The organism is Colwellia sp. PAMC 21821 (genome assembly GCF_002077175.1).
Lineage (GTDB): Bacteria > Pseudomonadota > Gammaproteobacteria > Enterobacterales > Alteromonadaceae > Cognaticolwellia.
On record NZ_CP014943.1, the window covers coordinates 173,015 to 230,685 of the forward strand.

General features: G+C 38.5%; 40 protein-coding genes (1 of these 40 cut by a window edge). 18 read left to right on the plus strand and 22 right to left on the minus strand.

Going from position 1 to position 57,671, the window contains the following annotated elements; genetic code table 11:
• Positions 1–631: 631 nt before the first annotated feature.
• The 11 genes from tnpC to A3Q33_RS00770 all read right to left on the minus strand — a co-directional run bounded on the left by tnpC (position 632) and on the right by A3Q33_RS00770 (position 18,894).
• The gene (gene tnpC, locus A3Q33_RS00720) at positions 632–2,146 is read right to left on the minus strand and encodes an IS66 family transposase (RefSeq protein WP_081177979.1); all 1,515 of its coding nucleotides are present in this window, start codon (positions 2,144–2,146) and stop codon (positions 632–634) included.
• An 86-nt stretch (positions 2,147–2,232) separates the two neighbouring features.
• Entirely contained in the window at positions 2,233–2,583 is a 351-nt protein-coding gene (gene tnpB / locus A3Q33_RS00725; RefSeq protein WP_081177981.1) for an IS66 family insertion sequence element accessory protein TnpB, read from the minus strand.
• Positions 2,580–2,891 carry a hypothetical protein gene (locus tag A3Q33_RS00730; protein WP_081177983.1) on the minus strand — a complete coding sequence of 104 codons (312 nt, stop codon included), beginning with the start codon at positions 2,889–2,891 and terminating at the stop codon, positions 2,580–2,582. The genes tnpB and A3Q33_RS00730 overlap by 4 nt, the downstream gene beginning before the upstream one ends.
• A 289-nt stretch (positions 2,892–3,180) precedes the next feature.
• Positions 3,181–5,880: a M14 family metallopeptidase gene (locus A3Q33_RS00735; protein WP_081177985.1), complete on the minus strand. Its 2,700-nt coding sequence runs from the start codon at positions 5,878–5,880 to the stop codon at positions 3,181–3,183.
• Positions 5,881–6,083: 203 nt separating this feature from the next.
• A complete protein-coding gene (locus A3Q33_RS00740; protein WP_081177987.1) occupies positions 6,084–7,658 on the minus strand; it encodes a glycogen synthase in 1,575 nt (524 codons plus the stop codon).
• 81 nt (positions 7,659–7,739) lie between these two features.
• On the minus strand, positions 7,740–9,392 hold the full coding sequence (locus A3Q33_RS00745; RefSeq protein WP_081177989.1) for an alpha-D-glucose phosphate-specific phosphoglucomutase: 1,653 nt from the start codon (positions 9,390–9,392) through the stop codon (positions 7,740–7,742).
• A gap of 625 nt (positions 9,393–10,017) precedes the next feature.
• Positions 10,018–12,261 (minus strand): 1,4-alpha-glucan branching protein GlgB, encoded by a 2,244-nt coding sequence (gene glgB, locus A3Q33_RS00750; protein WP_081177991.1) that lies wholly within the window; start codon positions 12,259–12,261, stop codon positions 10,018–10,020.
• A gap of 154 nt (positions 12,262–12,415) precedes the next feature.
• Entirely contained in the window at positions 12,416–13,687 is a 1,272-nt protein-coding gene (gene glgC / locus A3Q33_RS00755; RefSeq protein WP_081177993.1) for a glucose-1-phosphate adenylyltransferase, read from the minus strand.
• Positions 13,688–13,787: 100 nt separating this feature from the next.
• A complete protein-coding gene (locus A3Q33_RS00760; protein ID WP_502687235.1) occupies positions 13,788–16,253 on the minus strand; it encodes a glycogen/starch/alpha-glucan phosphorylase in 2,466 nt (821 codons plus the stop codon).
• A gap of 22 nt (positions 16,254–16,275) precedes the next feature.
• Positions 16,276–18,360, minus strand: a complete 2,085-nt coding sequence (gene glgX / locus A3Q33_RS00765) for a glycogen debranching protein GlgX (RefSeq protein ID WP_081177995.1) — start codon at positions 18,358–18,360, stop codon at positions 16,276–16,278.
• Positions 18,361–18,597: 237 nt separating this feature from the next.
• On the minus strand, positions 18,598–18,894 hold the full coding sequence (locus A3Q33_RS00770) for an isoamylase early set domain-containing protein (protein ID WP_081177997.1): 297 nt from the start codon (positions 18,892–18,894) through the stop codon (positions 18,598–18,600).
• A gap of 371 nt (positions 18,895–19,265) precedes the next feature.
• Here A3Q33_RS00770 and malQ point away from each other — a divergent pair, with 371 nt between their 5' ends.
• Complete coding sequence (gene malQ, locus A3Q33_RS00775; RefSeq protein ID WP_081177999.1) at positions 19,266–21,464, plus strand: 4-alpha-glucanotransferase; 2,199 nt, start codon at positions 19,266–19,268, stop codon at positions 21,462–21,464.
• 94 nt (positions 21,465–21,558) lie between these two features.
• Here the strand turns inward: malQ and A3Q33_RS00780 are convergent, their stop codons facing one another.
• Positions 21,559–22,257: a FadR/GntR family transcriptional regulator gene (locus tag A3Q33_RS00780; RefSeq protein ID WP_081178001.1), complete on the minus strand. Its 699-nt coding sequence runs from the start codon at positions 22,255–22,257 to the stop codon at positions 21,559–21,561.
• A gap of 163 nt (positions 22,258–22,420) precedes the next feature.
• Between A3Q33_RS00780 and A3Q33_RS00785 the strand changes: the two genes are divergently transcribed.
• From A3Q33_RS00785 to A3Q33_RS00805, 5 genes are all read left to right on the plus strand, one after another.
• Entirely contained in the window at positions 22,421–23,188 is a 768-nt protein-coding gene (locus A3Q33_RS00785) for an SDR family NAD(P)-dependent oxidoreductase (RefSeq protein ID WP_081178003.1), read from the plus strand.
• The gene (locus A3Q33_RS00790; RefSeq protein WP_081178005.1) at positions 23,189–24,148 is read left to right on the plus strand and encodes a 2-dehydro-3-deoxygalactonokinase; all 960 of its coding nucleotides are present in this window, start codon (positions 23,189–23,191) and stop codon (positions 24,146–24,148) included.
• Positions 24,149–24,186: 38 nt separating this feature from the next.
• A complete protein-coding gene (locus tag A3Q33_RS00795) occupies positions 24,187–24,801 on the plus strand; it encodes a 2-dehydro-3-deoxy-6-phosphogalactonate aldolase (protein ID WP_081178007.1) in 615 nt (204 codons plus the stop codon).
• A gap of 6 nt (positions 24,802–24,807) precedes the next feature.
• Positions 24,808–25,707 (plus strand): SMP-30/gluconolactonase/LRE family protein, encoded by a 900-nt coding sequence (locus A3Q33_RS00800; RefSeq protein ID WP_081178009.1) that lies wholly within the window; start codon positions 24,808–24,810, stop codon positions 25,705–25,707.
• Between the two features lie 162 nt (positions 25,708–25,869).
• On the plus strand, positions 25,870–26,757 hold the full coding sequence (locus A3Q33_RS00805) for an aldose 1-epimerase (protein WP_196798027.1): 888 nt from the start codon (positions 25,870–25,872) through the stop codon (positions 26,755–26,757).
• Between the two features lie 195 nt (positions 26,758–26,952).
• On the opposite strand, the gene A3Q33_RS00810 is transcribed toward A3Q33_RS00805, so the two are convergent.
• Complete coding sequence (locus A3Q33_RS00810) at positions 26,953–29,091, minus strand: alpha-galactosidase (protein ID WP_081178013.1); 2,139 nt, start codon at positions 29,089–29,091, stop codon at positions 26,953–26,955.
• A 218-nt stretch (positions 29,092–29,309) separates the two neighbouring features.
• Between A3Q33_RS00810 and A3Q33_RS00815 the strand changes: the two genes are divergently transcribed.
• Together A3Q33_RS00815 and A3Q33_RS00820 are read left to right on the plus strand one after the other, a co-directional pair.
• Positions 29,310–31,277, plus strand: a complete 1,968-nt coding sequence (locus A3Q33_RS00815) for a beta-galactosidase (protein WP_081178016.1) — start codon at positions 29,310–29,312, stop codon at positions 31,275–31,277.
• A gap of 149 nt (positions 31,278–31,426) precedes the next feature.
• A complete protein-coding gene (locus A3Q33_RS00820; protein WP_081182136.1) occupies positions 31,427–32,857 on the plus strand; it encodes an SLC5 family protein in 1,431 nt (476 codons plus the stop codon).
• Between the two features lie 93 nt (positions 32,858–32,950).
• Here the strand turns inward: A3Q33_RS00820 and A3Q33_RS00825 are convergent, their stop codons facing one another.
• The 4 genes from A3Q33_RS00825 to glpK all read right to left on the minus strand — a co-directional run bounded on the left by A3Q33_RS00825 (position 32,951) and on the right by glpK (position 40,382).
• Positions 32,951–33,697 carry a SapC family protein gene (locus A3Q33_RS00825; protein WP_081178018.1) on the minus strand — a complete coding sequence of 249 codons (747 nt, stop codon included), beginning with the start codon at positions 33,695–33,697 and terminating at the stop codon, positions 32,951–32,953.
• 9 nt (positions 33,698–33,706) lie between these two features.
• Positions 33,707–35,227: a tryptophan halogenase family protein gene (locus tag A3Q33_RS00830; protein WP_081178020.1), complete on the minus strand. Its 1,521-nt coding sequence runs from the start codon at positions 35,225–35,227 to the stop codon at positions 33,707–33,709.
• Positions 35,228–35,442: 215 nt separating this feature from the next.
• A complete protein-coding gene (locus A3Q33_RS00835) occupies positions 35,443–38,187 on the minus strand; it encodes a TonB-dependent receptor (RefSeq protein ID WP_081178022.1) in 2,745 nt (914 codons plus the stop codon).
• 716 nt (positions 38,188–38,903) lie between these two features.
• Positions 38,904–40,382, minus strand: a complete 1,479-nt coding sequence (gene glpK / locus A3Q33_RS00840) for a glycerol kinase GlpK (protein WP_081178024.1) — start codon at positions 40,380–40,382, stop codon at positions 38,904–38,906.
• A gap of 176 nt (positions 40,383–40,558) precedes the next feature.
• Between glpK and A3Q33_RS00845 the strand changes: the two genes are divergently transcribed.
• Complete coding sequence (locus tag A3Q33_RS00845) at positions 40,559–41,317, plus strand: DeoR/GlpR family transcriptional regulator (RefSeq protein ID WP_081178026.1); 759 nt, start codon at positions 40,559–40,561, stop codon at positions 41,315–41,317.
• Between the two features lie 192 nt (positions 41,318–41,509).
• Positions 41,510–43,042: a glycerol-3-phosphate dehydrogenase gene (gene glpD, locus A3Q33_RS00850; protein ID WP_081178028.1), complete on the plus strand. Its 1,533-nt coding sequence runs from the start codon at positions 41,510–41,512 to the stop codon at positions 43,040–43,042.
• Positions 43,043–43,769: 727 nt separating this feature from the next.
• Here the strand turns inward: glpD and A3Q33_RS00860 are convergent.
• Positions 43,770–44,786: an IS110 family RNA-guided transposase gene (locus A3Q33_RS00860; protein WP_081178032.1), complete on the minus strand. Its 1,017-nt coding sequence runs from the start codon at positions 44,784–44,786 to the stop codon at positions 43,770–43,772.
• Positions 44,787–45,289: 503 nt separating this feature from the next.
• Between A3Q33_RS00860 and galE the strand changes: the two genes are divergently transcribed.
• The 5 genes from galE to A3Q33_RS00885 all read left to right on the plus strand — a co-directional run bounded on the left by galE (position 45,290) and on the right by A3Q33_RS00885 (position 51,070).
• Positions 45,290–46,300: a UDP-glucose 4-epimerase GalE gene (gene galE / locus A3Q33_RS00865; RefSeq protein ID WP_081178034.1), complete on the plus strand. Its 1,011-nt coding sequence runs from the start codon at positions 45,290–45,292 to the stop codon at positions 46,298–46,300.
• A 4-nt stretch (positions 46,301–46,304) separates the two neighbouring features.
• Positions 46,305–47,360: a UDP-glucose--hexose-1-phosphate uridylyltransferase gene (locus tag A3Q33_RS00870; RefSeq protein WP_081178036.1), complete on the plus strand. Its 1,056-nt coding sequence runs from the start codon at positions 46,305–46,307 to the stop codon at positions 47,358–47,360.
• Between the two features lie 49 nt (positions 47,361–47,409).
• Complete coding sequence (gene galK / locus A3Q33_RS00875) at positions 47,410–48,498, plus strand: galactokinase (protein ID WP_353615521.1); 1,089 nt, start codon at positions 47,410–47,412, stop codon at positions 48,496–48,498.
• A 144-nt stretch (positions 48,499–48,642) separates the two neighbouring features.
• A complete protein-coding gene (locus A3Q33_RS00880) occupies positions 48,643–49,626 on the plus strand; it encodes a Gfo/Idh/MocA family protein (protein ID WP_081178040.1) in 984 nt (327 codons plus the stop codon).
• A gap of 79 nt (positions 49,627–49,705) precedes the next feature.
• Positions 49,706–51,070: an alpha/beta hydrolase family protein gene (locus A3Q33_RS00885; RefSeq protein ID WP_231295749.1), complete on the plus strand. Its 1,365-nt coding sequence runs from the start codon at positions 49,706–49,708 to the stop codon at positions 51,068–51,070.
• 123 nt (positions 51,071–51,193) lie between these two features.
• Here A3Q33_RS00885 and A3Q33_RS00890 read toward each other — a convergent pair whose 3' ends face one another.
• Positions 51,194–52,375, minus strand: coding sequence for an acyl-CoA dehydrogenase (locus A3Q33_RS00890; protein WP_081178042.1), 1,182 nt, complete (start codon positions 52,373–52,375; stop codon positions 51,194–51,196).
• A 216-nt stretch (positions 52,376–52,591) separates the two neighbouring features.
• Here A3Q33_RS00890 and A3Q33_RS00895 point away from each other — a divergent pair, with 216 nt between their 5' ends.
• The 3 genes from A3Q33_RS00895 (at position 52,592) to A3Q33_RS00905 (ending at position 55,673) form a co-directional block, all read left to right on the plus strand.
• Positions 52,592–53,668 carry a C4-dicarboxylate TRAP transporter substrate-binding protein gene (locus tag A3Q33_RS00895; protein WP_231295750.1) on the plus strand — a complete coding sequence of 359 codons (1,077 nt, stop codon included), beginning with the start codon at positions 52,592–52,594 and terminating at the stop codon, positions 53,666–53,668.
• 130 nt (positions 53,669–53,798) lie between these two features.
• Positions 53,799–54,329, plus strand: a complete 531-nt coding sequence (locus tag A3Q33_RS00900) for a TRAP transporter small permease (RefSeq protein WP_081178044.1) — start codon at positions 53,799–53,801, stop codon at positions 54,327–54,329.
• Positions 54,330–54,332: 3 nt separating this feature from the next.
• The gene (locus A3Q33_RS00905) at positions 54,333–55,673 is read left to right on the plus strand and encodes a TRAP transporter large permease (protein WP_081178046.1); all 1,341 of its coding nucleotides are present in this window, start codon (positions 54,333–54,335) and stop codon (positions 55,671–55,673) included.
• A 247-nt stretch (positions 55,674–55,920) separates the two neighbouring features.
• Here A3Q33_RS00905 and A3Q33_RS00910 read toward each other — a convergent pair whose 3' ends face one another.
• The 3 genes from A3Q33_RS00910 to A3Q33_RS00920 form a co-directional block, all read right to left on the minus strand.
• A complete protein-coding gene (locus tag A3Q33_RS00910) occupies positions 55,921–56,721 on the minus strand; it encodes an IclR family transcriptional regulator (protein WP_081178048.1) in 801 nt (266 codons plus the stop codon).
• A gap of 361 nt (positions 56,722–57,082) precedes the next feature.
• A complete protein-coding gene (locus tag A3Q33_RS00915; protein ID WP_081178050.1) occupies positions 57,083–57,520 on the minus strand; it encodes an acyl-CoA thioesterase in 438 nt (145 codons plus the stop codon).
• 85 nt (positions 57,521–57,605) lie between these two features.
• Positions 57,606–57,671, minus strand: partial view of a PaaI family thioesterase gene (locus A3Q33_RS00920; protein ID WP_081178052.1) — the 3' portion only. Its footprint extends 333 nt past the window's final position; the window shows 66 of its 399 coding nt (coding positions 334–399); its start codon lies off the right edge, out of view; its stop codon occupies positions 57,606–57,608.

Below are 57,671 nucleotides of genomic sequence, written 5' to 3' on the forward strand. Positions count from 1 at the left end.
AGAAATAATAAGTAATCTAAAACTTTAGCCCCTGTAGCTAATTTATTTACAGGGGCTAATTTTACTCTTCATAACGCGATAAAATCTCACTTAATACACTAAATAGTTAATCTATTATTGAGTCCATTCAAAATAAAAGTAGCCTTGTTTTGGTCGGTCGGCATTTTTCCGTCAAGAGCTAAGTAACGACAAAGACATTATTGTTGATATGTACTACCTTCTCAAGATGATGGGTTATACCAATTTAAAACAATAATCTACCTTTGGTGATATGCTCTAAACCTCCAATAAACTCATTGCTTTCAATGCTAATAGGCCGCTACTACATACTCTACTGCCTTATAGGGTATTTATTACAGGGTATTTATAACAAGTTGATTAATTAGCGACCCATTTTTAATGGGTAAAGTGTGAGCGTCGGCTAATGAACACCTTGAATTTAAATCGTACTCAGGTTTGCATTATATTTATATTCTTCTAGTATTGTTGGTGTTGGCAACAACACCAAGCAGGATGCTGGGTTATGGATACTTCAGGATGAAGTGCGGTGGCATGGAGCCACTACAAGGACGAATAAAACAGGGAGTGTTGATCATGGATGATTTCCTCTGTTTTCCCCCACAAACTTTCTCTACACTTTATTAAGTTTTACGTTCCAAGGTAATAATGCGTTAATGTCGAGTGTTGAGTTGGTTAATTGCTCAAGGCAATGCATGAGATAATCAAACGGGACTAAATCATTCGCTTTTGCTGTTTCTATCATCGAGTAAAGCATCGCACTGGTGTTTGCGCCATTCGCGGTGTTTGAGAATAACCAGTTTTTTCGACCAATCACAAACGGTTTCACGGCACGCTCTGCACGGTTATTGTCGATACTTAGCTCACCATTTTCAATATAACGACTGAGTTTATGGCGTTGATTTTTACAGTATTGAATAGCCTTACCTAAGGCTGTTTTGGGTGGCACGTTGGCTTTTTCTAACCATTGATAAAACTGTACGAGTATAGGCTTAGCTTTTTCCTGGCGCTGTTGATACTTTTCCTGCGCCGTTTTATCTTTTATTTGTGTTTCTAATCGATACAGCTTTTGAATATGGCTCAGCGCCATATTCGCCTTACCTGTTTTTCCTTTTGGTTGTGCGATGTCTGCTTCTTTAAATTTTCGACGCGCGTGTGCCCAACACCCCGCGAGGGTTGCTTGCGTTTTTTCATAACCCGCATAGCCATCCACTTGCAAATAGCCCGTATATCCATTGAGATAATCAACCGGACATTGCCCCGCACGACTAGATTGATAATCAAAAAGCACAATATTAGGCACATCACTGTGCACAGGCGTATCACTGCCCGTGCAGTAGAGCCACATATAGCACTTAGCTTTATCTTCATTAATCACGTTAAGCGTGGTTTCATCCGCTTGAATAACATATTGCTGTAAGAGCGTTTTCTTTAACTGTTCATAAAGCGGCTTAAATAGTTCGCTGCATTTCATCATCCACTCGCTCATCGTCTGCCGGCTTAATGCAATACCGTATTGCTTAAACAAGCTTTCTTGGCGATAAAGCGGCAATGCATATTGATATTTACTGGTGATGATTTGACTTAACAATGACGGCGTTGCAAACCCTTTAGGTATTGGGCTGAGAGGGACACGTGCACTTTTAACGTGCGTGCTAACACCTTCTTTTTCACATGTTCGACAACTGTATTTGAGTCGTACATGCTCAATCACTTTAACTTTTGCCGGAATAAACTCAAGCTTCTCACTGCGCGATTCACCCATAGGATGCAATGACTCACCACAGCAGTCACAGGTCTTTTCTGTGTCGCTTAAATCATGAATTATAATTTCACGCTCAAGCGTTTTAGGGAGCTTTTGTCTCACCGGTTTTTTCTTAACAACTGCAGGGGTTGACTCAACCGTTGCTAAAACCTCATCAAGGACGACTTCGACTTCATTAAACAAATCACCTTGTGCAGGATGACCTTCACTTCGCACACCAAAGCGTTGCTGTTGAGCAAGGCGGAACTGCTCCTCCAGAAACTGCAATCTCGCGGCCTGGTTAGCTGATTGCTTACGCTCAGCCAACAGCATCGCTTTGAGCTGTTCAATGTTATTGGGTAAGGATTGCGCGTCATCATTCATGGACTTATTTTATCAATAAATCACACTAACTTGTTGGCTTTATTAAGATTATTTCGTGATCAATAAATGCTGCTTATGATCACATGTTATAAGGCAACCGTGTCATAACGAATAGCTTGATGTCCCAGCACATCAAAGCCGTTAAACAGCCAATGCAATTGCTGCTCAGATAAATCAAGTGATGTTGAAGTAAGTTTATTGGGCCATTTAAACTTGTCTTTTTCAAGCCGTTTATACCACAAAGCAAAACCGGTTTTATCCCAATACAACACCTTAAGTTTATCTCGCCCTTTATTGCAAAACACAAAGACGCTGCCGGTTAGCGGTGATACTTGCATTTGTTGTTCAACAATCATGACTAAGCCATTGATAGATTTTCTAAAATCAACGACGTTACGATAAAGATAGACCTCTGGCACATCAACAAACATTTTCATTGGGATAACCCGCTAAGTAACTTATCCATAATGGCCTGTGATGTACTACAAAGTAGCGGTAAATCAGCAAGTGGCATGATGAGTTTTATGTTTTGCATGAGCTGATTTATCAGCTGTATCGTGTGAAGGGAAATAATGTGGCCTTGGATGACGCTGCCTTCATCACGTTGTGTGAGGTCCATTTCGCTGTGCGTACAAAGGGATGCCTGATGTAAGTAAGTCAAGCGATTACATGGCGGTTTAGCTAAACCAAAGGTGTTTGTTTTATCAACGGGGTACTGGCAATCATTAAATACTTTGTGTGTCATAAGTTACTCCAAAATTAAATTGAAACAACTGTAAGGTGAAAAGCGACTAAATATAATGTGCTATTGGGCAGACGCTCACGGTAAAGTAAATAACGACGGCGTTATAAATTTATAAGTAGAATGACTATTAATTAAATTTGTATCAGATAAAAAGCGACGTTACTCGCTTGGTAAAAATGAACTTATCTAGGGCTGTGCTAAGGTTTTAGCAAGCCCCCTATTTCTATATCAAACGTTATCATCAACACAATCGCAAACGCTTTATGTCAAACTCGTTTGCTGTTAGCGATTATTTTAACGGTGTTGCATGCGCTGCTGCTCTGAAAATCGTATTCATCAGCATAACATTTAAACCATCTAAATAAGCTCTTGTGGTTGGCTCTTGGGTAAAAGCGATAACCATGCCTCGGCCCATAGGTTGATGAATCAGATAAGGCTTATAAGCTAATTGCTTTTTATTTTCTGCCCATAAGTAACCGCTTGCCAAAACATTTTCAGCATCGCTAAACCATGCCAAATTTTTACCTGACGCTAACTTTATTGGCGCATAAATATCGCTGCCATAAGCAATAGCCGTTAGGTTTTCATGCACTCCCGCAGTTAACCAATGTTCTTGGTCGACTTCAATATTAGCCAATACTCCGGCAACAAAGTCTGGGCTTTCTTTGGTATTCTCACTGGCTGAAACTAACTCGTCTTTAGTCGTGAATAACTGCCCATCAACCATTGACTCACCTTCAAGCTCTTTTGCTGGTTTAGATTTATCGTCTGCTTTCTCTTTAAACGCGCGCTCTCTTTTAACATCGAGCAAAGCAATATCATGCTCGGCGGCAAATTGCGTTGCACGACCTAGCGTGATCAACACACCACCACGTTTAACCCATTGCTTGATATTATCAGCGCCACTTACACCCAGCAGTTCTTTATAGTCACCTGAAGGTAAAATAAGTACTTGGTAATTTGATAAATCAGCACTTTTAAGGGTAAGCGTGCGTATTGCGGTAACAGGGTAATTAAACTGGCGTTCAATAACAAAGCGCGTGTTACCGGCACTTAGCGAACTCACTGGGTTATCCCATGCCATAGCGATTTTCGGCGCTGACATAGTCACCGTATTGCTACTGCCAAAACTTGGGCCTTGAGTCACCCAACTTGAATTAACCCCTTGAACTTGCGCACCTGTATTTTTGGCTATGCTGATTATTTTAGCGGCTAAGTCATCATCATTACTGCGCTTTTCTATGATTAGTGTACCCGCAGTAAACTTTTGATTATCTTCTAAGGTAAAGGCTTTATCGGCACTTTTAAGCGTAATACTTTGTTGCAATGCAGCCGTTAAAAATCGACCTGCGGCCATATCACCCCAAGGCACTAAATAGGCAACTGTAGCATCAGGATTAATAACCTTGCCAACAAGTTTATCATTGCTATCAATTTTATGACTGGCTACTTTGACCGCTTTTGAGCAGGCATCAACATCAACATCGAACATTAACGGCAATGACCACCCCGTGACATCATAGATTTCATCATCTAATTTTCTAGCGCGACGGCGCTCTTGCTCTTTCACAAATGCCGATGACATATCAACTTGCTGGGTAAAAGTTGTTTTAACAAAGCGACCTTTAGGTTGAGCCGTATCGATAATATAAGCCCCCGCTTGATAGCTTTTACCACAGTGTTTAAAGTCGTTGTTGGCTTGCTTAACTTCAACACCATGTTCTGCCATGAGTGTTGCAAGGCGATGACTTCCTGCAACATTGCGTTTGTTAGGTAAAATATAAACTCGCTCTTTGTTGTTTTTACCGGCTTTAATCGCGCTGGTTTGATAGTTATAATAGTCATTAAGTAACTTATTATGATTATCAGCTACGCCTTCAGCGGTAGAAATTGACGCAACAAAATGTCGTTGAACGGTATTTTTATAGGTTAAGGTTTCTCCCGTTTTTTTCTTAAATAGCTCACCTCTTGAAGAAGAAACTTCATAGGTTGACGCAGAAGCACCATAGAATATCGGCCAACTGTCACCATACCCTGGATAAAAGGCATCAAACACTTCACGGGTAAAGTAATCAAAACCGTGGCGGTCAAAATGTTTACCATGGTTTTTACCAATCGCAGTCATATTATCGATTTGTGTTTTGGTCATGTGCGGATTAAAAGGTTGTGCGGCAGGCGAAAAGTAGTAACTGCTATCACCGCCCATTTCATGTAAATCAATTACCACTAGAGGACGATAATGATTCATAGCACGAATGCGACCTGCGGTTTCAGGTTGTGTTATTGCTAACCAATCTCTATTCATATCAAACAGATAGTGATTAGAACGACCACTTGGCCAAGGCTCATTATGCTCGGCGCTTAATCTATCATCACTGTGATGCATGCCAACAGTGGCGTAATAACGACTGGTAAATCGGGTACGGCCATCAGGGTTTTGTAATGGGTCAATAAAAACAATGGTGTTTTTTAATATTTTACGGTTGGTTGTTTCATTTGGTGCGGCGAGTAAATGATACGCCGTCATCATTGCCGCATCGGTACTACTAATTTCATTGCCATGCACGCCATAACCTAGCCATACTGAAGAAGGTAGTTGGTCAATTAACGCTTTAGCCGCACTTTTATCGGTAATGCGTGGATCAGACAGCTTTTGCATTTTATCGGCAAAGCCATTGAGGTTTGCGATAACATCACGGTTACCAATGGCTGCATATATAAGCTTACGACCTTCCCATGTGCGCCCGTATTCAAAGAGTTTAATCTGCTTTGGCGCTGCACGTTCTAGTGCTTCAAAGTAACGTAGCATATCACCATGGTTAGTGATTTTTTCGCCAACGTCGTACCCCAGCACATCTTTAAAAGTAGGAATTGAAGGGGAATAATCACTGCCAGGCCACATTGGCTCTGTACTATTGGCTGATAACGAAAATAAGTAAACAAAGCTGATAAGCAGTGAAGACAGTAAATGGGCGTATTTTTTTAGCATATTATTTCTCGGTCATGAGCCCTGAATTAGCATCAGGGTTTTAGTGATTATAGCAATGGGTATTACTTCACTAAAATACTACGACAAAAACTGTCTAAGTACTCAATTTATCGATGAAATTTATAAAATATCAGTTGAACGCCCTACCTTTCACATTCACTTATCGCTTAATTTATAATTTTTTCTCAAGCTTAATGACTACTTTAATGACTATATAAGTGTTTAATATAATCATGAGCGACGTCACTCCATAAATATCGTGACTTTAAGGCATTGTCTGAGATTGTTGCCCATTCTGTGGGACTATGCTTTTTAAGTGCTAACACTGAATGGAAACAACTGAGCATATTTTCGGCTTGCTGCTGAGGGGTGTCACCATTAAACGTAAAGCCATTTACGTTATGGCTTATTGTGTCACTTAAACCACCAACACTATGGGCTAAACAAGGCTGTCCTGCTCGCATTGCTAACATTTGGCTAATACCACAAGGTTCGAATGAACTTGGCATTAAAAATAAATCGCCAGAGTTATACATGTTAATCGATAGCGCTTCTGAATAGCCTTTTAGAAAAATAAAGTTACTATTATTTACAGCTATTTTTGCTAGAAACTCTTCTAGTTTTTTGTCGCCACTGCCTAATAAAATAAAAACGCCATCATCAGCTAATATCGTTAATAAGTGCTCTAAAGCGGTTTTACCATTGGGCATTATTTCTTGAAAAAGACGAACTTTTTGATCGGTAATACGCCCAACTGAAGTTAATACTAAGGGTTGTTTTTTATACTTTATATTTGCTATTTGCTCTAAACGAGTTGCGGCAATTAAGTGTGCTTGATCCACTAAAGGCTTATCTCCAAGCCATTTGATTACTTCTTTGGCGGACAACTTTAATAATGCTTTTAGTTTAAGGGGTGCATCTGCACTGTCAGGGTACTCACAACCATTCAATATACCATGTAGCCTGCCAGTTTCAGCGGCAAAACGTAAATCATGCTCTAAACCTTCACCACCAAAGTGCCCTTGTTCAATATTGCTAGGCAGTAATATTTCTTTTGCATAAGTAGGAGAAACCGCATGCACTTTATCCGACAGTGTAATACCTGCACGCATAGGGTTATAGCAATCGTGATAACGAGGATCGTTAATTTTACTATAATCGAACGCTAAATACGGAAACCAAGCCTTTAACGATGATTCATCACCATCGAAAGGTCTAATACCCTGTAATGCAATATTATGAATAGTGAAAACGGTTTTAATCGCTTTTAGTTGCTGGTATTCAGGATCAAAGGCACGTAACACTGACACCATAGCGGTATGCCAGTCATGTAAATGCAATACGTCTATTTTACCAAAAACATCGCTAATTACCGCTTTAGCAACAGCAGCACTAAATAAAGCAAATTTACTGGCATCAGACGCAAAAGGTCGATTGCTTGGGTCATCACAATAAATTTTTCCTTCTCCGCCTATGGCAAATAAAGGATGCTCAATTACCCATTGAGTAACATTTTTTGATGTGTTTTTCGTTGAGTTTTTAAAAGATACTTTGAAAATATCAATTTTTTCGTGCTGTCCGCCAAACGTCACGTCTATAGAGGTGATGTGCTTTGCCCCTTCTAATTTAGAAAAACTCCCGTAGCCAGGAATCACCACATCAACTTCTTGGTCAATTTTACCTAAGGCAAGCGGAATATCTCGTACAACATCTCCAATACCCCCTACTTTTCCACGGGGTAATGCATCATTTTCGGCGGCAGCCATTAATATTTTCATTTTATACCTATCTTTATATCTTAACTGTTCGATACTTATCTTAAGGATTAACTTGTAGAGCCAATTATAGAAACGTACCTATTATGTGATCACATCAGGCTTTGTTCTGCCGGTAAATTGTTTAATGCCCGCGACAGATTCTGCCACTTGTATTAATTCACCAAGCGCTTGTTGTGTTTCTTGCTCTAACAAAGCGGGGTCTTGCTGATAGCAGTCTAAATAAACTCTTAACGTTGCGCCTTGTGTACCAGTACCCGAAAGTCTAAATACAATTCGTCCGCCATTCTCTAGATAAATGCGGACACCCTGCGCCGTCGTTTTACTATTATCAACGGGGTCGATATATTGAAAATCGTCTGCTGATGTTACTTTAACACCGGCAAATTCCTGACCAGGCAAGCTAGCAATTTTGGCTTTTAATTGACTGATCATTTCATGCGCATTGGCACTATCTACAGCTTCATAATCATGACGAGTAAAATAGTCTCGGCCATATTGCACCCAGTGGTTTCTAACAATTTCGCTGACTGGCTGTTTTTTTACTGCAATTAAATTAAGCCAAAACAACACCGCCCATAAACCATCTTTTTCTCTAATATGATCAGAGCCAGTACCGAAGCTTTCTTCGCCACATAAAGTTATTTTACCTGCGTCTAATAAATTACCGAAAAATTTCCAACCAGTTGGTGTTTCAAAGCAGGGAATGTTCAACGCTTCGGCCACACGATCAACCGCTCGACTTGTCGGCATTGAACGCGCAACACCGGCTATGCCTTTAGCATAAGCAGGTATTAAATTAGCGTTGGCTGTTAATATCGCCAAACTGTCGCAAGGGTTAATATAAAAAGCTTTACCTAGCACCATATTTCGATCGCCGTCACCATCTGAAGCCGCGCCAAAATCAAAGCCATCTTCACCATAGACTAAATCAACTAACTCATGCGCATGCACTAAGTTAGGATCAGGATGTCCGCCACCAAAATCAGTTAATGGCACGCCATTAATAACAGCGCCAGCAGGTGCACCTAAGCGATTTTCAAGAATTTCTTTTGCATAAGGACCATTAACCGCATGCATGGCGTCAAAACATAAACGAAAGTCACCTTTAGCAAGCAAAGACTTCATGGCAGAAAAATCAAACATCGACTCCATTAAATCAGCATAATCACTCACGGGATCAATAATATCGATTTGGCATTGCGCTATTTGCACAGTAGCTAATTGGTCTAGTTCAATATCGTCGGCGTCAATACTCAGGTATTGCTCCATCGATAAGGTTTGTTGAAATATCGCATCGGTTAATTTTTCGGGTGCTGGTCCGCCATTTTCACCATTAAATTTAATACCAAAATCTTCATCTGGACCACCTGGATTATGACTAGCTGATAAAATAATACCACCACAGGCTTTATTCTTTCTGATCACACATGAAGCTGCCGGTGTAGATAAAATACCGCCCTGGCCCACCAAAATATGAGAAAAACCATTGGCAACCGCCATGCGAATAATCACTTGTATTGCTTCACGGTTATAAAATCGGCCGTCACCACCGACAACCAATTTTTTGCCTTTACAAGGTGCTATGGTATTAAACACGGCTTGAACAAAGTTTTCTAAATAACCGGGCTGTTGGAATTGCTTAACTTTTTTTCTAAGGCCTGAAGTACCTGGTTTTTGATCTGTAAATGCTTGAGTCTTTACTTGCTTAGCTTTTTTCACATGTTCAGTTGTCATAACTTACCCTTAAAAAATAATATATTTATGCGCTTAAATAACTTGCAGACCCTGTGTAGGTTGGGCTTTAGCCCATCAGGTTTAATTTCTATTTAATAGTTATCTGTATTAATACCGATCTAAAAAATCAAGCCTGCTGCAAGGATTAATCAATCTATCGAATTAATCGCCTGCTAAGTGGTTGACGGACTGAAGTCCGACCTACAAAACACTGGACCAACACTACGTTATCGCCCGTAAGCACTTGTAGGTTGGGCTTTAGCCCATTAGGTTTAATTTCTATTTAATAGTTATCTGTATTAATACCGATCTAAAATATAAAACCCGCGGCAAGGATTAATCAATCTATCGAATTAATCGCCTGCTAGTGATTGACGGACTGAAGTCCGACCTACAAAACACTGGACCAACACTACGTTATCGCCCGTAAGCACTTGTAGGTTGGGCTTTAGCCCATCAGGTTTAATTCCTATTTAATAGTTATCTGTATTAATACCGATCTAAAATATAAAACCCGCTGCAAGGATTAATCAATCTATCGAATTAATCGCCTGCTAAGTGGTTGTCGGACTGAAGTCCGACCTACAAAACACTGGACCAACACTCTTGCCCAACACACTTTCTTTTAATCGTGTTGCTGCAATTCAAAAATCATGGTTGCAAGCGGAGGCACTGACAAGGAAACTTTATTCGCTTGTCCAGCGTAAGCCTCATTCACTGAGTTAACACCGCCGCCATTACCCACATTACTGCCACCATAAATACTGCTGTCAGTATTTAAACATTCTCGATAGAAACCCGCTTGAGGAACACCGACAGAAAAGTTTTCGTAACTTGTTGGCGTAAGATTAACAACAACTAAGGCCGGTGCTGTACCTGTTTGACCTTTTCGTAAATAAACCAAAATAGATTGCGCACTGTTTTGTGAATCTAACCATTCAAAACCATTACCGTCACAATCAAGTTCATGTAATGCAGGAATATTGCGATAAGTATGATTTAGATCTTTTATCAGTGTTTGCATACCTTTATGGCTGTCATGTTCAAGCAAATGCCAATCTAAGCTTTGATCATGATTCCATTCAGCACGTTGCGCAAATTCACAGCCCATAAACAATAATTTTTTACCTGGATGAGTCCACATAAAACCGTAATAAGCGCGTAAATTAGCAAATTTTTGCCAATCATCACCGGGCATTTTATTCAGTAATGAACCTTTACCATGCACAACTTCATCGTGACTTATAGGTAAAACAAAGTTTTCACTAAAGGAGTAAACTAAGCCGAAGGTCATTTCACTGTGATGATGTTGACGATAAATAGGATCACGTTCCATAAACTTTAACGTGTCATTCATCCAACCCATGTTCCATTTAAAACCGAAGCCTAAACCGCCACCGTCAACGGGTTTAGAAACACCTGGCCAAGCGGTTGATTCTTCTGCAATCATCATAACGCCGGGATGTTTTGCATAAGATCGTGTATTGACCTTTTGTAAGACGTCAATCGCTTCTAAATTTTCTCTTCCACCATGAACATTAGGTAGCCACTCTCCAGCTTCGCGGCTGTAATCTAGATACAACATAGAAGCAACAGCATCAACACGCAAACCATCGATATGGTATTGATCTAGCCAGTAAATCGCATTGCTGAGCAAATAACTTTGTACTTCTGAGCGACCATAGTTATAGATAAGTGTTTTCCAATCAGGATGAAAACCTTTGCGCAGATCTTCGTGTTCATAAAGACATGAACCATCGAATTTACCCGTACCGTGCTCATCGGTTGGAAAGTGACCTGGCACCCAATCAAGTAGCAAACCAATGCCGGCACTATGACAACAATCGACAAAATATTTAAAGTCTTCCGCACTACCAAAACGAGCAGTAGGTGCAAAAAGTCCAATAGGCTGATAACCCCATGAACCGTCAAATGGGTACTCACTTACGGGCATAAGTTGCAGGTGAGTAAAGCCCATTTCAACAACATAGGGCACTAATTGCTCAGCTAATTCACGGTAAGTTAAATAACTTGGTGAGTGTGAATTATCCGCACTATTATCTGCGTTTCTTTTCCAAGAGCCTAAATGCACTTCGTAAATAGAAACCGCACCATTATAATGATTTGAAGATGAATCGCGTTCACTCATCCACTTCGCATCTTGCCACTGGTATTCACTATTTTGAATAACTTTAGAGGCAGTTTCAGGGGCAAGTTGCATAGAAAATGTATATGGGTCAGCTTTTAATGGCTGAATTTGTTCATATTTATCAGAAATTTCATATTTATAACTGGCATCAGCTGAAACATTGGGCAGGAAAATTTCCCAAACGCCTGAGCCAGGGTGCTTACGCATGACGTGATGTCGACCATCCCAATAGTTAAAGTCTCCCACGACAGAAACACGTGAAGCATCTGGCGCCCAGACAACAAAATGTGTGCCTTTGACATTATCTACGGTTTTTTCATGAGAGCCCATCCATTGATAAGTTTGCTCATGAGTACCTTCACAAAAAAGGTATAGATCTTCATTTTTTAATAACGAAGGATAACGGTATGGGTCATCAACAATGACAGTTTCATCTTTATATGAAACACGTAAGCGGTAGTCAAAAACGTTCCGTTTTCTCCCTAGTTTACCTTCGAAGAGTCCAGCTTGATCTACTTGACTAAGTTCAGCCACTAAAGCATTAGTTTTCGTGTCTATAACTTCAACACTGGTGGCTTCAGGTAAAAAGGCTCGAACAATCAAACCGCCAGCCGTTGGGTGTTTATGTATGCCTAAAACAGAGAATATATCTCTATGCTTTACATTAACTATTGCTGATACTTCTTCGTTATCTAACAAGCTTTTTGCTAGGTTTTTCATTGCGTTTTCCTAGTATACCGTTAACTTTTATACGATTACTTTTAAGAGATTACTTTTAATAGCTTATTTAATAAATTTAAATACAATTGAAAATAACGAGGATAATTTCATCTATTTGAAATTATCCTGTACGTTAATAATTGTTTATCGATAGCTATTTATTGTTACTTTCAAGCTTGTCAAGCATACCTCGGGTGACTAAAACGACACCCTTATCAGTAACCCTAAAGCCATTAGCACGATCATTATCGTGATTTACGCCAATTTCCATACCCTCTGGAATAATACTACTTCGATCGATAATCGCTTTTTTAATTACGCAATTACGATTAATAATAACCCCGGGTAAAATAACTGACTCATCAATATCACAATAAGAATTAACTCTAACTTTTGAAAACAGTAAAGACCTTTTCACTGTTGAACCAGAAACAACAACACCACCAGAAACAGTAGAATCAATAGCAATTCCGCGTCTCTCGTCTTGGTCAAATACAAATTTAGCAGGTGCTGTTTGTTCTTGATAAGTCCAAATAGGCCAGTTCTCATCGTACATATTAAGTTGAGGCTCTGGTGCAACTAATTCCATGTTAGCTTCCCAGAAAGAGTCTAACGTACCTACATCGCGCCAATAAGGTTGTTTTTCGCTATCAGGATCTTTAAATGGAAAGGCAAAAACGCGATGCGACTCTATGATTCTAGGAATAATGTCATTACCAAAATCACCACTTGAGCCTTCTTGAGCAGCATCTTTTTCTAGTTGTTCAAACAAAAACTCAGTATTGAAAACATAGTTACCCATTGACGCTAATGTAACACCAGGTTTACCAGGAACTTCAGAAGGGTTAGCAGGTTTTTCATCAAAACGACAAACACGACTATCTTCATCAACCGTCATTACACCAAACTGACCTGCGGCCTCTTCGACAGAAGTTTCGATACAACATACGGTCATATCAGCTTCGTTAGCTACATGCTCAGCCAGTAACGGACCGTAATCCATACGATAAACGTGGTCGCCTGATAAAATCATGACGTATTTAGGTAATTCATGTCTGATAATATCGATGTTTTGAAACACGGCATCAGCCGTACCTAGATACCAACCATCACCTGTTTGTTGTGATGCTGGCAAAATTTCAATTGATTCACCCAGCTCTTTTTTAAAGTGACCCCAACCTCGATTAACGTGACGAATAAGCGAGTGCGATTTATATTGAGTCGCGATACCAACACGCCTAATACCTGAGTTAACACAGTTTGATAAAGGAAAGTCGATGATCCTAAACTTACCACCAAAAAAGGTCGCTGGCTTAGCTCTTCTATCGGTTAATTCATAAAGTCGTGAACCTCGGCCCCCCGCTAAAACTAATGCATAAGTTTCTTTTGTTAGACTACTTATTCTTCTTTCTACATAATTGGGCATATCGTTTCCTATCCTTTTTCAAACATTAAGAACGTTCAATAAATAGCGTTTTACTTTTTTAATACCAATTTAATTAATCACTTGGTATATCAGTAAATTACTAAAGCTTCCATATTTCATCTCGATACTGCCTGATCGTATGATCGCTCGAAAACACACCACTCGCTGCAGTGTTTAAAATACTCATTTTGGTCCACAGAGTTTGATCTTGATAAGTTTTATCAACACTTCGTTGAGCTTGAAAATAACTATCAAAATCGTAAGCTGTTAACCACATATCATGCGGGTCACGTATAGTTTTAATGATTGAATCAAATATCTTTGGTTCAAATAAATTAAAGTGACCGCTTTCTAACAAGTGCATAACTGCTGATAATGTTTCAGAGTTGGCTATGATCTCATTAGGTTGATAATTTTCTCTAATATCTGAAATTTCATGAGCTTGAGCGCCAAATAGGAAAAAGTTATCTTCGCCTACTGCATCTCTAATTTCAATGTTTGCACCATCTAATGTACCAATAGTTAGTGCTCCATTCATCATAAATTTCATGTTACCTGTACCCGATGCTTCTTTACCTGCTGTTGATATTTGCTCAGATAAATCTGTCGCTGGGCAAATAATCTCCATGGCAGAAACATTATAATTTGGTACGAAAGCAACTTTTAGAAACTTAGCTGCTTTTGGATCTAAATTAATCGTGTCGGCAACATTATTAATGAGCTTAATAATCTCTTTTGCCATCACATAACCAGGAGCTGCCTTACCACCAATCAACACACAGCGCGGTGTGATATCTGCAGTATCGCCTTTGCGAATTCGGTCATACAAACCAATAACATGTAAAATATTCAATAATTGACGCTTGTATTCATGAATACGCTTAACTTGCACATCAAACATCATATCTACGTCAAACTTAACACCTGTTGCTTGCTCTACAAAGTCAGCTAAAACGACTTTGTTGGCTTTCTTACTTTCACGCCATTGCTTTTGGAAAGCATGATCTTCAGCAAATTTAGCTAATTGATCGACATTTGAAAAATCGGCAACCCAGTTTTTATCAATTTTACTTGAGATAAGCTCAGCTAAACTCGTGTTGCAATGAGATAACCAACGACGTGGTGTAACACCGTTAGTTTTGTTATTGAATTTTTCAGGCCAAAGTTGATAAAAATCATTAAACAATCCAGCTTTTAAAAGCTTGGTATGTAAAGCCGCCACTCCATTAACAGAATAACTACCAACGATAGCTAAGTGTGCCATACGTACTTGGGGTTCATGACCTTCATCAATTAATGACAAGGCTTGCTGCTTACTTGAATCGCCAGGCCATGCAACAGCCACTTGCAGAAGAAAACGAGCGTTGATTTCGTAAATAATTTCTAAAATTCGCGGTAATAAATTGGCGAATAAACTTACTGGCCATTTTTCCAATGCTTCAGGTAATAAAGTATGGTTAGTGTAAGCCATAGTTTTTGTGGTGATATTCCATGCAGCATCCCATGAAATTGCATAGTCATCCATCAAAATGCGCATCAATTCAGGTACCGCAATACTTGGGTGCGTGTCGTTAAGTTGAAAACTATTTAACTCAATAAATTCATCAAAATTATTGCCACAGTTTTCAACATAGCTATTAATAGTATCTTGCAGCGATGCTGAAGATAAAAAGTACTGTTGACGTAAGCGAAGCTCTTTACCGTTTTCACTGGTGTCATTTGGATAAAGCACCATAGTGATTTGTTCAGCTAAATTCTTTTTAGCCACCGACTCGGTATAACTACCAGCGTTAAATTCACCAAGATCAAATTCATCGGTTGCTTCAGACTTCCATAACCTTAAAGTATTCACAATACCGTTTTGATAACCAGGAATTGGCATATCATAAGGCACAGCAAGTACATCTTGGGTATTATTCCATTGACGATACTGCTGACCACTGCGTTTTTTAATCACATCAACATGGCCAAAAAACTTCACTCTTATGGCTTTTTCAGGTGCAGCAATTTCCCAAGGATTACCATTACGTAACCAATTGTCAGGATGCTCGATTTGCGCGCCATTTTTAATTTGTTGATTAAACATGCCATATTCATAACGAATACCATAACCAATAACCGGTAAAGCCAAACTTGCACAGCTATCTAAAAAGCAAGCTGCTAAGCGACCTAAACCACCGTTACCTAAACCAGCGTCATGCTCTGCTTGTTCAACATCTTCCAAATCGCAGCAATAACCTTTTAACGCCTCACGCACTGTATCGTCTAAGTCTAGATTCAAAATAGAATTATTAAGCGTTCTACCCATTAAAAACTCTAATGAAATATAACCCACACGGCGCTGATGTCCACGAGACTCACGCGTTTCACGCCATTGTGCAACTAAACGGTCACGAATAGTGATAGCTAGTGCATTATAAAGGTATAAATGAGAGTCTTGAACCTTGTCACGACCAAGTGAAAAATGGAAATGTCGCGCTAAATCTTCAGAAAAAGTGTGTTCGTTCATCAAAACATTACCATCTGATGAGGTAACTTCACATAATGTTTTTTCTTTATTCACAATCTATTCATCCTATTTGTTTTTTTTATAAACAATCGTTTAATAAAACAATTGTTGAAAATGGGGCCATAGTAATTATTCGTTCTGCAGGTATATTCTGCATTTCTTTTGGTTCCGCACTAGCCGTGGTATCTATCATCACTTGCCAATGTTGTATATCGTCAATCGTTGGCAATTGAAATTCTACCGGCTCGCTACCAGCGTGGAATAGACATAAAAGTGATGGGCTATCAGGCGCTTTTTCATGAATCAAGTAGCCTAATGTAGCCGCATGATGTGAGTGCCAATGATCTTTTTGCATCTCAAAGCCTGAGGGGTGGTACCAGATAATATCAACCGCAGACTTCTTATCATCTTTATGTATAAATCGATCATGGGTTAACATAGAAAAACGTTTTCTGAGCTCACTTAAGCTAGCAGTAAACAACTTAAGCTCTTTTGCGTATAACGCGCCTTCATCCCAATCTAACCAATTTATTTCGTTGTCTTGGCAATAAGCATTGTTATTACCTTTTTGTGTACGACCTATTTCATCACCCGCAAGTATCATAGGAACGCCTTGAGATAACATAAGCGTTGCCATCATATTTTTGATTTGACGTAATCGAACAGATAAAATGGCGGTATCGGTAGTTTCACCCTCTATTCCATGATTATGCGCAAAGTTATCAGAATGACCATCACGGTTGTTTTCACCATTAGCTTCATTATGACGATCTTGAAAACTCACTAAATCACGTAATGTATTACCATCATGACTGCAAAGGAAATTGATACTCGCAAACGGTTGACGCCCACTGTGCTCAAAAATATCACTTGAACCGTGAATTCTACGAGCAAATTCGGGTAATAAACCTTTATCTCCGCGCCAATACCGTCTCATGGTGTCTCGATATCGATCGTTCCATTCAGACCACGGCGATGGAAAACCACCTAATTGGTAACCGCCTGGGCCGATATCCCAAGGTTCAGCAATCACTTTTACACTGCTAAGAATAGGATCTTGTAAAACCGCATCTAAAAAGCCGTTGCTTTTATCAAAACCGGATAATTCACGGCCTAAAATAGTCGCTAAATCAAATCTAAAACCGTCAACTCCCATCACTTGAACCCAGTAACGTAGGCTGTCCATTACCATTTGTAACACACGTGGATGGCTAATGTTAATGGTATTTCCGCAGCCGGTATCATTAATATAATAACGCGGTTCAGCAGGATTTAAGCGATAGTAAGAAAGGTTATCAATACCTCTAAAACTTAGTGTCGGTCCTAAACGGTTACCTTCACAAGTGTGGTTGTATACCACATCAATAAGGACTTCAAACCCGGCTTGATGAAGTTCATCAACCATACGCTGAAAATCGCGAATTTGATGTTGATTTAAATAATCTTTATGAGGAACAAAAAACGCCAGTGAGTTATAGCCCCAATAGTTTGAGAGCTTTTTGTCGGTGAGAAATTGTTCAGAAACAAATTGCTGCACTGGTAATAATTCAATGGTGGTAATACCAATAGCACGATAATGAGCGATCATCGCCGGGTGGCTTATCCCTAAAAATGAACCACGTAATGCTTCTGGCACTTTTGGATTAAGTGCAGTTAAGCCTTTAACATGGCCTTCGTATATAACGGTATTTTTCCAAGCAATGGGTTTTCTTGGAATAAGGGGAGCAGAGGCATCCATAACAACCGCTTTAAGCATAACATCGGCATTATCTCTAATGTCGAAAGACAAATCTTTCTTAGGATCATGAATATTATAAGCGAAGTGACGTTCTGACCATGAGAAATTGCCCTTCAATGCTTTAGCATAAGGGTCTAACAGTAATTTATGATGATTAAAACGATGACCAAATTCTGGTCTATAAGGCCCGTAAACTCTATAGCCATAAACTAAGCCTGCTTTAGCACCTTTAAGAAAACCATGCCAAATATTGTGTTCACACTCAGGCAAAACAAAGCGTTCTATCTCTTTGTCACCCTGTTCATCAAAGATACACAATTCAATTTTTTCAGCATGTGCTGAAAAAATAGCAAAATTTACCCCGGTATCATCAACAGTTGTGCCTATTGGATGTACTCTTCCGGGCTCCATTCTATATTGTTCCATGCTTCTCCAGTTAAGAAAAAAAGATGACCATTGTTTGAATTATTACAACATGCCATTTTGTTTAAAGTAATATTAGGAAGAACTTTTATATAAATTAAACTATACAAAGTTAAACTTATAGTAAATTAAACAGTAGTTTTTAACTTTAGTTCATTTAAATAAGTATTTATATATTATGAAGTAAAAGCAAAGCCTTAATTCAAGACTTTGCTCAACATATATATCTTCGGTTGTGTTTTAAGGTGTAGTCAGTACTACGCTATTTTCACTGCCAAATTCATTAGCTAAGTATTGATCAGCCTGTTCGTCGTTTTCCCACTCACTATCATTTAACAGATAGCGAAAATGAAAAACACCGTTTTTAGGTAATCTCACCTTAGTTTTAAAACTATTTGATTTTTTATTAAACTTCATTTCAATAGCTTGCCAGTCATTAAAATCACCAACTAATGCGGCGGTGGTTACATCACTTCTATTAAATTCAAAGGTTACTTCAGTTTCATCTTTAGTTTTAAAAAATTTCTTAGTTAGCATTGTTATTCTCCATTAATCATGTGCTAATTAATTCAACATTACTGATTTTGCTTTATTTAAGTGCTAAATTTTACTACTAAGCCCCAATAATGCGCGTTTTCTATTTAAAATAGCCAATTTATATGTCGGCACAATGAAATAGCATAAATCGAGCCGAATATATAAATAAAGCAACAATCCATTAAAGTAACTTCATATTTGATTGTAATGCTAATTATTTTTCCGCTGTTATTTTATGTAAATAAATTACATTTAATAAATATACAGCTAAAATAAGTAACAATCAAAGCTTTATTTGCTGTAATTCTAACCTATAACTTGTTAAAGTTACACCAAGGTGTAATTTTATTTCACAATAAAAAGAGTTTAATATGAGTCTTATCGAACAATTAGCTAATTTAGTAGGTTTCCATACAAGTTACACAGGCACATTTGGCGACAAAGTACATGCTAAAGACCCTGCTAAAAGAGCCCTGTTAAAAGCAATGGGTTTCGAATTAGATGAAGTGTCTTTAGTTAAATCAATAACTTATTTAAATAACAGTCAGTGGACCGATATTTTACCTGTTGTACACATTGTTAAACTTGAAGAGCAACAACATGCGATTAAAATAAGCTTACCCAAAATTGGTAGTTTATTACTTAACTGGAAAGTCACTCCGGAAGTTGGCAGTAAAACAGGTCAAGAAGTCGTTGGTGTCTTTAATATTGAAGACATGCAAGCTATTGCTGAGACCACAATAGAAGAAACTCAATATTGCCAATATTTATTACATTTACCGGTATTGGAGCAAGGCTATTATCAATTTACGATCAGTTTTGGTGAGGCTCAAGCTAGTTGTCCGCTGATCTATGCACCCAAAACCTGCTTTAGCGCTCAAGAAGCTTCGGTTAATAAGGTCTGGGGTTACACTGCGCAATTATATTCATTGCGCAGTAAGAACAATTGGGGAATGGGTGATTTCACCGATTTAAGCGAGCTTGTAGAAAAGTCAGCACAGCAACAGGCTGCGACTATTGGATTAAATCCACTGCATCCGCTTTATCAACACAATCCCGCGCACCGAAGCCCATATTCGCCTTCAAGTCGTTGCTTTTTAAATCCGCTCTATATAGATGTAACTAAAGTACAAAATTTTGAACGCTGTACACTAGCACAAGAAAAAGTAAAAAATGACATCTTCCAACAGAGTATTGCAAATGCTAAAGCAAGCACCTTAGTTGATTATCCTGCAGTCGCAAAACTTAAGTTTGAAATCGCTGAGTTGTTGTTTGAGGATTTTTATCTAAATATTAGCTCCACGAGTAAAGATGAATGTTATAAGAATATGTCAGATGAGTTTGAGCATTTTAAACAAGCGAATGGCACAGACTTACAACGCTTTGCAACTTTTGATGCTTTATATGAGTATTTTCATTTAGCTGATGAAAATTCTTATGGTTGGCCCGATTGGCCAACAAACTTTCAAGACCCCGATAGTGAAGAAGTACACAAATTTAAACTATCGCATGCTAAACGCATTAATTATTTTTGTTTCTTACAATGGATAGCACATCAACAATTAAGCGCGGTATCTCAACAGACAATTGATCAAGATATGGCCATTGGTCTATATCTTGACTTGGCGGTGGGTTGTGATGGCTCAGGTTTTGATGTTTGGTCTGATAAAGAAGTTTATGTTGCCGGTGCATCAATCGGCGCACCACCTGATGGCATGAACCCATTAGGACAAAATTGGGGATTAACCCCAATGAACCCTGTGGCATTACAAAAACAAGGTTACCAACCATTAGTCAAAGCTCTGCGTAGCAGTATGCAATATGCTGGCGCTTTGCGCATTGATCATATTTTAGGCTTAATGCGTCAATATTGGGTCGCACCCGGTATGCAAGCTGATGAGGGTGTTTATATCAGCTTTCCTTGGGATGATATTTTACGGATTATCGCCTTAGAGTCTCGTCGAAATAACTGTGTTGTTATTGGTGAAGACTTAGGTAATGTACCTGAAGGCTTCAGTGAAACCATTCAAAATGCTGGTCTTTTATCTTTCAAAGTTTTATTTTTTGAACGATGGGATTCCGGTTTATTCAAACGCCCTGACAATTTTCCTACGCAATCAATCGTCACTATCGCCACGCATGATACCGCCACATTATCGGGTTGGTGGCAAGGCAGAGATCTACAATGGCGTGAGCAACTTAATCTTTATCCAAATGATGAAGCAGGCCAAGCCGATAGAAACGCACGAACGAGCGAACGAGAAAACCTTATTGCAGCTTTAGACGATTTACAGGTTATCGACATGAGCAAAGCGCCACAAATAGCCCTCGCACAAATGAATACCGAACTCAGTATTAGCGTACAAAAGTATTTAGCGTTGTCACCTAGCCATATACAATTAATACCGTTGGAAGATGTCCTTGAAATATCAGAGCAAGTGAATATTCCAGGTACTATCGATCAACACCCCAATTGGTTACAAAAATTGCCAGTGTCGCTAGAAGATTTTGCTGAAACAAATTCAGTGCAGGAAATAACCCAAGCGATGAATATCGCTAGGCCAAAATGATTAAAGTACAAATTTTATATATTAACGATGCAAGATTTAACGGGTCACTCAATATAGATTAAGAGTTTATATGAGTGACCATAATATCAACCGATTAAAGTTGTGAATCAATTAATTCCAGTGCTTCTTCTAAAATAGCAGTCACTGCATCACGTGCTTTGTCTGGGTTGCGCGATTTAATTGTATTTAGAATATCAGCATGCTGTTTAACATCCGCTCCAGGCACTCCTTTAATTTTATTGGTATATCGAATACTGACTCGTAATGCGGTACCAATAAACTCAGTTAACTGGACAAAAAAACGATTTCCACTAGCAACTAATATACTGGTATGGAATGCAATATCAGCATCTAGAGGGTCATCTAGCCCTTCATCAGCATCAACCATTCTAGTCAATGCTTTATCAATATCTTCTAACTGCTCATAAGTCGCATTAATTGCTGCAAGTGCTGCTGCTTGTGGTTCTATAGCGAGTCTCACTTGGGTAAACTCTTTTAGCAGGGCTAAGGAAGGCTTACTACTTAATATCCAAGTTAATACATCGGTATCAAACATGTTCCAGCTACTTTCTGGTAACACTCTAATACCTTGTTTAGGGCGAGAAGAAATAAGCCCTTTTGCAGACAACATTTTTACCGCTTCACGAGTAGAGCTGCGGCTAACACCATATTGCACACAAAGATCCGCTTCTGAAGGCAGACCAGAGCCTACAGGGTAAGTCCCTTTAACAACCGCAATGCCTAAATCATAGGTAAGTTGGTGCGTTAAATTTTGTCTCGGTGACGGTTTCATTTAGTTATCTTCCAACAAAGTATTATTAATAAGTTATATCATATTTAATTACATATAATTATGATATAACTTTATCTTGTTAAAAAATAGTAAAAATTTAGCGCTATTATAACGTTATTTTAAGTACACAATTTTAGATACATAAAATGTTTGGAGCATGGTAATGAGTTTATCTACTCAATATAAAAGTTTAAAGGATAAAGTTGTTTTTATTACCGGTGGTGCTGGTGGCATAGGCGCTTCTATGGTTAAGGCATTTAGAGCACAACAAGCAAAAGTTGCCTTTATCGACTCAAACAAAGTGATGGCAGAAGCATTAATCAATTCGTTATCACCCACTCCAGACAATGGGCTTTGGTATAAAACTGTTGATGTTACAGATTCTGATGCCCTTCAGGTCTCTATTCATGAAGCTGTAGAACATTTTGGCGGTATAGACGTGCTAGTCAATAATGTTGGTAATGATCACCGCCAAGATATTGAAAATATTTCAGCTTATGATTGGCATAAGTGTATGCAGGTCAATTTAGATCCTGCTTTTTTTGCTGCACAAGCTGCCTATAAAACAATGAAAAAAAATGGTGCTGGTAGCATCATTAACTTTAGCTCTATTAATGCATTGATAGGCCTGCAACATATGACCGGCTATGTTACTGCCAAAGCGGGTTTAATTGGCATGACCAAAGCATTATCAAAAGAGTTTGGCGAGCATAATATTCGAGTCAACGCTATTGTACCTGGCTGGGTGGCTACTGAACGGCAATTATCAAGCTGGTTAACAGACGAAGAAGAGCAAAAATGGATGGAATGCATGGCTTTAAAAAAGAGGATATTACCTGAAGACGTTGCTAATTTAGCACTTTTTTTAGCCTCTAATGACAGTGCTCTTATCACCGGACAAGGCATTGTAATTGATGGTGGGAGAACTTAATTGACAGCTTGTAACTATATTATTGCAGTTGATTGGGGCACTAGCCATTTACGTGCATTCCTATGCCAAGTAAATGCCGACAAAACCCTAACGTCAAAAGAAGAAGCTAATAGCTTAGGTGTTAATAAAGTCGTTGATAGTTTTGAAAAAACACTACTCGATTGCATTGAGCCATGGGTGAAACAACATGGTAAACTGCCCATTTATATGATGGGTCAAATAGGCTCAAGTATAGGTTGGAAAGAAACAGAATATCTTCCATGCCCCACAAAGCTGGGCAATATCCCATCGAAATGCACTAACTTCGTTTGTGCAGGCCATCAAATTAGTATCGTTCCCGGTTTAAGTTGCCGTTTAAAAAATGATAATTACGATGTTATGCGTGGTGAAGAGTTACAAGTACTGGGTTGGCTGCAGCTAAGTCCTGAAAATTTTTCTAATACTCATTTAGTATGCCTGCCTGGTACACACACTAAATGGGTTTTAATTAACAATGGTAGCATTGAATTATTCAAAACCGCCATGACCGGCGAGTTATTTGATCTTTTAACTAACCACAGCATTCTGATTAAAAAAAATCACGCGGTTTTCGATGAGGTATCTTTTCAAAAAGGTGCCGACTTTACTTTAAAAAGCGAATTAGGAAGCTTTACGCATGGTTTATTTAGCGTCAGAAGTAAGCAACTTTTCGGAGAGTTAAACGATTCACAAGCCTATTCGTATCTATCAGGATTACTGATCGGGAGTGATGTTAGGGCCGCGATGAACGCAGAAGAATGGCAATCAGCCGATTTAAGTGAGGTTACCATTATAGGCGCCCCACACTTAAGTCAGCAATTTTCACAAGTACTTAATATGCATGGTATAAAAACCAATATATGTAAAGTAACAGATATGACTTTACTAGGGTTTAACGCTGTTTATCAGCAAATAGTCGCACTTTCCTCTAGCAACCACTAACGCTGTATTTAAATTTAATAAGGAAATAAGGAAATAACGTGGAAACCTTTATTAAAAAACACCCTGTTATTGCTATTTTACGTGGCGTAACACCCAATGAAGTTGTCGATATTTCTCTTTGCCTTTATCAGTATGGCATTCGAGTTATTGAAGTTCCTCTAAACTCACCTAACGCGCTGGACTCTATTGCAAAGCTAGTATCAGTGATGCCAAAAGACTGCTTAATTGGCGCAGGTACCGTGCTAAGTTTAGAACAGGTGAAGCAAGTTGAAGATATTGGCGCTAAACTGATAATTTCTCCTCATTGTGACACTAAAATCATTCAGTATTGTTTATTAAATAACATCCATGTAATTCCAGGAATAGCAACAGCTACAGAGGCATTTTCTGCTTATCATGCCGGTGCAAGATGGTTAAAACTTTTCCCAGCACAAACGTATGGGTTCTCACACATAAAAGCACTTAAATCAGTTTTACCAAATGATGTTCATATTATCCCCGTTGGCGGTGTTTCAAACACTAACGTTTTAAAGTGGTTAGCATCTGACGCAAGTGCTCTAGGTATCGGAAATAGCTTATATCAGCGCAATGATATTCCCGCAGTCGTCAAGAATAAAGTTATTTTACTCAATGAAATATTAGGTACAATTTAAATAGCTATGATTAATAATTCACCATCAGCCAAACTCATTAAAATTATTCCTTGCCAATGCCAATTGGGTGAAAATGTATTGTGGCATACAGAGCAGCAGGCTATATATTGGGTAGATATTGAAAATTCTGATTTATACCGTTTTTATACCCTTGATCAAGTTTTAGAAAAGTTCTCGCTACCACAGCGTATCGGGAGTTTTGCATTTACCAACAACGCCAATCAAATTATTGCCGCCTTTGAACAAGGCATTGCACGATATAACCTCAGTACATCGAAATTAGAATGGATAAATCAGCCTGAACATCACGTTGCAGGCAACCGCTTTAACGATGGTAAAGCCGATCGTCAAGGCCGTTTTTGGGCTGGTACCATGGTAGAAAACTCAACTTTATCAACACAAAGTGGAGCTTTATATTGTTTGGATCATCAATTAGATTGTCATAAAAAAATAAAAAACTTACAAATATCTAATGGTTTATGCTGGAATAAAGCTGGTGATACCCTTTACCACACCGACTCATTAACTCATAAAATATTTCAATATGACTTTTGTAAAGATACCACCGAAATTACCAACAAGCGCTTATTTGCCAGTACAAATACATCTACATTTCCTGATGGTTCAACTATTGATGCGCAAGACCATTTATGGAATGCCCAATGGGGTAGTAGTAAAGTGGTTAGATATAATAAAAATGGCGATATCGACTTCGAAATTACCCTACCTGTATCGCAGCCCTCATGTGTTTCTATAGGCGGGCCAGATCTTAACTGGTTAATTATCACTAGTGCAAAACAAGACTTAACTGCAAGTGAACTTGCTAAAAAGCCATTATCTGGCAATGTATTTATTTATCAGTTACAAGGTGTTACTGGCTTAGTTGAACCAATTTGTACTATATAGCCGCAACCACATAGTCCCAAGCTCGTTAAGCACTTTAATGAGTTATTTAGAAACAATGTCGAGTTTTCATGAGATAAATCCTTTCATATTACTCATTGCTAGACAAAAACAGTGTTAAATGCTTTAATTATTTTATCTTATAAATAATACTTAATTGACTTTGTGACTTCTATATTTTTGACTAATAATGTAGCTAAAGTAGAAATATCACCCGCATTGGGTGGTGCTATTTTAGCTTATGAGGCCAAATTAAATAATAAATTTGTCGCCATTTTAAGAAAAACAAATAACGTAAAGTCTGTTTTAGACAGTAATTGTTTTCCATTAATACCCTACTCTAACCGTATAAGAGAAGGTCAATTCACTTGGCAAGAAACAGCTATTTCCCTGCCACTTAATCACTTACCCGAAAAGCATAGTATTCATGGCCATGGCTGGCAATTACCTTGGACTATTACCGAACAATCAGAGCAGAGTTTAACCCTAGAATATCATTATAATATCGCTGAATGGCCTTATGCTTACCTTGCTACACAAGTATTTACACTTAAAGAAAAAGCGCTAAGTATCACCTTAACAATGAAAAATACTGACAATTGCGCAATACCTGCAGGTTTAGGGTTACACCCTTATTTTAATTTAACTAGGGGAACATTAATTCAATGTGACGTTGATCAGATGTGGGCGGTAGATGATGAATGTATGCCAACGCAGTTGGTAGATAAACCTTCAGCTATGAATAGATCGGCCGGATTCCCCGTACATGGCAGTAATTTAGATAATGTTTTTACCGGTTTTACCGGCGATGCAACAGTAACATGGCCTGAACTCAGTGCAAAAGCCAGCATTAGCACAAGTTCGAACTGTCAGTTTTTAGTTATATATAGCCCAGAGGGAGAAGACTATTTTTGCTTCGAACCGGTAACTCATTGCACAGACGCAATCAACATGGCAGGTAAAGGTATTAAAAAAACCGGTATTACGGTTTTAAAACCTAACGAAGCAGTGTCTATATCAATGAAAATTTCGCCAAAAGCATTAGTTATTTAACACTTATCACGGCCAAAATTAACAGTAGGACTTAGGCGCCTATTGTTTTACTTAAAAACAAACAAGCTCCCTTCTCTAATAAAAAAATGCGAGTTTGATAAACATTTCAATTTATCAAACTCGCATTATTAAAAAACGATTAAAAAAAACAATTTAGAAGTAGCTTTATCTAGCTATTTTATAATCGTTTTATAACTAGTTCTTTACTTCGTTTAATTCAAAAATTAACGAAGACTGTGGAAATAGCACAGGTAGCTGCATGCCCATTTGCATAAGTGACGCACCTGAAAATACTTGCTGCTCAATAACACTTAATACAGAAGGAGAGTATTCTTTAAGTTTTGTTGGCCAAACAAGCGATAACTGATAGGTTTTTTCGGTATCTAAGCCGACAAAACGGTATTTTGGTGGTGTAGTTCTCTTAGTTTCATTAACGCTATTATAAGCAAAAAGTGCTTGCGATTTTTCTTCATTAATAAGACCAAAATTGATCGAGTCACCATCACGATTAAAGCGCACTAACTCGCCAGTGTGAATTAATTTACGATGTTTTTTGTGTAAAGCTATCACCGTTTTTAATTGCTCGCATTCAAGCTCTGTCAATTCTCTTGGATCCATTTCAAGTCCCATATGACCAAAAAATGCCACCGCTGCGCGCATCTCCATGCTAACTATACGACCTGTAATATGACATTCTCTTGGACCAATATGTGCGCCCATAACCTCACTAGGAAAGAAGAATGAGCAACCACGTTGAATAGTTAATCTATCTAAAGCGTCATTTGAGTCAGAAGTCCATACACGGTCGGTATGCGCTAACACGCCATAGTCAACTCTAGCCCCACCCGATGAACAGCTTTCAATTTCAACATGTTGATGCTTATCTTTAATACGATCAATAAGTTGGTAAACTGCTTTAGTTTGCTGATGAATTGCAGGTTTACCTAAGGCATTACCTGCATGGTTGATATCTCGGTTCATATCCCACTTAATGTAAACTATTTTCGGGTACTCAACCAAAATGTCATCAATAGCATTAAATAAATACTCAACGACTTCAGAGCGGGTTAAATCTAGCACTAATTGATTGCGAAAATTTAACTGTGCATTGCCGACTGTAGATAGAACCCAATCAGGATGTGCACGGTATAAGTCACTGTCAGGGTTAACCATTTCAGGTTCAAACCATAAACCAAACTCCATACCCTTTTGATTAACATGGTCAATAACAGGCGATAAACCCTCTGGATAGATCTCTTTATCAACGACCCAGTCACCTAAACCCGCAAAATCACCACGGCGGCCTTTAAACCAACCATCGTCTAGAACAAAACGCTCTGCACCTAAACCCGCAACTTTATCAGCCAAGCCTTTTAAAGTTTCTACATCATGATCAAAATAAATCCCTTCCCATGTGTTGTAATGAACTGGGCGAGGTTTTTGACTTAGTTTAGGTGAAAGTAGCTCAGCACGAACAAACTGGTGAAAACAACGAGACAAGCCGCTAAAACCTTTATCTGAATATGCCGCATATAAGGTCGGGCTTTCATAAGATTCATTAGGTGCAAGCTCTAGCTCACCTGGCATAAGTAGCTCACCTAATTGCACATAGCTTCGACCTTCAGCTAAAAGCTCTGCACGCATTTTGTGATTGCCACTCCAGCCAAGATGGAAGCCATAACATTCGCCAGCTTGTTCATGCGTAAAGTTATTATGCATAACCATACCTGGAAAGTTATCGTGCGATGTTTTGCCTTTGCGGTTTTCACGCACAAAGCTACCTAAAAATAAATCAAGTGAATTGCATTGAAATTCATTTGACCAACGTCCTTCAAACGACATAATTTTATTCATTTGATCAGGCAATGTTATCGTTGGTGCTGCACACCAATTCACTGATAGCGGCTGTTCACTTAAATTAACCACTTTAGTTGAAGCTGATAAAACATCAGTATCTTTATGTAATGATAAAGTATGAACTAATTTAATATTTCGAATTGTATCGACGGTTTCAAAAATTACATTTTGCTCGTCAGATTGAACAATATTAGCCAATTCGCCGCCAAACGACCAAGCATAGTCATGATTATTTAATTCAAGACCCGGCGCACCTGTGAAACCTTCACCTACTAAGGGAGATAGAGAAATAGGCGCTTCGATAACCAATGAGCATTTTGCTTCTTGTCTTGTCGACAACATGGTTAACATTTGTGCGGAGGTTTGTTTAGATAAAACCTTTCCCCAATAAAGAATTGCTGGCGTTTTATTTTGACAATCAACAATTAAGCTAGAATTAGTACTATTGAGTTGAACATAGTGCTGGGTTGGTTTCATGGTAAACGTCCTTCATCTTGAAATATTTTACTGATATTTTGTTAGTAGCAATGAACAGGGTTAAATTTATCAACCTAAAACTGCTCGAATGAATTAAAAACTTTATCTCATTTATAAATTAGCTAAAATAATTAGCTCAATGTAAATACCTCTGGAATATATCATATAAATAAGGTTAGTATGTATAAAAGATTTTAAATAAAATAGCGGAATAAAAAATGTTAGGTGTTTGTTATTATCCAGAGCATTGGCCAGAATCAATGTGGGCTCAAGATGCTAAAGAAATGCGTGAGTTAGGATTACGTTATGTGCGTATTGGTGAATTTGCTTGGTCAAGAATTGAAGCAAATGAAGGCGCTTACACATTTGAATGGTTAGACCGCGCAATTGAAACCTTAGTAAGCGCAGGCTTAGAGGTTATCATGTGTACCCCAACAGCCACCCCACCGAAGTGGTTAATTGATAAATACCCTGATATTTTACCTGTCGATATTAATACTGGTACAACACGTGGTTTTGGTTCTCGCCGACATTACGACTTTTCTAGTCAAAATTACTTTCGAGAAGCCATGCGCATATCGGAAGTTTTAGCGAAAAGATACGGTGAACATCCGGCAATTTGTGGTTGGCAAACAGATAACGAGTTGGCCTGTCACGATACTACGCATAGTGGTTCTGTGGCCGCTAAAGAAGCATTTCAAGTTTGGTGTAAAGCACGTTACCAGTCAATTGACAAACTTAATAGCGAATGGGGCACAGTCTTTTGGTCAATGGAATACCAAAATTTTGAGCAAATAGAGTTACCTATTTTAGCTGTAACTGAAACCCACCCTGCACATCAATTGGCTTATCGTCGATTTAGTTCAGACCAAGTCATTAGCTTTCATAATCGAATGATCGAAATCATTCGCCAATATGCTCCTAATAGATTTGTAACACACAACTTTATTCCAATGGTTGATACGCAAACCGATAATTATGCGCTAGCTGAAAATTTAGACTTTGTTAGTTACGACAATTATCCCTTAGGTCGTTCAGATTTATTCTTTGCAGATAAACCCGCCGAAGAATTTAAACCTTATATGCGAACCGGTCATCCTGATTTTGCCAGTTACGACTTTGACCAAAGCCGTGGCATCAGCAAAAAGAATTTTTGGATTATGGAGCAACAACCTGGTCCTGTTAATTGGGCACACCATAACCCACGCCCTGAAAAAGGTATGGTGCGTTTATGGTCTTGGCAGGCATTTGCACATGGTGCAGATTGTGTGTGTTATTTCCGCTGGCGCCAAGCACCTTTTGCACAAGAGCAAATGCATGCAGGCGTAAAACGTAACGACAACTCAAAAGCTGCAGCTTGGGCTGAAATTGAGCAAATGCGTGATGAATTAACCGCGGTAGATTTTTCAATTGAAGCGCCGGTTCAAGCACGAGTAGCCATCATTTCAGGCACGGTTAATCAATGGGTTAGTGAAATTGAACGCCAAGGTGATAGTTACAACCACCAGAAAACAGAATTTTCCTATTACTCAGCATTACGCCAATTAGGATTAGCTGTAGACTTTATTTCTACTGACAGTGATTTTGAACCATACGACTTAATTATTGCGCCTTGTTTGCCGATTGTAAGTGATACTTTTATTGAAAAATGTCAACAAGCGAATGCACATTTTATCTTTGGTCCTCGTTCGGGTAGTAAAACAGATGAACTCTCTCTAGCGCCAAATTTACCACCAGGTAAACTTCAAACATTATTGCCTATTAAAGTGTTATCGACTGAAACAATTAGACCTGATTGCAGTGAAAAATTGTTTTATCAAGGAGACACATTCGAGAGTAGATGTTGGCGCGAAGAGTTGCATGTGCCAACTGGGGCAACCATAGTGGCAAGCTATCATGATGATACCCCTGCTGTCGTGCGACAAGGTAAGATAACTTATGTGGCAACATTAACTTGTGATACTTTCTTAATCAGCTTATTTGAACAATTAGCAAACGAGTGTGCAATACCTAACATACGTCTACCAAAAGATATGCGTGTTGTTCATCGTGGCGATATTGCTTATGTATTTAATTACGCTAGCTATCCTCAGGAGTTCCCTGCTCTTAACATGGGCACTTTTATATTAGGTCAAGCACAACTAAACGCTTTTGATGTTGCCGTAATTAAAATAAATAAAAGTTAACTTAACTTTAGTGAAGTCAGGTGAAGTTAAGCTAAGCTTAAGTAAAACATAAATAAAAAACTGCTGAGCTACGTTAGCATTACGTAGCTTTATGTATAAAACTAGTAAATATCGGGGAAGTATTCGTGGAAAACCAATCAATACAAATAATGGTGTTTTGTTTGATCACTGCACTCATTGCATTTTTAACTTATTTAAAATGTAAAGGTTCAGCAAGATCAGAGTCAGATTCAAATAAAGAGTATTTTCTTGCTGGCGGAGGCCTGTCATGGGTTTTTATTGCCGGCTCGATTACTTTAACTAACCTAAGTACCGACCAACTTATTGGTATGAATGGCAATCAAATGATCCTGCTGGCGTGGTGGGAAATAGCCGCATTTTTCGGTTTAATGATTTTAGCTAAAGTGTTCTTACCCATTTACTACAAAAATAAATGTACAACCACAACAGAGTTGCTTGAGCGTCGCTATAATGACCCGCATATTCGTGCTGTAATAGCCGCTTTATTCTTATTAGGTAATTTATTTATTTTCCTTCCGGCTATTTTGTATGGCGGATCATTATTTATGAAAGCAATGTTCAATGTTGATCTATCAATAATGACCCTTTCTATTATATTCACCATTGCCGGTGCCAGTTATGCCATTTTTGGCGGTTTAAGAGCTGTTGCGGTATCAGATACCTACAGTGGTATTGGTTTATTGTCTCTTGGTATGCTGGTTGTTGTACTTTCAATGGCAGCGATTAATTTTGACTTTAGTGACATTCCAACAGAGCGCTTAACACTGATTGGCGGTAACGACTCACCACTGCCTTGGCATACATTATTAACCGGTATGATTTTCATTCAAACCTTCTACTGGAGTACTAACCAAACAATTACCCAACGAGCAATGGCAGCACCCAATATTAAAGAAGCTCAAAAAGGTGTTTTTGCTGCTGCATTAATACGTATTTTAGTTATTCCACCGATGATCGTTATTCCTGGCGTTGTTGCTTACAAATTATTCGGCGATGTCGGTGATTTAGCCTACGGTAAAATAGTTGCGGAAGTTTTACCTACTTGGTTATCAGGCGCATTTGCAGCGATGATGGCAGCAGCGGTATTAACAACATTTAATAGTATTTTAAACTCGTCAGCGGCTTTATATGTTTGTGATATTCATGAGTTGTACTTTCAAAAAGAGAAAAAGATTAAAGTTCATATTGTGAGTAATATCGCCTCAATTATCTTTTGTGTACTCGCGCTATTTTTAGTGCCATTTTATTCTTCAGCAGAAAGTATTATCAATATAGTACAAGAGCTTTACGGTATGTTAAGTATGCCAATTTTATCTGTGTTCATTGTTGGCTTATTGTTCAATAACGTTGCCTCAAAAGCCGCTATAACTGCAGTTATTACCGGCACACTAACATATGCGTTCTTCGTATTTGTTTGGGCACCGTTCCATTATATTCACATGATGACCATTACTTTGTTTATCTGTATTTTCATGGCGTTGTTCATTAACCGGTTTGTATTTAAAAATCGCGCGACATTAGTATTTAGCAAGAAAACAGGTTCTGCAGAAATGGCTTAAATGCCGAACTACACCTTTCTGGGAATCTAACAAACTGCAGATATTAAAAAGCCATTCATAAGAATGGCTTTTTGGTTTTCACCCTAGTAGCGATTATTCCAGGGCTAACTTAACTTGTGATATTGTTTTGTTACTTTCAATATTATTATGCTTTTGAATAAGGTTATTGAGTTGAATAATAGACATCAGCATGGCATGAATAGGCATTAAGTAGCCTTGCTTATTTAACGCGCCTAAATCGTCGTTTGATAACTGCTGTAACTTAGTCTCATCAATCGTATTCATGCCCTTCAATGTTTGTACAGTTCCATCACCATATTGCACAACAAGATTAATACGCTTTATCAATTGCATACTTTCTAGCTTTTGTGCAAATTGATAACTTTGAATATCATTTTTGATATCAGCTTCTAACAGTGTTTTCACTCGGCTTAACAGTAAACTGGGCTTACCAGAAGGTTCAAATATACTTTGTCCTTGTGTTGTTGAAAAAGCCTGATCTTGGGGCGCAATGCCTATGGTATAACCTTTATTTTCGCCCGCTACGTTCATTAAAAAAAAGGGAAAGGTTTGCATACTTGTCGGGGTAAAAATAGCATTCCATTTGTTATTATCAACAAATAAGTTTTGGCCTATGTCGAAACTAGTAAGCGCTGAAATATTCCACATGCCTGTATGAGGATTCTTCACTAAAAAAACTGGAAAACTACTAATAGCTTGTGTTATTTCTTTTACGCGTACGGTTAAGATATGTTGCTGTTTCATAAAGGCGAGTGCGGCGTTATCGATAACCCTTAAGGTCCCGTGCTCGCTATTACTTAATTCTACTAATTCGGTCATTATTATTCTCTAAGTTGAAGTCGCAAGCCACTTTTCAATGTAGTCGCGATGTGGTGGCAAGCTTTGTAACATTTGTTGTGTTAGTTGTTCGTTACGGTTTATCACTTGTTCAGCTTTTTGCTGTTGGTTATGTAAATAACCTTGGCGAGTAAAGTCAGGCTTAAATTCCATACCATAAAGCACGTATTGATAGCTTGCTGCAGGAAATAGCTCCATAGCACTGTTGAAGTCATTGGTTGTTGGACCTCGATACTGCCATAAAGCCATATCTTCTTTTAAACTTTCAGGAAACGTTTTTGGATCACAGTGCGCCTGCCAATAAGGCTCTGGACGCTTTGTTAACATGTAATGAAATTTAAGAAAATCGATAATGCGTTGCCAACGATACGACATTTGAGTATTAAAGCGTTTTGCTACCACAGGCATTAAACTATCATCAGCGGGTAAGTTTTCGGCTATATAACGCGCTGAAAGCTCAACCAGCATAATAGCGGTAGCTTCAAGCGGTTCTACAAACCCTGCAGCCATGCCAACAGCAACACAATTACCTTTCCACCATTGTTCTCTGTGACCTGGTTCAAAACTAATTTTTCGAGCCTCAAGACCATTTGCTGCATCGCCTAAGTAGTTGCGTAAGTTTTGCTCTGCTTCTTCATCAGATAAGAATTTACTAGAATAAACATGTCCGACACCACGTCGGCTAGTTAAGCCAATATCCCATATCCAACCAGCATTTTGTGCGGTGGCAATAGTGTGACAGGCAACCGGCGAGTCTTCACTTTCGTAGGGTACTTGCATCGCCAACGCTCGGTTGTTAAACAGCACGTCATCAACTTTTTTAAAGGGAACATTTAAGGTTTGACCTAACAATAATGAACGCGTGCCTGAGCAATCAATAAATAAATCAGCCGTTAATTTCCCCGCTTTATTTAATACTACGGCATCAATACGCTCACCGTTTTCACTAATACATTCATCAACAGTATCAACAACATGCTCGACATTAAGTGTATCAATACAATGTCTTTTTAATAACTCAGCGAGCGCGCCGGCATCAAGGTGATAGCCATAGTTACATTGACCTTGATACTCTGAGTCAGCCAATGTCCGTGGCGCTAAACCCGCTTCACAAATGTCATATTGGAAATTAGATTCTTGGGCAAAGTTTTCAACATTTGACACATACGGCGCTAAATCAATCTGGCCATAACCTAAAGGTACGGTAAATGGATGATAATAAAAGTCGCCATTACCATGCACCCACTCAACAAACTTACCGCCTTGTTTGAAGGTCGCATAACATTTTCTAAAAACATCACTCTCTTTAAGGCCAATTTTATGTAAGGTATTTTTCATGGTCGGCCATGTACCTTCGCCTACGCCAATAGTGGGAATATCTGAAGACTCAACTAACTTGATCTTAAGCTCAGTTGTTTTCGCATCTTTATGATGTGCGGCAATAATAGCTGCTGATAACCAGCCTGCAGTGCCGCCGCCAATTATAATGATATTTTTTACTGTTTTGGACATAATCAAATTTTCCTAACTTAACATCGCTTACGATGTGGGTAATACAGGAGCCGATGCTGAAATATAATACGTTATACTAAGTTAATATCACTCTACACTTTTTTAGTAAAAATAAACCCACTATTTTTACTAAAAAAATGGCCTGCTTGTTAACAAGTCAGGCCAAGTTAGCACTACTTAAGTTCAGGACTTAAGCATAAACTAAAAACTTTTTTTTAGAATTTACCACGAACACCGATTGCATAACGAGAACCGTTATCTTCAATGTTATAGGCTTGATTAGCAAAACGACCCGTTTGTACTAACTCTTCTTCAGTAACGTTAATACCTTCAAAAAATACTGAGATATTTTCGTTTACATCATAGCTAGCACTCACATCCCATTGACCGAATGTTTCAGTATTTACTGGTTCACCGTTAAAGCCATTGTCAACTAAGCGAAGGAAACCTTCACGGTTGTTATAGGCTACACGTGCTTGCCAAGTGTCAGCTTCATAGAACATGATAAGGTTTTGAGAATCACCTAAACCTTCAAGTGCAAAGGCTTTTGTTGGATCATCACCAAGCTTTTGGTCACTGTCTACTACGGTAGCATTGGCAGTAAAACCAAAACCATTTTCAAAAATATGCGTCAGAGCAATTTCATAACCTGATACGGTAATACTTTCAGTATTTTGCGGACGAGTAACGGTATAAACTTCTTGCTCACCATTAAGTTCATCTGCATCACTACAATCATCACCTACACAAGCAAAACCTGGCCCTGTTCTGCCTGCTAATGTATACGTTTCTGCACCTGTAGAAGTAACAATAAAATCATCGACTTCTTTATGGAAGAACGCAAAGCTGAATAAGCTAGCATCAGAGTAATACCACTCGTAAGAGATATCCCAGTTTTCTGAAGTAAATGGTTTAAGGTTCGGGTTACCGCCTTGCGCCGTTAAGTTTTGACGACGAGGTTCATTATATGTCGTGGCCGGTGAAAGCTGTGACAATGTTGGACGTGTTAATGAATCATATACAGCAAATCGTAATACCATATCGTCTTGTAGTGCTAACTTAACATTTACACTAGGTAATAAGTTTGAGTAAGAGCCTGATTCGTTGATGTCATTCGCTGGACCGAAAACATTACTAAATAATGTCTGATCAGAAGTAGGAACAACATTCGCAATATCACTTTGCACAGCTCCCGCATTTACACTAGTTGTAGAATAACGCGCACCTACGTTAACCGTTAAAGGCATATCTCCTACATCGTAACCGAATGTAAAGTCAGCATATAATGAAGTAACATCTTCGCTTACGACATAACGGTTATTTTGTAATGTTGGCTCGATTGGGAAACCTTGATCTGCTAAGAAATCAACATAAGCGTCACCATCATAAGCATAAAAGGTATCTATTAAGCCAGAAAAGTAGTTATTTGCAGTAAACGGTTTGAAATCTAACACATCATTTGGCGCGGCTTCACCGTAACCACAAAATTGACATTGGTTGCCAAAGATTTGGAAACTTTCTTTTTCACGCTCTTGACGATATAAACCAAAACGCGCTTGCTCGAATACATCGCCATCAGCGCTGTAAACAAAATCAGCTTTGAATTCACTAATGTCGTCTTTATCAGTAAATTGATTACCTTTTTCGTTGTAATGTAAACGAGATAAGTTGGCATCTGGTAAATTACCGCCACCAAAGCCATCATGATTAACTGTTGGTAAGCTACCTCGACCATCAAATTCATAATTGTTAATAATACCAATTACGTTAAAACGGTCACGACCTGCGCGATCGTTTTCTGCTGTTGAAGTAGAAAGATCGAACGTTGATACTAGTTGATCCGTAATATCCCATTTAACATTGATACCAAAACCATTGTTAGTCACATCACGTGAGTTACGTGTATGAGAAACAAAATCAGTTGCAGGGTTACCACTACCATCAGGACCGCTTAAGCCAATACCTTGGTTAAATGAAGTTAGCGTGCCTGTTGCTGCATCTATCGTTGCAGAATCAACACGGTCAGGTTCAAACCAAGACGCTAAGTCAGTAGCTTCTGATTTAACTTCAAACTTTGACATATAACCATCGACAGTAATCTCTAGTTCATCTGTTGGTGCATACTGAAGAACTAAACTTGCATTTGTACGCGTACGTTCTTGCTTGTCAACAATCTGATCCCAGTTACGCGGAATGTATGCATTGGTAAAAAGCACATTTGCTTCACCGTCGCCATCAGCATCGTTAGAGATAGTTTGACCTGGACGCCAACCTGCAGTTTCAATACGGTTTATTTGTACATCACGCTGTGAGTGACTAACGGCTAGTAAAACACCTAATCTGTTATCACTAAAAGTATTACTCAACAATAATGAAGCTGCTGGAGACGTATCTTCTGAAAGGCTTTCATACATACCTTTTAAAGAGCCAACAACTTGGAAACCTTCATAGTCAAATGGGCGTGCAGTACTGACGTTAATCGTACCGCCAATGCCACCTTCTTGTAGGTTTGCCGAAGTAGTTTTAAAAACATCTGCACCGGTAATTTGGTCTGCAGCTAAAACATCAAAGTTAAATTCACGACCTGCACTATCAGTTGCCAATTGGCGACCGTTAACTAGCACAGTATTGAATTGAGGTCCGAAACCACGAACCGTTACCGCTTGCCCTTCACCGCCACTGCGATCAATTGATACACCGGTAATACGTTGTAATGACTCTGCAACGTTTAAATCAGGGAATTTACCCAAATCTTCCGCTGATATACCATCAGAGACAACATTTGATTCTTTTTTATCAAGCATTGAAGCTTTCAAGCTACTTAACATGCCTGTTACTGTAATAACTTCTGTTGCTTTTGGCGTTTCTTGTGCAAAAACACTTGCATTGGTAAATGCGCTGGCAACGGCTAAGGCAATTGCGGTTCGCTTACCGATTGTAGATATAACTTTTGTAGACATTCTCTTCCCCTGTTTTTACTATTTTATTTAACGTGAATTTTATTATTTAACCTATTTATCTTACAAATAACTTGAATGTAAAAAAATTTCAACCTTTTTTCACTTATAACGTCATATTCCTCATGGTAGTAAGATTATAAAACAATCAGGTTAATATTAATTAATAGCCTGTTTTGTAAAATAATCAATGTTTTATGGTTAAAAATACATCGATTTGCATCTGTTAATTTTTAATGAAACCAATACAAACGTTTGATTTTATATCGCTTAATAAACTGAACCGATAAATTGGTTGTTTATTTCAGCTTTAATACAAGATTCAATCTATTGAAACAACCAGCGCCAGTATAAATATTACCCAACAAACCTCTGGTATTTATTTTAATTTTTAACAATTTCGAGACTAACTTTTAACATACAAATCATTTAAATAGATAATCGTTAAGTTTTAGTAACATTCCATTGTTTGTCGCTCGTCATTTTTCTATTCTTCTCTTTTCCATTTTTCATTTTTCACTTTTCATGGTCGAAGTTCAGCATTACTCGAAAAGCTTCGTTAATATTCCAAATTGCCAAGGCGAAATAAACAATGCCAGTAAACCTGGAGTTTTAATGCTATTTATAAATCACCTATCTCGCTGTTAACTTTCTCGCTGTTAACTTTCTCGCTGTTAACTTTCTCGCTGTTAACTTTCTCGCTGTTAACTTTCTCGCTGTTAACTTTTCACGCGTTTAACCGCGGACAGCCACTTGTCATATAGAGAGTTACGCTGAGTGTCATCAATAGTTGGGGTAAAGCGTTTTCCGCAATGCCACATTTTAGCCAGTTCGTCAGTTGAGTTGAAAACCCCTGCTTTAAGTCCTGCTAAATAAGCGACACCTAATGCTGTGGTTTCAATAATTTCTGGTCTATCGACTGTCGCCCCTAAAATATTAGAAAGAAAACTGAGTAACCAGTTGTTAGCCACCATGCCGCCATCAACACGAATTAAAGTAGGCCTAAGACCATCATTCTCCATTGCTTTTTGTAAGTCTTTGGTTTGATAACAAACAGATTGCAGACCAGCGGTAACAATTTCATTAATGCCAGAATCACGTGTTAGTCCTAATATGGCGCCTCGCGCATTTGGATCCCAATAAGGTGCGCCTAAGCCGGTAAATGCTGGCACAAGAAATACACCATGATCCAAAGGCATTTTTTCAGCAATTGACTCTGTCTCGCAGGCAGAGCCTATTAACTTTAAGCCGTCTCTTATCCATTGAATCGTAGCCCCAGCCATGAAAATACTGCCTTCAATAGCGTAAGTTGGTTTACCATTTAAGCGGTAGGCAACCGTTGTTAATAATTTGTTTTTTGATTTAAGCGCCCTGCTACCAGTATTTAACATTAAGAAGCAACCGGTACCATAAGTGCTTTTTGCCATGCCTTCATCGAAACATGCTTGGCCGAATAGTGCCGCTTGCTGATCACCTGCCACACCTAAAATGGGAATTTCGCTGCCAAGAAGAACACTGTCGACATGGCCAAAATTATCTGAAGAATCCATGACTTGGGGTAACATAGCCGCTGGAATATTGAATAACTCTAGTAGTTCTTGATCCCATACTTGCTCATGAATGTTAAATATCATGGTACGAGAAGCATTGGTCGCATCTGTTCTGTGCACCTTCCCGCCAGTAAGGTGCCATAACAAAAAGCTATCAACGGTACCAAACGCTAGTTCACCGTTCTCGGCTTTTTCTTGTGCACCTTCGACATTATCAAGAATCCATCGAATTTTAGTTGCTGAAAAATAGGGATCGAGCAATAAGCCTGTTTTATTATTAATAATCGTTTCTATATGCGGTGAGGATATTGACTGACAATAATCTGATGTACGTCTGTCTTGCCAAACAATAGCATTATATAAAGGCTCACCCGTATTACGATCCCACACCAAAGTCGTTTCCCTTTGGTTGGTAATACCTATGGCAATGACCTCAGTTGCTAGAACGTTATTATCAGCAAGCACTTTACGACACGTACGCAAAACAGTTTGCCAAATATCACTAGGGTTATGTTCTACCCAGCCATCTTGTGGAAAATATTGTTCAAATTCTTCTTGAGCTGTGGCATGTATTTTACCTAGCTTAGTAAAAAGCATCGCTCTTGAGCTTGTAGTGCCTTGATCAATGGCTAATAAATATTTCAACATAGCTCCTATTTATCTTACTTAATAATTAAACATTATTCGATAATGCCCATCCATTTCGAAATTGGCAACCATTATTTTCATTTTCGAACATTTGAGCAAAACAATTAATTTTGGAAACCATCTAATATGTGGGATAATTTTCATTTGTTGTAAATTATAAATTAGAGGTAGCCTTTATGGCGCTAAACCAACGCCAAACTGAACTTATAGATCTCATTCATGAGAAAGGTTTTATTACCATAGATGAATTAGTTCAGATTTTTAAAGTTACGCCTCAAACAATACGCAGAGATCTTAATTCGCTTGCTCAATTAGGTGTAATAATTCGCCATCATGGCGGCGCTGAAAGTATTTCAACAACAGAGAATACCTCATACCAATCACGTAAAATTTTAAACTTAGAAGCTAAAGAAAGTATCGCAAAAGAGTTAGTAAAAATGATACCGAACGGCTCTTCATTGTTTATCAATATTGGTACAACCACAGAAACAATTGCTCGTGCTTTACTTAATCACAGTGCACTAAACATAGTAACTAACAACATACATGTAGCCACTATTTTATCGGCTAAGGAAGACTTTACCGTTATTATTGCTGCCGGCGAAGTGCGACATAGAGATGGCGGTATTATAGGTGAAGCGACTTGCGATTTTATGAGCCAATTCCAGATGGACTTTGGGATTATTGGTATCAGCGGTATCAGTAACGACGGTTCTTTACTCGACTTTGATCTAAGAGAAGTTAAGGTCGCACAAGCCATCATTAATAATTCAACTAATGTATTACTTGCAGCTGACCATTCTAAATTTGGCCGCAATGCTATGATCAAACAAGGTAACATAGCTCAAATCAATCACCTGTTTACCGATCAAGAGCCACCTGAAGCAATTAAAGAAATACTCAAAAACAATGCTATCGCTACGCATATAATTTAAATCCCCCCTTTTTCAAAATAATTTTCAATCAAAAATTTAGCTAATTAACAATTAGCTAGTTCTACTTTTACGTCTACAATAAACAGAAACTATAGAAATAAGAACAATTACACCTTGAAACGAACCTAAACGAACATTATAATCAAATAACGAACATCTTATTTATCATACAAAAATGATAAGGCGCATTCTATGAAAGAACAAAATAAAGTATTTGACGTTGCTGTTATTGGTGGTGGTATAAATGGTGCAGGTATAGCAGCTGATGCAGCAGGCAGAGGACTAAACGTTATTCTTTGTGAACAAAACGATCTTGCCTCCGCTACTTCATCTAACAGCAGTAAGCTTATTCATGGTGGTTTAAGATACTTAGAGCATTATGAATTTAATCTCGTTAAAAAAGCATTAGCTGAACGTGAAATTTTATTGAGAAATGCGCCTCATATTATTAAGCCATTAGTATTTCGTTTACCTCATCAGCGTCATTTAAGACCCTCTTGGCTGATCAGAATTGGCTTGTTTCTCTATGATAATTTAGCAAAACGAGTAACATTAAAAGCTTCAAGAGGTATTAAATTTAATGAAGATAGCCCTTTAGTTAGTACCATTACTAAGGGTTTTGAGTATTCAGACGGTTGGGTAGACGACGCGAGATTAGTTGTGCTAAATGCACTAGCGGCCAAAGATAATGGTGCCACAATAAAAACGCAAACCAAATGCATAAAAGCAATACGCGAAGATAATGTTTGGGTTATTACCCTTAAAGATCGTTTAAACGGTGACATTAATGTTATACGAGCTCGCAGTGTTGTTAACGCTTCTGGACCTTGGGTCGCTCAATTGTTTTCAGATGCCTTAACACTTAAATCACCTCAAAACATTAGGTTAGTTAAAGGTAGCCATATTGTAGTGCCGCGCATTCATGATCAACCAGAAGCGTATATGTTACAAAATGCTGATCAACGAATTGTTTTTGTTATTCCTTTTGAGGATGACTTTTCATTAATTGGCACAACCGATGTTGAATATAAAGGCGAACCATCTGATGTAAAAATATCAGACGAAGAAATTGACTACCTATTAAACATTACCAATGAGTATTTTAAGAAGAAAATATCAAGAGCAGATATTGTTACTACTTATTCGGGCGTAAGACCATTATTAGATGATGAATCAGTTAATGCGCAAGCCGTCACTCGCGATTACACACTTGAGCTAGAAGATATTGCTAAAAAAGCACCTATTCTTTCTATATTTGGTGGAAAGATAACAACTTATAGAAAGTTGGCCGAGGCAGCTGTTAACAAACTAAATCCGTATTTTTCTAATATGGGGCCTAAATGGACAGCTAAAAAAGCGTTACCCGGTGGAAATTTCGCTAATATAGGAATCTTAACCGAAGGGATTAAAATAGATTTCCCATGGTTACCACCTAGCTTGAGAACTCGATTTATTCGAAGCTATGGCACCAGAGTTTTCGCATTACTCAATAACATAGAAAGCATTGAAGCTATGGGCACTTGTTTTGGTGCTGATTTATACCAACAAGAAATTAACTTTTTAATTGAACATGAATGGGCTGTTGAAGTAGAAGATATTATATGGAGAAGAACTAAACGAGGTCTATATTTATCAACCGAGCAAATAGCTAATATACAAAAATATCTTGATGAACACCCTTCACTTGTTGCACGTAAGTCTGTTCATTCAGCAAAAGTTGCATAAACAGTTACAAAGTATTTTTGTGAAAATGTGATTAATAGATATCGAAAGATTGCATTGTTTTGCGTTACATTAAACATCAGGTGACTTTGCTATTTACGTAAACTAAATAGCAAAGTCATGCTCCACTTTTACTTATCGAAAATTAAGTTACTTTTAACACGTCCTTTTTCAATTCTGATCCAAATATGGCTAAATATAACTAATTTCTCAGTTATTCAAATAAAATCTCTGCTTAACTATTCTCAACCCCATTGTCTTTAATACCTATTTGATTAATTAAGTGATCTACTTTTTTATGAGTAAAATTAGAGTGTTCCAAGGCATAAAATTTATAATACCAAATGTAATAAGTTATTGACCAATTTTAAGCGAGGATAAATTGTTCAAGAATACATGTTTATTGTTCCAGACTAAACATAAGTACCTGCATATATGGACCCACTCCGTTTGCAAGACATTTAATCGTTATGTAAGAGAAAATCATTGCTCTCATATATCCGGCCTGTTTATGAAGGATTTTTACCTTCTGGCCCCGATGGTTGTTTGCGCTCACACTCCTCATCATCCCTCCGGCTTTTTTATTAGCCAATGCAGGTACCAGGTTTTGTGCAAGCCAGTCTGACTATCTTACCATCCGATTAATTTATCTTTTGCAACTGAAGTAAAAGGGTTTTACTGTTATCTCATCACTGAAACCAATCTAACTTGCTTCAGTTTTGAGCTTTATTTATATAGCCGGGCGATAACTTTCCCCCTTCGCCATTATTACCCAAGCCATTCTTGCTATTTTATTCGCCACAGCAACGCATGCTTTGTTGTGTCCTCGTCGGGATTTTAACGCTTGTGCCCACAAACTAAATCGGTCAGTTTTGTTTTCACTGTGCCTTAATACTGCCCGGGCCCCGTGGATGTATAGTGTTCTTAAATAACTATTACCGCGTTTACTTATACCGAGTAAGGTGGCCTTTCTACCCGTTGAATGCTGCCCAGGAACAAGCCCAAGCCATGCCGAAAAATGTCGACCATTTACAAAGTCTTTTCCATCTCCTGCAGCTGCATAAGTAGCGCTAGCTGTGATTGCTCCAATACCTAATATTTCATCTAAGCGAACACATATTTCATTTTCTTTATTCATCGTGTTTAAGCGAACTTCACACGCTTTAAACTTCACTTCTGTGACTTGAAATTCAAGCCATAACTCATTAAATATCTCCCGACTTAAATACGTTAACTCATTTGTCGCATCCTCTAAAATATCCGGCAGTTCATTGCGAATTGCAGAAATACCTTTATTGATGACAATGCCATATTCTCCTAACAAGCCTCGTATCTGACTTGCTAATGCTTTACGTTCTTTCTTTATGCGTTCACGTTGTCGATGGAAGTTTTGAATATCTTGTTGTTCTATCGATTTAATTGGCACAAACCTCATGGTCGGGCGTTGCGCTGCCTCTGCAATACCTTCGGCATCGTTATAATCATTTTTATTGCCTTTAACGAAGGGTTTTACATATTGAGGCGCAATAAGTTTTACTTGGTGCCCCAATTCAATAAATTTTCTAGCCCAGTAGTTCGCACTGCCACAAGCTTCCATTACAATTAGGCAAGGCTCTAATGTTGCCATGAAACTCAACACTTGTTTTCTTCTTAATTGTTTCTTTTTTACAAATCGCCCATTTTTATTCACAGCGAACATGTGAAAAATTGATTTTGCAATGTCTAAACCGATTGTAGTAATCTTCATGTTGATCCACTCCGCTTTTATAAATGATTGTTATCACTTTCATTTTGGCCCTAAAGAGGCCGGAAATAAAGTTGGAGTGGGTCCATACCATTATCCCTGCAGGCAAGGCGTTTGATTGATTAGGGCATGGATGCCCGTAAGTAGAACAATGCAGGAGCAATTGTCGAGTAATAGTGGGCTATTGGCATTGAAAACAACGCAGTTATTGACGATTTAAACCGCCTTAAAATGATCGATTATTTATTTCAATTGGTATAAGTAGTTACTCTACTTATAAATTTTATAACGCCGAAATTATTCATTTTAACTATTAAAAATGAACAGCTAATTAATCTACTTGCTATCAAGCCGCTAAAATAAATGTCATTGCATTTTTATTGCGCTTAAACACCTAGTCGGTTGTTCCATAACACCAGATTAATCACTTAAGTTACATAAAAAAAAGTTGCAATTTTGGTTGATTTTATTTATCTTATAAATAAGACTTATGAAAAAGGTTATCTATGAAAGTTTTAGTTACAGGCGGTACAGGTTATATAGGCAGTCATACATGTTTGGCATTACTTGAAGCCGGATTCACCCCTGTTATATATGATAATTTATCCAATTCTAGTATTAAGGTGTTAGATCAATTAAGCACGATCAGCAACCATACTTTTGATTTTATTGAAGGCGACATTGCTGACAGTAAAAAACTCAAAGATACTTTTAAGCAATACAACATCCAAGCGGTGTTTCATTTTGCATCGCTAAAAGCTGTAGGAGAATCTACAGAGCAGCCGCTGTCCTATTATCGCAATAACGTTGCAGGCACAGTCACATTACTTGAAAGCATGCAAAGCTGCGGCATTAATAAAATAATATTTAGTTCTTCTGCAACGGTTTACGGCGATCCTCAATATTTACCTATTGATGAGCTACATCCTATTTCGGCAACTAACCCTTATGGCTGGACCAAAGTCATGGTGGAACAGATTTTAGTTGATTGGTGTCAAACCAATGAGCAATATCTTGCCATTGCTTTACGTTACTTTAATCCTGTCGGCGCTCATCCAAGTGGTTTATTAGGTGAAAGTCCTAACGGTATACCTAATAACCTCATGCCTTTTATTGCTCAAACAGCGGTAGGTAAACGTGAATACGTCAGTATCTTTGGCAACGACTACAACACCAAAGATGGTACTGGTGTGCGAGACTACATTCATATTACCGACTTAGCCGCTGGACATGTTGCAGCATTCTTAACACACCAAAACGACACTGGCTCTCTAGTTTATAACTTAGGAACAGGTAAAGGTTATTCTGTTTTAGAAATAATCGATGCTTTTTCGGCCTCTGCAAACGTAAAGGTCGATTATCAGTTTGCGCCGCGACGTGCCGGTGATATTGCTAGTAATTATGCAGACGCGTCTCTAGCAAAAAATAAACTGGGTTGGACAGCACAACTTAATATTAAAGCGATGACTGACGACACTTGGCGTTGGCAATCGAAATACCCTAATGGTTTGGAATAATATAATGAACAATTTAGAATTTACTCATCGAAGAAAAAATCCCCTTACTGGCAGTTGGGTGTTAGTTTCTCCACACAGAAACAATCGCCCCTGGTTAGGTGCTACAGAAGCCGCCTCTGAAACAGAGTTACCCGTGTACGATGAAAATTGTCCATTATGTCCAGGAAATGAACGGGCAAAAAATGCTGCTAACCCTGATTACACCCACACTCATGTTTTTGTTAATGACTTTGGCGCGTTAACCGAAGAACCGAGTGAAGCACTACAAATTGCTGATGAGCAACACCCTTTATTTGAAGCCAATGTAGCCAATGGTGAATGTAGAGTTGTTTGTTTTTCTCCTGATCATAACAAATCATTGCCTGAACTAACGGTTACTGAAATTGAAGCTGTGGTTGATACTTGGCAATCAAACTATGTTGAATTGGCAAAAACTTATGCTTGCGTCAATATATTTGAAAATAAAGGCGCCGTTATGGGCTGCTCTCAGCCTCACCCTCATGGTCAAATATGGGCGCATGAACACCTATCAACTGAAATAGAAAAAGAAAATATCCAACAACAGGCTTATCAAGATAAGCATGGAAAATCATTATTGGCTGATTACGTTGAACATGAATCAGCTAAACAAGATCGCATTGTTGTAGAGAATGAACATTGGTTAGCTGTTGTACCTTTTTGGGCGGCATGGCCGTTTGAAACATTACTTATTGCCAAAGATGATATTCAGCATTTTGGTCAATTAAATGCACAACAAAAAAATAGTTTAGCGCAAGCAATACAAGAACTAACCATACGTTATGATAACGTGTTTAATTGCAGTTTTCCTTATTCAATGGGTTGGCACAATGCCCCAGCAAATGAAGAAAACAATAGCCATTGGCGTTTACATGCGCATTTTTATCCGCCACTATTGCGCTCTGCTACGGTAAAGAAACACATGGTTGGCTACGAAATGTTAGCTGAGAGCCAACGTGATTTAACGGCTGAAACAGCAGCTAATATATTACGTAAAGCGAGTACAACACATTACAAAAAGGAGCAGGCTTGTGGTAAATGATAACTTTAGTACAATTTTTGAAGAAATATATAAACAACCTGCTCAAGCAATGTCTTCAGCACCAGGACGAGTGAATTTAATAGGTGAGTTTACCGACTACAACAACGGTTTTGTTTTGCCTTGTGCATTAGAATTTTGTACTCGCATACTTTATAGAAAACGTAATGATAACAAAGTTGTGGTGCACTCTTTACACTACCCTGGTGAATCCGATGAATTCTTTCTAGACCAAGAAATAACCCGTGGCGAATCACAATGGGGCAACTACATTCGTGCCGTTGCTTTTGTTTTAAAACGCCAAGGTCATCAACTCAGTGGTGTTGATTTATTAATCGACAGTAATGTCCCGCAAGGCAGTGGTTTATCTTCTTCTGCCGCCTTAGAAGTTGCTGTTGGTGGTGTGTTCAATCAAGCTTGCCAATTAAACTTATCTAATGAAGCGATTGCTGTTTTGGGCCAAGAAGCTGAAAACGACTTTATGGATTGCCAATGCGGCATTATGGATCAGCTTGTTTCTGCCAATGGTGAAAAAGCGCATGCACTACTTATTGATTGTCAAAGCTTAGCCACCGAAGCAGTTAGTATTCCGGACGATCTTTCAATTGTTATTGTTAACTCAAATTATCCTAGAAAATTAGTCGACAGCGAATACAACCAACGCCGAATTGATTGTGAAAAAGCAGCCGAAAAAATGTCTGTGGCGACTTTACGTGATGCCGATCTTGCTATGTTAAATAATGCTCGTTCTGCCATGAGCGAAAATGAATATAAGCGCGCACATCATGTTATTACCGAAAACACCCGTGTACTTGACGCGACACAGGCACTGAAAAATAATGATATGCAAACACTCAGAGCGTTAATGACCGCTTCTCATATCTCATTAAGAGATGATTTTGAAGTTACAATTCCTGAAACTGATGGTTTAGTAGAAATATGTCAAACGGCTTTGGGTGATGCCGGTGCTGTGCGAATGACAGGTGGTGGCTTTGGTGGGGCAATAGTTTGCTTATGTCGTCAGGCTGATATCGATAAAATTAAAGACGCTGTTGCAGCACAATACTTTGCTCGTTTTAATATTAATGCCTCAATTTATGTCGGCAAAGCAGGTAATGGCTTACAAGTTACAGAGTTTTAAATACAGAATATAAAGTCGTGAATTTAAAATAGTAAATTTCGCGACATTATTTCTATTGAATCACAAATGTAACTTTCGAGAGTTTCTTAAATATTGTGTGCTGATACCTCATTAAAACAATGGGTGTCAGCTTTAAGGATAAATATGCAAAGTATCAATTGGGGTGTAATGGGCTGTGGTGGTATTGCACATCAATTCGCCCTCGCCATTAAAAAATTAGAACAATGTACAATACTCGCCGGTGCTTCCAACACCAAAGGTCGCGCTGAAGACTTTACTGAACAACATCAAATACCTCGGGCATATAATAACTACCAATCGTTGGTAACTGATCCAGACATCGATGTTATTTATATTGCGACTACGCATAACTTTCATTTTGAAAATATCAAACTTTGTCTCCTGCATGGTAAACATGTTATTTGTGAAAAGCCGTTTACCGTAAACGCCCAACAAACAAAAATACTTATCGCGTTAGCAAAAGAAAATAATTGCTTCATGATGGAATGTGTTTGGACACGTTTTTTACCCGCCATTGAACACTTAAAGCAGTTATTAGCAGAAAATATTATTGGCGAAGTACATACCGTTAAAGCAAATTTCAGTATTTGTGAAGACTTTCCTTTGACGCATAGATTACGCAACAAAAGTCTCGCTGGCGGCGCTTTACTCGACTTGGGTATTTACCCCTTAACGTTAGCTTCAATTGTCTTTGGCGAACAACCAAGTCGCATTCAAAGCTCAGCGGTTATGGGTGAAGACGGTGTAGACGAAAGCTCTTGTTACTTACTTGAATATCAACAACATCAGCGCGCTATTTTGTCTGCATCTTTTATTGAAGAAGCTCCTACTGAAGGGATTATTAGTGGCAGTAAAGGCTATATCAGGATCCCTGATTTTCTTGGTGCTCAAGAGCTACATATAAAACTCAAAGATCAACCTATTAAAGTCAGTAGTTTCCCGTTTAATGCAGATGAAAACTTCACTTTTGAAGTTTCACATGCCATGCAGTGCATTCGAGAAAATAAACAACAAAGTGATATTTTACCGCTTGATACAACCACCGCGATGATGACCATAATGGATACTATTAGAAGCCAATGGGGACTTATATATTCAGGGGAATAAGGTTTTAGTTCTGGGGTATACTTAAAGATCACAACTAAAACCATCGCTAAAATAGATAATAATAAAAGTGAAAAAACCTATGATAAAAGTCAAAAAAAATATCCCTATTATAATGAGTACTTTAGTGTGTTGTTACTTACAAATTGTAGCTACAGTAAATGCCACTGAGGTTTCTTCAACAGCGCTATTATCAAAAACCACCACAGTTTTGGTACCTGAGCAATTGCAAAAAAACTTCCCCAAAGATGTGGTTGCTGAGCTCGCAGAAAAAGGCCAATTTAACGTTGGTGTAAAAACATTAGAAATTACTAACCCTGAGCAATTTGATCCCGCAACACAATCAAATAAAGATAGAAAGTTAACACTAGAAGTTTGGTATCCCACGGCTGTAAATGCTCAGCTTGTTAAAAAAACCAGTTACGAAAACGTAACACGCGGTGGTAAAAACTTCTCGATTCAAGCCGATGCTTTTCGCGACTCTCCTGTTTTAACCACTAATGAGGCTGAAAAGTTTCCATTAGTCGTTATTTCACATGGTTATACCGGCTATAGAACACTTATGTATTATTTAGCAGAACATTTAGCCTCTCATGGATATATTGTTGCGGCTATTGATCATACTGACTCAACCAACGCGGAAATTGATATGATCAAGAACCCGTTCGCTGGTTTTTTTAGTACCTTACTTAATCGTTCTCGTGACCAACAATTTACCCTTAACTATTTAACAACAATGCCAAACTTTGCATCAAACGTTATCGATAGCAAAAAGGCTGGCTTAATTGGTTATTCAATGGGTGGATATGGCGCAATAAACACAGTTGGCGGTTGTTATAACTTTACCAACACAACAGCATCAACTTTTACAGGCCTCAAAGACCCTGAGCAAGTAGAAAAAGTGAAGACATTACTCAATAGCTGTGCAGGCGGACAATACGAAAATAGTAAGGTAGACCCAAGATGGCAAGCCGTTATTGCTATGGCGCCTTGGGGTGGTCAACACCAGTTATTTCAACAAGAAGCACTGTCAAAAATTAACACGCCAATACTTTATGTATCTGGAAATTTAGATGATATTTCTGATTACAGCGCTATTAAATCACTTTATGAACAAACCGGCAGTAAAAGTAAATACCTACTAACCTATCAAAATGCTCGACACAATATTGCTCCGCATCCAGCACCAACTGTCGCCAAAACAAGTGAATTAGACATAGGCCATTATTATGAGCCCGCTTGGGACAGCACAGTGTTAAATAACAACAATAAACACTTTACACTCGCGATGATGGATTGTCATTTAAAGCAAAAATTAACTCAGTGTGCTTATTTAGATTTATCGCCTGATTCTAATCAAGTAACCATTGATGGTAAAACGCCTGAACCTTGGTTGGGATTTGATCACCGTTATTCGGTTGGTATGGGCTGGCATAAAAGACCTTAACCTTAACCCTAACCTTAAATACAAGGGTTAAATAAAAAATACCAAGCAAGAATGTGATACACCTCTTGCTTGGTATCTGATCTTCATTATTTTGCCATTAATACATATTTCTATTTCATTGTATTAGCAAAAAGCCTGATAACCTGTAATGGCACGACCCAATATTAGCGCGTGCACATCGTGTGTACCTTCATAGGTATTAACCGCTTCAAGATTCATCATATGGCGAATTACGCTAAATTCATCACTAATACCATTGCCACCATGCATATCACGCGCAACACGAGCAATATCAAGAGACTTGCCACAATTATTACGCTTTAATAAGGAAATTAATTCAACCGGACATTGATCGGCATCCATTAAGCGACCCATTTGCAAACATCCCTGTAAACCAAGTGATATCTCAGTTTGCATATCAGCAAGCTTCTTTTGAATCAGCTGATTTGAAGCCAAAGGACGTCCGAATTGCTGACGGTCTAAGGTATAGTTTCTTGCCGAGTTAAAGCAAAACTCTGCCGCGCCTAATGAGCCCCAAGCAATACCGTAGCGTGCTTTATTTAAACAACCAAAAGGTCCGGCTAAGCCGGTAATTTCTGGGAACATATTTTCAGCAGGTACAAAAACGTTATCCATCACAATTTCGCCCGTTATTGAGGCACGTAATGAAAATTTACCTTCAATTTTGGGGGCAGATAAACCTGCCATACCTTTTTCCAACACGAAGCCTCGAATTTTACGATCGAGCTTTGCCCACACCACAAAAACATCGGCAATAGGAGAATTTGTGATCCACATTTTATTGCCTGTTAAACAATAGCCGCCGTCAACTTTTTTGGCATGTGTGGTCATTGAGGCAGGATCGCTACCCGAATTAGGCTCAGTCAAACCAAAACAACCGACCCATTCACCCGAAGCAAGCTTAGGTAAATACTTCATGCGTTGTTCTTCAGTGCCGTAAGCATATATTGGGTGCATTACCAGTGAAGATTGCACACTCATCGCGCTGCGGTAACCACTGTCTACACGTTCTACTTCACGCGCAATTAAACCATAACTGACATAATTGACTTCACTGCCGCCATATTTAGCAGGCAAAGTAGCCCCCAATAAGCCTAATTGACCTAATTCACGCATAATTTCACGATCAAAATGCTCATGTCTATTGGCTTCAAGCACACGTGGCAGCAACTTTTCTTGGCAATAATCATGAGCAGAATCACGGATCATTCGTTCTTCTTCGGTAAGTTGGCTATCAAGAAACATCGGGTCTTGCCAATTAAATGGGGTTAATTTATGGTTCATATTGTTGCCCTTTTTTAATACTGTTTTACAGTAATTTTTTAATTTATCACGTCACTCTATCTTCAAAACAAAAATAAAAACAATATATAGTTATTATATTTTTCATAACTTTTATTTATAGCTATTTTTATGCTTGCGGCGCCATGTTTGTTATTGTACAGTAATGAACTTTAGTGGCACTCAAGTTCCGCCAAGCGAAACATAAGGTATTTTTTGATGAGTCGAAAAATGAACATCATAAGTCAGTTTTTCAAAGTAGCTATATTAACAACCGCTGCTTTAAGTGTGGTACCTGCTTTAGCTGCAACAGTGCTTACCTATGGTGAACCTGGGCCAAATCGTGGCGCCCGTGCTAGTGCAACCAAATGGTTTGCACAGGAAGTTGAAAAACGCTCTGGTGGTGATTTAAAAATTGATATTATGTGGGGTGGTGCTTTATTTAAAGCAAATGCCTCGCGACAATCTATCGCTGCAGGCGTAGTCGATATGGGCACTATTATTCCCGATTACTTTCCCAAGGAGATGGTGTCTTTTACGCTTACTAACTTACCTTTTGAAAATCTTGATCCTTGGGTTGGTTTAAAAACTAATTTTGAACATATGAAATCCTCTGAAGTTACCAGTAATTTAGCAGAGCAAAACCTATCCTTCGTCACTTCATACATGCTCTCCAACGTTATAGTGCTATGTAAAGGGAGCGCCGTTCGAACACTTGAAGATATTAAAGGTAAAAAAATTCGTGGTGTTGGTACCTTCGGTAAAATATTTGGCGATTTGGGAGCGAATTTGGTCAGCATGAGCATTTATAAAGCTTATCAGGGATTAGGTAACGGCTTACTCGATTGCAGTCTTGGTTATATGAGCGCCACAATTGCCTTAAAGCAACATGAGGCGTCTGACAGCCTAACCAAGCTCAATTGGGGCACTTATACCGGATTAGGAATATTTATAAATAAAGATACGCTAACAAAATTAAGCCCCTCTCAGAGAAAGGTAATAGATGAAGTTGGCGCTGACTTTATCAATTACCTTGGTGAAAATATAATGCAAGCTGACAAAAGAGCAGAAGACTTATTGACGCAAGGGATTGACGGGCGCAAGTTGGAAATTATTACTCTCTCCTCTTCAGATTCAGCTCAACTTTATGCAGCGAGCCAATATCATATTACGAAATGGGAAAAAGAAGCCAATGAAAGTGGCCTAGCCGGAAAAACCATGGTTGAAAACTACAAAGCAGCTCTTAAAAAATATAGCCAAAAACGAGATCAAAATGGCTACCCTTGGGCTCGATAACTTAAATACACCCGTTTCATTAATGAGGTTTTCTACTTTTAAGGCATAAAAAAAGCCAATAGCGGCTTATTCTAACCGGTAGAAATGATCACAACGTTAGTAAAATTGGTATCACATAGAGTTTAATATTATGTTGAAAAAAATGGAACAAGGGGCATTGATTGTAGCTGGCGTTTGCATTATCACGCTCGGCTTAATGATCACGCTAACAGTTGTTACACGCAACCTTTTTGGATGGGGAGTAACTGACGATGTTGTTATCGTTCGAGAGCTCATGGTAGGAGCCGTTTTTCTGCCGCTAGCTTATGTCACCGCAGATTACAGTCACATCACCATAGAATTCTTATTCAAACGTTTAGGTATGCACACCCGATTATGGATGCTTGCCATTGGCTCTCTTATCAGCCTATTAATATTGCTGCCAATTGCATTCGCTGCATGGCAAGGTTTTTTTCACGCAGCAAGCAGTGGCGCTTATTTTTTTAGTCAATTAGATCTGCCTGAGTGGCCTGGTAGGTTTGCCTTTTTTGCTGGGGCAGCACTATTTATTATACGTTTAACAATAATTTGCGTTGCTGATTTTCGAGCAGCACTCAGTGGTAATACTAAATATCTCGAGCAGCGTTCTGACCCTGCTTACGATACAATTGAAGAGGGTTAATCTGTGGATCCATTGATGCTTGGGCTTGTCGGGTTTGCCTGTACGTTGCTTTTACTGATGTTTCGTGTACCAATCGCCTTTAGTTTGGCTGGCGTATCATCGGTATTTATATTTTTATTTTTTGCTATGCGAAACGGTGGTTTTGACATTGACATAGCGGTGGCACCGGCACTGACTATGATCTCGTCTAACGCCTTCGATTTAGTGCATTCTTATGATCTAAGTATGATACCGCTATTCGTACTTTTAGGTCATATTGCCTACCATACCGGTATCACTACTGATATTTACCATGCTGCACGGGTTTGGCTAAAACGCTTACCTGGCGGCGTGGCTATGGCATCTGTTTTTGGCTGTGGTGGCTTCTCCGCTATTACCGGTTCTAGCATCGCTTGTGCTTCAGCGATGGGTAAAATCTGTGTGCCTGAAATGCTACGCATGGGTTACGATAAGCGTCTAGCTACCTCAACTGTTGCGGTGGGTGGCACACTTGGTTCACTTATCCCACCTAGTGTTCTATTTATTGTTTACGGAATTTTTACTGAAATGTCCGTTAGCCGTCTGTTTTTGGCAGGTATTATCCCTGGCCTGCTCTCTCTAGTCGGTTTTTTAGTCGTTATATATATCTGGGTAAAGCGTAACCCAAGTGATGCACCGGCTGATACCACGTTACTTGTCAAAGGTGATCGCCGAAAGGCCGCTATAAGATGTTGGCCGGCTATGTTACTTTTTACTATTATTATTGGTGGCATTTATGGTGGTATATTTACGGCTACTGAGGCCGCTGCTATTAGTGCATTTTCGGTAATCATTATTGGCGCTTTACAGAAACGACTTAATTGGCAGCAATTTATTCAATCCATTAAGGAAACTTGTACACAAACCACGACTATCTTCTTTATTGCCGCCGGTGCAAAGATTTTTGTTGGCTTTGTAGCGCTAACCGGTATGGCACCAGCATTGGTTGGTTTGATTGAGTCTGCTGACGTATCACTATGGGTATTACTGGTGATGATCGCTGGTGTATATTTCTTACTAGGTATGTTTCTTGATCCATTAGGTATTATGGTACTTACCCTGCCTTTCTTAATTCCTATGGTAGAAGGTTATGGCTTAGACTTAATTTGGTTTGGTGTCGTCGTGATAAAGTTGCTTGAAATAAGCTTGATCACTCCGCCGGTAGGATTAAACGTTTTTGTTATCGCCAGTGTCACTAAACCTTCGGTAGCGGTATATGACATTTTTATGGGCGTTACACGTTTTCTGGTCATGGATGTATTAGTACTTATTGCGATTATAGCGTTCCCGATACTGTCGCTGCTATTGCCTAACTTTATGATGTAGTCTTGATTGTTCGCGGTTGGGAAAGCATGTGCCCTATCGCGAACAATAAAAACAGAACTTTAACTACCAAACTTTTTATTCACCTCCTCCTTCTCTAAAGCTAGTGCCAATTCAAAACCCAAATCAAAATCAAAATCAAAATCAATGAAACAAAATAAAATAAAATCATCTGCCAATTGCAAAAAAGGCCTTTGCAATAAACAAAGGCCTTTTAACATCAGGTGAGATAGTAAACTAAGAAAAAGTATTAAAAGCGAATTAACGTTGCTTCGATGTTACGCACCATACTTTTTAATTGTGGCGCGACTTCTCCACTCAAAAACTCTTTCGACAACCTAAATGCTGGGCCACCGGCATTGAATACATAAATTTGCCCTTGAGTGAGCTTCAGCGGTACTGCAATGGCATTGGTATCTCGTTCCCAATCGCCCCAAGAATGACAAAAACCAAATTCTTTGTAGCTTTCCAACGCTTGATCAACGCCAGCTTTAACAGTCTCAAATTTATCACCGAGTTTTTCTTTAAAATGTCTCATAAAGAATTCACGTTCTTCTTCTGACAATGCCACTAAATAAGCTCGGCCTGCTGCCGTAGTTGCCATCGGGATTTTATCGCCAATATCTTTTTTAAAGGTAACAATATCTTTGGGCGCGCAATGATCAACATAAATCATGTCAAGTCGATCTCTGTCTGCCAGGCCTATCGATGTTCCGGTTTCAATGGAAAGTTCTTTCATTTGAGGGTTGGCGACTTGACGAATGGCAAGATTTGACACAAATGCGTAACCCAAAGCCAATACACCAGCGCCAAGTTGGTACTTTTCTAAACGCTTTGAATAAGTCAGGTAGCCCAAATTTGTTAAGGTATAAGTTAACCTTGATATACTCGATTTAGGCAAACCTGTGCGTTGAGCTATCTCCTGATTACCAAGAAATCCATCTCCCGGGTTAAATGCCCGTAATATATCTAATCCTCTGGCAAGCGCTTCGACAAATTTACGATCGACTTCCCCATTTGTATCTCTTGGCATACCCGTTGGTGTATTCATTTTGAACTACTCAATTGTTTTGATAGTAGGCGTATTGACTTGTTTTAGCTGTCAAAACGTTTTCAACTTATGGTAGTTATAATCTCATTATTTGCGCTAAAAATAAAGATTATAGATAGGTTTAAAGAGGCGGTTTATAGATTTTTAGCCGCAATTAAGCGCAGAATAGCGTTAAAATATACTATTGCATTTATTTTGGTTTTTTTGTTTCAAATTTTTATGCCCTACAAATCAACAAAAACAATATTGTTGAACATTTCAAATTTCTTAAGCACGGTAAGTAAACAAAAAATAAATACAAAATTTGACGGACTATTTATAACAGTAGGCCTCGATAATTTCGTTGCTGCATGCTTTCAATTTATTCAAATTGACGGTTTAATTCTTTTTCTAACAAAGATAATGCCGCGGTTGGCAGCTTAATCTTGCTTTGCATTTCATGGCTATATGAAACAATAATGCTTTCACTTTTAGCGGCAATTTTTTGATGTGTTTCGCTAAAGATAACTTGGCTTAAAGTGAGCCTATCGCTACTTATTTTCTCAACTTTGGTGGCAATAATCAGATTATCGGGATAGGTCACCGGAAATTTAAACTTGCAATCGATATAGGCAACGACAAATCCTAACTTATCGCCCCCAAGGGCAGCTCTGATATTACTGTCAGTGAAAAATTGCACTCGACCTTCTTCACAGTAACGAAAGTAATTGCTGTTATTCACATGTCCTAACATATCAATATCTCCCCACCTTACAGGGTGTTTTAATTGATAAGGATAGTGATGTAATTGATCTTTCAAAATATTCTCCACTTCTAAGACTATAAGCTAACTGCGTGACGGTACCTAAACCACTCCAAACCACTTGATTTTTCTTAGTGTTAAGTTACTCTTTTCTATACCGAAAAACGCCTTGACCTGACGCAATAATATTATCAAAAGAGTCGTATAC

Excerpts from the sequence above, each read along its gene's own strand:
- tnpC (WP_081177979.1), bottom strand. The coding sequence starts at position 2,146 with ATGAATGATGACGCGCAATCCTTACCCAATAACATTGAACAGCTCAAA.
- tnpB (WP_081177981.1), bottom strand. The coding sequence starts at position 2,583 with ATGAAAATGTTTGTTGATGTGCCAGAGGTCTATCTTTATCGTAACGTC.
- A3Q33_RS00730 (WP_081177983.1), bottom strand. The coding sequence starts at position 2,891 with ATGACACACAAAGTATTTAATGATTGCCAGTACCCCGTTGATAAAACA.
- A3Q33_RS00735 (WP_081177985.1), bottom strand. The coding sequence starts at position 5,880 with ATGCTAAAAAAATACGCCCATTTACTGTCTTCACTGCTTATCAGCTTT.
- A3Q33_RS00740 (WP_081177987.1), bottom strand. The coding sequence starts at position 7,658 with ATGAAAATATTAATGGCTGCCGCCGAAAATGATGCATTACCCCGTGGA.
- A3Q33_RS00745 (WP_081177989.1), bottom strand. The coding sequence starts at position 9,392 with ATGACAACTGAACATGTGAAAAAAGCTAAGCAAGTAAAGACTCAAGCA.
- glgB (WP_081177991.1), bottom strand. The coding sequence starts at position 12,261 with ATGAAAAACCTAGCAAAAAGCTTGTTAGATAACGAAGAAGTATCAGCA.
- glgC (WP_081177993.1), bottom strand. The coding sequence starts at position 13,687 with ATGCCCAATTATGTAGAAAGAAGAATAAGTAGTCTAACAAAAGAAACT.
- glgX (WP_081177995.1), bottom strand. The coding sequence starts at position 18,360 with ATGGAACAATATAGAATGGAGCCCGGAAGAGTACATCCAATAGGCACA.
- A3Q33_RS00770 (WP_081177997.1), bottom strand. The coding sequence starts at position 18,894 with ATGCTAACTAAGAAATTTTTTAAAACTAAAGATGAAACTGAAGTAACC.
- malQ (WP_081177999.1), top strand. The coding sequence starts at position 19,266 with ATGAGTCTTATCGAACAATTAGCTAATTTAGTAGGTTTCCATACAAGT.
- A3Q33_RS00780 (WP_081178001.1), bottom strand. The coding sequence starts at position 22,257 with ATGAAACCGTCACCGAGACAAAATTTAACGCACCAACTTACCTATGAT.
- A3Q33_RS00785 (WP_081178003.1), top strand. The coding sequence starts at position 22,421 with ATGAGTTTATCTACTCAATATAAAAGTTTAAAGGATAAAGTTGTTTTT.
- A3Q33_RS00800 (WP_081178009.1), top strand. The coding sequence starts at position 24,808 with ATGATTAATAATTCACCATCAGCCAAACTCATTAAAATTATTCCTTGC.
- A3Q33_RS00810 (WP_081178013.1), bottom strand. The coding sequence starts at position 29,091 with ATGAAACCAACCCAGCACTATGTTCAACTCAATAGTACTAATTCTAGC.
- A3Q33_RS00815 (WP_081178016.1), top strand. The coding sequence starts at position 29,310 with ATGTTAGGTGTTTGTTATTATCCAGAGCATTGGCCAGAATCAATGTGG.
- A3Q33_RS00820 (WP_081182136.1), top strand. The coding sequence starts at position 31,427 with ATGGTGTTTTGTTTGATCACTGCACTCATTGCATTTTTAACTTATTTA.
- A3Q33_RS00825 (WP_081178018.1), bottom strand. The coding sequence starts at position 33,697 with ATGACCGAATTAGTAGAATTAAGTAATAGCGAGCACGGGACCTTAAGG.
- A3Q33_RS00830 (WP_081178020.1), bottom strand. The coding sequence starts at position 35,227 with ATGTCCAAAACAGTAAAAAATATCATTATAATTGGCGGCGGCACTGCA.
- A3Q33_RS00835 (WP_081178022.1), bottom strand. The coding sequence starts at position 38,187 with ATGTCTACAAAAGTTATATCTACAATCGGTAAGCGAACCGCAATTGCC.
- glpK (WP_081178024.1), bottom strand. The coding sequence starts at position 40,382 with ATGTTGAAATATTTATTAGCCATTGATCAAGGCACTACAAGCTCAAGA.
- A3Q33_RS00845 (WP_081178026.1), top strand. The coding sequence starts at position 40,559 with ATGGCGCTAAACCAACGCCAAACTGAACTTATAGATCTCATTCATGAG.
- glpD (WP_081178028.1), top strand. The coding sequence starts at position 41,510 with ATGAAAGAACAAAATAAAGTATTTGACGTTGCTGTTATTGGTGGTGGT.
- A3Q33_RS00860 (WP_081178032.1), bottom strand. The coding sequence starts at position 44,786 with ATGAAGATTACTACAATCGGTTTAGACATTGCAAAATCAATTTTTCAC.
- galE (WP_081178034.1), top strand. The coding sequence starts at position 45,290 with ATGAAAGTTTTAGTTACAGGCGGTACAGGTTATATAGGCAGTCATACA.
- A3Q33_RS00870 (WP_081178036.1), top strand. The coding sequence starts at position 46,305 with ATGAACAATTTAGAATTTACTCATCGAAGAAAAAATCCCCTTACTGGC.
- galK (WP_353615521.1), top strand. The coding sequence starts at position 47,410 with ATGTCTTCAGCACCAGGACGAGTGAATTTAATAGGTGAGTTTACCGAC.
- A3Q33_RS00880 (WP_081178040.1), top strand. The coding sequence starts at position 48,643 with ATGCAAAGTATCAATTGGGGTGTAATGGGCTGTGGTGGTATTGCACAT.
- A3Q33_RS00885 (WP_231295749.1), top strand. The coding sequence starts at position 49,706 with ATGATAAAAGTCAAAAAAAATATCCCTATTATAATGAGTACTTTAGTG.
- A3Q33_RS00890 (WP_081178042.1), bottom strand. The coding sequence starts at position 52,375 with ATGAACCATAAATTAACCCCATTTAATTGGCAAGACCCGATGTTTCTT.
- A3Q33_RS00895 (WP_231295750.1), top strand. The coding sequence starts at position 52,592 with ATGAGTCGAAAAATGAACATCATAAGTCAGTTTTTCAAAGTAGCTATA.
- A3Q33_RS00900 (WP_081178044.1), top strand. The coding sequence starts at position 53,799 with ATGTTGAAAAAAATGGAACAAGGGGCATTGATTGTAGCTGGCGTTTGC.
- A3Q33_RS00910 (WP_081178048.1), bottom strand. The coding sequence starts at position 56,721 with ATGAATACACCAACGGGTATGCCAAGAGATACAAATGGGGAAGTCGAT.